Here is a 56,374-nt window from a genome sequence, read left to right on the forward strand (position 1 = left end):
TGCCTTACCGAAGGCGCGATAGACGCCGATCGATTTGGGCGCGGTCGCGAGATAGACGACGGCCTGAGCGATCGCGAGTTCGCCCTCGGGAGAACCCAAGCGTTCGTACACGTCCCACGCGGCGAGTGCTTGATGCACGGCGTTCGGATCCGCCAGACCGATGTCCTCCACCGCGAAGCGAGTGATCCGGCGGGCGACGAACAGCGGATCCTCACCCCCGTCGAGCATCCGCGCCAACCAGTACAGCGATGCGTCCGGATCGGACCCCCGCATCGATTTGTGCAGCGCGGAAATCAGGTTGTAATGGCCCTCCTGCGACTTGTCGTACAGCGGTGCACGCTTCTGGACCGCCCGTGCGAGTCCGGCCTGATCCAGCGGCCCGGACAGGGCGTGCACCTGCTCGATCATGTTGAGCAGATACCGGCCGTCGCCGTCCGCCATCGCGATCAGTGCACCGCGGGCCTCGTCGGTCAGCGGCAGCGGATGGCCCAGAAGACCCTCGGCGCGGGTGACGAGCGTGCTCAGAGCGGCATCGTCGAGCCGCCTCAGCACGAAGACCTGACTGCGCGAGAGCAGAGCCCCGTTCAGCTCGAAACTGGGATTCTCCGTCGTGGCACCGACGAGGACGATCGTTCCGTCCTCGACGTACGGCAGAAAGGAATCCTGCTGAGCGCGATTGAAGCGGTGGATCTCGTCGACGAACAGCATCGTGCCGTGACCGGTCTCCCGCCGGATCTGGGCCGACTTGAACACCTTTCGAAGATCTGCGACGCCCGAGAAGGTGGCGGACAGAGGTTCGAAGGCCAGATCGGTCTGCTCCGCGAGAAGCCGCGCGATCGTGGTCTTTCCGCACCCTGGCGGCCCCCACAACACCATCGACACGAGTCGCTTCGTCTCGACCATCCGCCCGATCGGTGCATCCGGGGCCAGCAGATGATCCTGCCCGATCACGTCCTGCAACGTCCTAGGCCGGAGCCGGTCCGCCAGCGGGCGCGACGCGTCGTCCACCTCGAACAAGGACGGCTCCGACGTCACGATCGAATCCCGACGGAACTGCAGTGGTCGTCGATGTACACGCTGCCCTCCAGACGTCGTCGGCGGTCTCGAGACTACGCCGATGACAGAAGCGACCGGTGGACCCGGCGCGGCGTCGTGTGCACACGCACAGCAGCGCCGCGACAACGGTGGACCGCGGTACCTACTTGCCGCGGCCACCACCGGAGATGATCGACGACATCATCACTCGCGGAAGAAGGGCAGTCGACGCATGAAGTCGGTATCCGGCAAGGTCGTACTCATCACGGGAGGCGCATCGGGCATCGGGCTCGAGACGGGACGTCGGCTGGCATCGATGGGCGCCCATGTCGTCCTGGTGGATCGGAGTGACATTCCCGCCGATGTCCTGGCGAGCCTCCCGACGTCACACCACGGTCGGCACCGTGCATTCAGCGCCGATGTCACCGACAGCGCATCCCTCGAAGCTGTTGTGGCCGAGGTACTGTCGGAGTACGGATGCCTCGATATCGTGCTGGCCAACGCCGGCATCGCGGAGGCCGGCACCGTCGCCATCAGCGACGTCGAGAACTTGGCACGTATCGTCGAGATCAACCTGATCGGTGTCATCCGGACCGTGCACGCGACGCTGCCGGCGATCACGGCACAGCGAGGTTTCTATCTCTTGGTCTCGTCGGCCGCGGCACTCAAAACCGTTCCCGGACAGGCTGCCTACGCCGCGGCGAAGACCGGAGTCGAAGCTTTCGGCGGAGGGTTGCGCCTCGAAGTAGCGCACAAAGGCGTCGGAGTCGGAGTCGCCCACCCTGCGTTCGTCCGGACACCGATGTTCGACTCCCAGCACAGGATCGCCGCCGTGCGCGACGGTATCGAGGAACTGCCGTGGCCTTTCGGCGTGGTGACCGAGCTGAGCGACTGCGTCGACGCGTTCGTCGATGCCATCGTCCGCCGTCGCCGAAAGGTGTACGTACCCGGCGCGCTCCGCGGAGTCGACACTGTTCGCGGCGTGTTCACCGGCCGGCTCTGGGATGCGATCCTGCGCCCGCGGATGCGGAAGACGGTCCCCGCTCTAGAACGCGGGATCCTCGACAGTCGAGCCGGCGGTGCGCTCCCTCGTCAGTAGCCACCAGGCCAGGACCAGGTCTGCCGTCCTGTCGATGTCCAGACCGGTGAGATCTCCGAACCGTGCGACGCGATTGCGGACGGTGTTGCGGTGGACGAACAGCGCGGCCGCGGTGTCGTCGACACGTCGATCGTGCTCGAGGTACGCCGCCACGGTGTCGATGATGTCGCGTCCGGACGGGCCGCGTTCCAGCAGCGGGGTGAGATGCGCGGAGGCGAGCCTGTCGGCCGACTCCTCCCCCAGCGCGAGCAACGGGAGGGGTCCGAGCGCCGCGAGATCGAGAACTCCCGCCCGGCCGAACCTGGTGGCGAGATCCAGGGCGAGGTGCGCTTGCCGGAACGACGCCCGAGCGCCCGATACCGGAAGCGCGTCGCCGACACCGACCGACACTGCCGCGTCCATCCCGTCGGGAACCCGGGGAAGCAGTGCCACCAGGAAACCGTCGATGACCGCGTCGACGACCACGAGACCGCCACCGCCGCAGCGGATACGAAGCATGGCTCGGACGTCCGACACTGTCGACGAGTCGTTCCACGCCAGGCATGCGACGCGGTAATGGTGCCCGATGTCGATACCGTGCTCCGAGGCGTGGGCCTGCAGTACCGCCGGCACGTACGAACCCTCGATCAGCTGCCGGAGAAGATCTGCGCGCCGCGTCGCACCCGCGACCGCACGCTCCTGAACCACCGTGTTCACCGCCGCCGAGTAGGACGTGGCCCATTCCCACATCATGTCCTGGATGTCGTCCACGGCGTCCGTCGACAGACCCTGCTCGGCCGCGTTCCGGCGAACCATCTTGAACAGCTCGCGCGCCCCGAGCTGGATGCTGTGGGCCACGAGTTCGAGCGGAATCGTCTGACCGGCCCACAACCGGACCAGATCGGTGACGTCGTGGGAGTCCACCTCGGGGGCATCGCTGCGCAGACGTCGGAGCACGATGTCGAGGATCGCGCGAGTGTTGCGCTGCACCTCGGCGTGCGTGACAGAGTCGTACACGGGAATGTCCCTGCGATACAACGTGGTCAGCTCGGATGCCACGGCATCGAGTTGGTCGTCGGCATCGGCGACCAGGGAGGTGATGCGCGCGGCGATCTCGCGCTGCCGTGTCATCGCCCTGTCGTCACCCATCGTGGTCGCCTCTCGTCGTCACGAGCGTGTCATATCCTCCGTCGCGAGGCGCCGGATCTCGGGTGCGGCAGCTCGACTACGCGCCGTGAACACGCGGGTGGGCAGCGCGGCGCGCAGGACCAGCAGTACCCGACCAACTCGCGGGTACACCATGCGCGCCGAGCGCCGTTCGAGAGACCGAACGATGTGCGGCACGATGTCGTCCAGCGGTGTGACCGCACCGAAGGGCCCCGGTAACGCAGCGAGTAACGCAGCGAAGGCGGGCCGCTCCATCTTTCCGGTGACCATGGCGGTGTCGATCCACCCGGGGTGGAGTGACCCCACCCGCACCCCGGTTCCGCTCAGTTCCAGCCGAAGTGAATCGGCGAATGCTTCCAATCCTGCTTTGGCCGCTGCGTACGCCGTATGTCCGGGCTGATGCGCGAACGACGCCCACGAGCAGGTGAACGCCACATACCCACGTGACGCCATGACCGCGGGCAGTGCAGCCCTCACGACGTTGTGCGCGCCGATCAGGTTGATGTCGACGACGCGTTTCCACGCACCCTCCGGGAGAAGGTCGACGGGCCCGTACTCGGACACCCCGGCGTTGGCCCAGACGATGTCGATGCGACCCCGGTCGGCGACGACCGTGTCGATGACCCGCCGGCAAGCGTCGGCATCCCGAACATCGAGAACATGGGTGTCGCAGTCGCCCGCCAGTGACTGCGCGGTGCGAGACAGTCCGTCCTCGTCCACATCGAGCAGTACGACGGTCGCGCCACGCTCCGAACATGCTCGGGCCGTGGCGGATCCGATCCCGCCCGCCGCTCCGGTGACGACCAGGACCATGCCGGTGAGATCGTGGCTCATGACTCGACCGCCGTCGGCGCGCCGACGACAGCGAGCGCCGACTCGGTGATGCTGCCGAGAACCAGATGCGGTCCACGACGGACGACGCCGGTCACCATCTTGTACCCGGGTTCCGACGACTGGAGGTCGTGGACGACGGTGCCGTGCTCGTCCACCGCGATCACCCAGGTCGTCGATTCGCCTTCGCGAACCGACTCGGGAAGTCGGTACGCGATCCGACGAAAGAGCCCCGGAAGCTGCGCGACCCGATCGTGGAGCGCACTGCGTGGGGTCGCCATCGCCACCCAGACGAGGTCGCCGTCGGCGGAGACGTTGTCCGGGAACGCCGGCAGGTTGTCCTCCAGGACGGTCGGCGCGCCCGCTCGACCGTCGACGACCGGGTAGCGCGTGATGCGGAAGTCACCGGACGACGCCACCGTCACCGCGTCCTCCGCGTCCGACACGGTCAGTCCGTTCGGGAACTGGAGTCCGTCCACCAGGGTGCGGGCCGGCCCGTCCGGTGGGAGCACGGCGACTCGTCCGGTACCCGAGTGCTCGAGGAGATCCGCGAGGAAGTCGTGGAACCCGAACCGTCGGGTGGACACGGTGAAGTAGAGGGTGCCCGATCGACCACGAACGATGTTGGAGGCGAACGTGATCGGCTCGCCGTCGAGCTGATCCACCAGCACCTCCACTCCCCCGCTCGCGAGATCGACGCGAAGCACACCCCGTTCCGCATCGCACACCAGGAGCGTGTCGTCGTCCAGCACCGTGATGCCGAGTGGACGACCTCCCGTGTCGGCAAGTGTCTCGACCGTGTGAGTGGTGCTGTCGAAGGTCACGCGCAGAATCCGCCCGTCTTCGAGTCCTGTCAGCACACGCCCCTGCGAGTCCAGCCGCACGTCTTCCGGTCCTCTGCCCGGGAGTTCGAGACGCCTGATCGGCGACATCGGCTGCGCGCTCGAGGCCTGCCGTGCTCGATCGGTCGCTCTCGGTGGGGTCCACCGAACGGGCCGAAGGCGGGGAGCCGGAGCCGACGTGGGCCGCTCGGCATCACGTGGCTGCGCAGAGTCCGTGATCACCGCCGCCACGGCGCCGGCCGAACTCCACGGAGCTCCGTGCCCCTCCCGCGGAAGAGGATAGGCGGACACCCCGGGGCCGGAGGCACTGTCGGCCATGGCGCTCGAATCCACGCGCCGATCGTCGAGTCCATAGACGACGGACACGGGACATCCGAGCGTCGCCAGCCGTGGACCCAGTGGCATCCCGTCCAGGTAGGTGTCGACCGCCGCGGACGATGCGCGAAAACGTTGCAGCCCGGTGTCACGGAGATCCTGCACAGCAAAGTCCGGAACGGCACCGCCCGGCAGGAATGCCGTAGCGAGGCCACGCTCCAACGCCGTGTCCGGCAGCGCACTCCACACGGCTGCGCCGAGCAACGGAATCCCCAACACCGTTTCGGAGAAGCCCCGTGCCGTGAGTCGGGACGCCACCGTGGGCGGAGTGGCCACCAGCACGAGGCGGCCCACGAGCGTCGGAAACTGTTCGGCGACCGACGTCGCCACCAGTCCCCCTCGCGAATGACCCACCAGTATCACGGGGCCGAGGTCGGCTGCTCGAATCCGGCGCGCGACGTCCAGCGCATCGACCTCGATCGACTCCGTGCCCGCAAGATCCGGCGCTGACACCGTGCCCGGGAGCAGAGGTCGCACGCGATCCCAGATCGCGTGCGACCCACCGAGACCGTGGAGAAGGACGATCGGGTCGGTCATCGCGACACTGCCGTCGGCCGAACATTGTGGCGGGCGGGGTCGAATCGCACTGCGCGGCTGCGATATCCGAGGATGCTGCCGGGCCACAGGTTGCTGTTGCGCCCGGCGGGATCGAGATACCAGCTCGAACATCCGCCGCTCGTCCAGACCGTCCCCTCGGTCAGTTCGTCGATCCGCTCGGAATACTCGGCCTGCGCCCGCTCCGTCGGCTCGATGGACCCGCGCGCCTCGATCGCGTGCCTCATAGCGCGTTCGATGTACTGCAGTTGCGACTCGAACATCATGATGACCGAGGTGTGTCCGAGAGCGATGTTGGGACCGTGCATCAGGTACAGATTCGGGAAGCCCGCGACGGTCGTACCCAGATAGGCACGGGGGCTCTCTCCCCAACTGTCCGCCATCGTGCGCCCGTTCTCGTCGACGATGCTGTCCGTCAACGGAAGTCGGCTGGTGTCGAAGCCCGTGCCGAAGATGATCGCGTCGACCTCGTGAGTGGTTCCGTTCGCGTCCACGACCCCGGTGCGCGTCACGGTCGAGACACCGACCGTCTCGACCGAGACGTTCGGCTGCGCCAGCGCCGGGTAGTACTCGTCGGACAGGAGAATCCGCTTGCAGCCCATCCGGTACGACGGTGTCAGCTTCTCGCGCAGGACAGGATCGCTCACCGCATGGCGCAGATGCGCGCGCCCTTCTTTCTCTCCGATACGCATCAAAGCCGGATTCCGGAACGCCAGCAACTTGATCTCACGCTCGGCATAGATCAGCGCGCGCGCAGCTCGCTGGAATCCCGGCACCGACTTCAGGAGCCGACGTTTCTTCGCCGAGATGGGCTGATCGTCCCGCGGCATCACCCAGGGAGCGGTCCGCTGGAAGACCGTGAGGGACTGCACCAACGGTTGGATCTTCGGAACGAATTGGATCGCGGACGCACCGGTACCCACCACCGCGACGCGCTTTCCCGTCAAGTCCACGTCGTGGTCCCACTGCGACGAGTGGAACACCGGACCGTCGAAGTCGTCGATACCCTCGATGGAGGGTAGCGACGGGTCGGCGAGCGACCCGGTCGCGATGACGACGTGGTCCACCGTCGACGTTCCCCGCGCCGTCTCGAGCGTCCACCGCCCCGTGGACGCATCCCGCGTCACGGACGTCACCGGGCAGTTCGTCCGCAATCGCGGCAGCAGCCCGTGCGTGCGGGCGACGTCGTCGAGATACGCCCTGATTTCCGACTGCCGGGCGTAGGTGTGACGCCAGCGATGGCTCGGCGCGAACGAGAAGGAGTACAGCAGACTCTGTACATCGCAGGCTGCGCCCGGATAGTCGTTGTCGCGCCACACACCGCCCAACGTCGCAGCGCGTTCGAACAACACGACGCTTCCCTTGTGCAGGGACTCGAGGCGTATGGCGGCCCCGATACCCGCGAAGCCGGAACCGATGACGGCCAGCACGTGATGGTCGGGGCTCGATCGAGGTGTCGTCATGACTGGTGCTCTTCCGCTGAGTAGGACGTTCTGGACAGTGTCGACCACTCGACGACCTCCGCCGGAAGGTGCTCCGGCAGAACGAAGACGCCGTCGAGCTCGCGGACCTGGTCGGGCGCCACGGACCTGCCTGCCTTGTCGATGATGCGGACGGACACCAGTGCGGTGGCGTAGTCGACGTCGCCGATGTGGAAGATCTGCTGGAAATACAGATTCTTCGCATCGGTGCCGAGCAACCGTGTCCGCACGCGAAAGGCCTTGGGGAAGGTCAACGACCGGCCGTACGTGATGGTCTGGGCGGTGACGACCGGAGACCACCCGCGGGCTCGGAACTGCCGCCACAGACCGGTCTTCGCGTAGTACGCGATGCGGGCGGCGTCGAGAATCGACAGGTACCGCCCGTTGGTCATGTGCATCAGGATGTCCAGATCGACGAGCTGGACGCGGAAGCGTGTCTCGAGAGGGTCTCCGATCCGAGCGGTCCGGCCGAAGCCCCGCATACGCAGAAGCCAGCGGATCGTCATGATCACGTCTCGACAGCCCTCCCGTGCGCCCCGTCCGACCCGGTCAGGTCGATCCCCCCATCCTGGGTGACGAGCGTCGACCGAACGATGGATGTCGGGACATCACGTCGCCGGGGCGGGTGTGCACGTGCACAAGGCCGGCGATGTAACGGACGGCCCCTCTACACCGACCAGGTGGTATGACTCTGTCCTTGATCGCCCGCTCGTGCCTCGTTGCCGCTGTCTGCACGGGAGGGCTTGTCCTGTCGTCCGGAGCGGCCTCTGCGGAGGTCGTCGACCTCGATATCCTTCCCGGGCTCAGCGTCGGGCAGAGGACGCCCTACGGCGTCGGCTGCACGTACATCGCCGTCGCTCGTACCGCAGATGCGTCCGGACCGCGTGTGGATATCGCACCGCTCGATTCCGATTCGATCATGCCCATCGAGGAATTCGCATGGCAGTTCGACCACTACTGGTCGTCACCGGTGATCGCCGGCTACAAGGTGTCACTGTGGACCCCGACGACGCCCGGCGAACATTCGCTCATGGCGTACGAGACCTCCGCAGGTGGACCCGTCGCCACCGTGACCGTGAACCCCGCCACTCCTGTCGGCCCGCTCTGCTTGGTTGCGCCCTGATCACCTGACAGGCGGGTGCTCGCCGTCGGCATCACTCGCGAGTACGGTCGACACGTCGATCGCAAAGACCGGGGGATCTCATGGTCGCTATTGCTGTTTTCCACTCCGTTCTCGGAGTGCGACGAGGTATTCGGGACGCCGCCGACCACCTACGGGATGCCGGTCACGACGTGACGGTCGTCGACCAATACGAAGGCCGGTCCTTCGACGACTATGACTCCGCCCGAGCATTCGCCTCGGACATCGGGTTTCCTGCATTGATGCAACGAGCACTGACCGGGGTGTCGCACCTGTCCGACGGCTTCGCCCTCCTGGGGTTTTCCAATGGAGGTGGAATGGCCACTTTCGTGGCTACGCGACGCAGAGTCAGCGGCGCTGTGCTCTGCTCCGGAGCTCTTCCGCTCGAGATGATCGACGTCCACCACTGGCCCGAACGTGTTCCGGTGCAACTCCACTACGCGGTCGACGACCCGTTCAAGGCTGCCGGATCGGTCGAATCGGTGATGGAATCGGTGAATGCCGCCGGTGCGCCGGCCGAGTACTTCCAGTACCCCGGTAGCGGTCACCTTTTCACGGATGTGGAGATGCCCGGCGAATTCGACCCTGAAGCAACTGCGCAGTTCTGGACTCACGTCGACCGGTTCGTGTCCTCTGCCGGGGCCCCGGTCCACTCGACCGACGGCGGAGAAGCTCGGGACTGATCACGCGCCTTTACTTGCGCGACTCCTGGCCCTTCTCCGGGTGGGACGGCAGGAAGACGAGCGTGAGAACCGCGGCCAAAGCCGTGACCGAACCCGCCACGATGCTGCCCGTGGAGAAGCCGTCGACGAACCCTGCGCGGGCGAGGGTGGACAGCTGATCACCCAGGGTGGCTCCCGTGTCCCCGAGCGTCACCGACACCTGCTGTGCCGCAGCGAGAGCGGCGCCTACAGATTCGCGGGCAGGCTCGAGAACCGCGGTCGGCAATTCGGAATCCAAGCCGTCTCGGTAGACCGACAGCGCGACCGACCCGATGACCGCGACGCCGAGGGTGCCGCCCAGTTCACGGGTCGCATCGTTGACAGCCGACCCCATGCCCGCCTTGTCGTTCGGCACGACGCCCATGATCGCTTCGGTCGCCGGGGCACTGATCAATCCGAGGCCGGCGCCGAGCAGGATCATCTGCCCGGCGATCTGGAGGTACCCGGTGTCCGTACCCACTGTCGATGTCCATGCGAAAGCAAGAGTGAGGGAACCGAGTCCGCTCGCCACAACGAGTTTCGTGCCGACAGCGACCGCGAGTCGAGGTCCGATCAGGGAGAAGAGGGCGATCGAACTCGCGACCGGAAGCATCCGGACGCCGGTCTCGAAGGCTCCGTAACCTCTCACGGATTGGAAGTACTGCGTCACCAGGAAGATGAAGCCGAACATCGCGAAGAAGGCACTGGTGACTGCGCCACTGGCCGCAGTGAAGCGCATATTGGTGAACAGCCGCACATCGAGCATCGGGTGCTCGGCCCGAGCTTCGCGGATGACGAAGGCCGTCAGAAGTAGTGCTGCCACAGCGAATCCGGCAAAGGTTGCTCCGGACGACCATCCGCGGTCGGGCGCCTCGATGATGGCGTGAACGAGTGAACCCAACGCCAGAATGGACAACGCCAACCCGGATTTATCCAGTGGTGGCGTGGACGGGTCACTCGAATTCGGCACCAGACGAATCGCGAGAAGTACGGTGAGCGCCGCCGCCGCCGCGTTGAACACGAGTGTGGATCCCCACCAGAAATGCTCGATGAGCGCGCCACCGATGACGGGACCGACAGCGACGGAGATTCCTGTCGCCGCGCCCCACAATGCGATCGCGGTGACGCGTTCCGACCGTTCGGTGAATACGTTCGTCAAGATCGACAGGGTCACCGGATAGACCACCGCCGCCGCGATACCGGCCAACGCCCGCCACAGGATGAGTTGATCGGCGTTCCCGCTCCACGCGCCGCCCAGCGATGCCACGAGAAACAGGAGCAGGCCGCCGAGCAGGAACGGCCGGCGCCCGAACCGGTCGCTCAGCGAACCTGCAGCGAGAACCAGTGCTGCGAACGCCAGGTTGAACGCGTCGACGATCCAGAGCAGATCTCTCGTGGACGCACCCAGCGCGCCGACCAGGGTGGGCAGCGTGATGTTGACGATCGTCGTCGAGACGTTGACGACGAACACGGCGAAGCACAGCGTGAGCAGAACCGCGGGCTTGGATCGGCGAGACGTCGACGACTGAAGAATCTGCATAACAGGTTTATACCAGTTCACAGCGGTCAGCGTTTGCGGAAGGTGGCAGCAGTCGAACTCGAGTGCATGGCCGAGGTGAGAGCATGGTGGGTATGTCCACGCCTCGACCGCCGGATGACGTTCCGGTTCGTGAACGACTGATCGCTGCAGCCGTTGCAGTGCTCGCAACGGACGGACCCGGCGAATTGAAGGTTCGGCGGGTCAGCGAGCAGGCCGGGTCGACGACGATTTCGGTCTACCACCACTTCGGCGACATGCGGGGGCTACTCGACGAGGTGGTCGCTCGGGGCTACGACACCCTGAAAGCTGCGATGCTCGAGGCGGAGAACGTCCATGCCGACCCCGGCGCACAACTGTTCGCCATGGCCCTGTCCGCGCGAGACATGGCACTGGCAAACCCTCATCTGTATGACTTGATGTTCGGGCTGTCGACCCGCGGAGGGATCCGTGCTGCACCACCGAAGGAAGGCGGTGCAGCACGACGTCACTTCACAGAGGCCTATGCAGTGTTGGTTCGCTCGTGCGGGCGCTTGGTCGACACCGGTCGCACCGAGGGGTACACCGGCACGCAGATCGCGGCGCAGTTGTGGAGCATGGTGCACGGTTTCATCTCACTCGAGGCCGCGGGACAGTACGACGACCTCACCGACACCGTCGCAGAGTTGCTCGCGCCCATGGCGATCACGCATTTCATCGGGATGGGAGATACCCGCGAGCGCGCGACGATCTCCGCATCGATCGCGCATCATGGCTGGACGGAGCGGGCCCGGATGTAGCGGTGCCCCCAGTCGGACTCGAACCGACAACACAAGGATTTTAAGTCCTCTGCCTCTGCCAATTGGGCTATGGGGGCCTGTCGCGGAATACCCTATCGGGCGATGCGATCAGCTGGTCTCCACGGGCCGATCGGGATCCGACGACCATGCCGACCACGATCCGGGATAGAGGGTCGCATCGACGCCGGCCACCGCGAGAGCTGCAATCTGGTGGGCAGCGGTCACTCCGGACCCGCAGTAGACCGCCACCTGGTCACCCGGTCGAATGCCTAACGCCTGGAATCGGTTTCGTAAGGCGGACGGATCTGCGAAAACACCGTCGGGAGTCAGGTTGTCCGACGTCGGCGCACTGATGGCGCCCGGAATGTGGCCGGCTCGCAGATCGATAGGTTCCACCTCACCGCGGTACCGCTCCCCCGCGCGCGCATCGAGAACCGTGCCTACGAACGACGCCACCTCGTCCGACGACACCGTCGGCAGGTGCCCAGGCGACAGCGTCACCGTTCCAGCGTGCGATGCCGTTTCCTCGCCGGAACGAGTCTCCCCACCCGCCGCGGTCCACGCGCCCAACCCACCGTCGAGCAGGCGCACGGTGGACAGGCCTGCCCACCGCAGCAGCCACCAGGCGCGCGCTGCCGCGAGGTTGCCGGTGGCGTCGTACACCACGACCGTCGACTCGTCGTCGATTCCCCACCGCCGTGCGTGGGCCTGCAGATCGGCGATGTCCGGAAGGGGATGCCGACCGTCCGTGGCTTCGCCGTGGCCGGCGAGTTCGGTGGGTAGGTCGACGTAGACGGCTCCAGGGATGTGCCCATCCACGTATTTCCTATGGCCCTCGGTATCCCCCAGCGCCCATCTGACGTCGAGAAGCACCGGTGGACGAGACAACTCCAGCGCAGCCGACAGCTCGGACGCGGTCCACAGAATCTCCGACATACGGGTGATGGTACGACGCACCGGGCGCGGCCGGGTCCGCCGTCGCACCGGGCCCGGCATCTAGGCCGGAATCACGGGCGCCTCGAAGGTGAACGTGGTCCCGAGCAACCAGACGAGCAGGAGCACCACCGGGAAGTGGAAGATGAACTGCAGGAACGTGAATCCGATCAAGTCACGCGCCCTCAGGCCGAGCACGGCGAGGAGCGGGAGCATGAAGAACGGGTTGATCAGATTGGGCAGCGCCTCGGCGACGTTGTAGATCTGCACGGTCCATCCGAGGTTCATCTGCACATCGGTCGCCGACTGCATCACGTACGGCGCTTCCACCAACCACTTGCCGCCGCCCGACGGGACGAACAATCCGAGGATGACGGTGTAGACGGCGATGACGACTGCGAAAGCGCCGCCTCCACCCACCTCGGTGAAGAACGTCGCGAGGTGCTCCGAGACGGTGAACCCGCCGCGCCCTTCGGATTTCGTCAGGATCGCGGCCATGGCGGCGTACAGCGGGAACTGCACCAGAATGCCCGCTGTCGCCGGCACGGCCTTTGCCACCGAGTCGAGGAAACGTCGGGGAGTGCCGTGCAGCACGAGCCCCAACATCAGGAACACCAGCAGATAACCGTTCAAGCTGCTGACGACCGACAACACGGGCTTGGACAGCAGCTGCGACACCAGCCAGCCCAGCGTCATCGCCCCCGCGAGGATCGGGAGGACACGGCTGTACTCCAACCATTCTCCCGGCCGCGTGCGAGTGGGCGGTTCGGCGATCGTGTCGTCGAGGTCGACCGACATGGCGTCGGCCGTCTTGATCGCGGGTCCGGTCGGCGCCGACAGGTGAGCGATGATCACCGTCAGCACGATGATGATCACGCACATCAGCAGCGACTGCCAGGTGAAGATCGTGGTCCCGAAGTCGAGCACGCCGGTGATCTGCAGCAGCGCCGGTGGAAGCGAGCTCGCGGTGGCCTGCAGCTGGGCGGCTGACGACGACATGCCCAGTGCCCAGACGGCTCCGAGTCCCATGAAGGCCGCGGCACCGAGAGCTCGGTAGTCGACGCGGAGGTCGGTGCGGCGTGCGATGGCTCGCGCCAGCAGTCCGCCGAACACCAAGGACAGTCCCCAGTTGAGGAACGACACCGAGCACGACATCAGAGCGACGAAGCTGACTGCTGTTCGCGGACTGTTCGGCAGCGCTGCCAACCGGGTGATCAATCGGGCCACCGGCGGCGACGTGGCCACCACGTATCCGGTGAGGACCACCATCGCCATCTGCAGTGTGAAGGCCGTCAGATCCCAGAACCCGTTGCCGAACGCGTCGACGACGTTCTGCGGCGACGACCCGTTGGCGAACGCTGCCACTGCCACCACCAGCACGCCGACCAGAGCGAAGATGTAGGCGTCGGGGAACCATTTCTCGGTCGCACGGGCCAGGGCCTGCGCGGTGCGCGCCAGACCCTTCTCGGTAGGAGCCTTCTCGCTCGAGGATTCGGTGTCACGAACGGTCATCGATGGGTCTCCTGCTCGTCGACGAACACTGTGTCGGGGGGCACATGTCCGATACGACCCAACACCGTCGACCCGACGGAACACAAGGGACATCGCCGCAGGCGCGTTCTGCGGTAATGCAGGCCGCGCAGTGACAGAATTGCGTCATGTCGACCGAGGACGACGTCAGAGAGATAGCGCTGTCGCTGCGCGGGACCGCCGAAAAGCCGTCCTACGGCACACCGGGGTTCCGCGTGAAGGACGTCCTGTTCGCACGGTTGCACGAGATGCCGGACGTTCTTCTCGCCTGGCGGCCGAGCATCGACGATCGCGAGGACCTGATCCGGTCCGACCCCGACAAGTACTTCACCACCGACCACTATGCCGAGCACTCCTCGGTGCTCGTTCGTCTACCGGCCGTCGACAAGGACGAACTGCGGGAACTCCTCGAGGAAGCGTGGGAGGCCCGCGCACCGGCCACCCTCCGGAAGCTGGGTCCCCGCCCCGACTGATCGCCGCTCACAGCGAACACCCGGGTACGTCCCAGCCCCACTGCAGTCGTGGCGCCGAGACTCGGGCCCATGAACACCTCCCTGTCGCCCGAACGGACCACCGTGCGCCCCGGGCCACGCGGTCCGGTCGTCCATCGATGGTGGCGCGACGTGTCCGCGCTCGCCGGATGGTCCGTACTCCTCGTCGTCGTCTCGCTGTGGGTGTCGGACGGAGGCGTGCACGACCTGGCAGGGTCGTGGGAGACCGCGCTGACATCCTCCGGCCGCCTCCTGGGACTGATCGCGTCCGCACTGATGCTCCTGCAGATATTCCTCATGGCGAGGGTGCCCTGGGTGGAGAAGGCCTGGGGCCAACAGAATCTGACTCGACTGCACGGTGTGGTCGGCTTCACCTCGTTCGCCGCCATGATGGGGCACATCGTCCTCGTCACCGCCGGGTACGCCGCCGCCGATCCCAGCCGGTTCGTCTCCACAGCGGTGGATCTCGTCCTGAACTATCCCGGCATGGTGCTCGCCGTACTCGGCACCGCCGCGCTGATCATGGTCGTGGTCACCTCCGTGCGCGTGGCACGCCGACGACTGCGTTACGAGTCGTGGCACCTTCTCCATCTGTACGCCTATCTGGGTACCGGCCTCGCCCTGCCGCACCAGCTCTGGTCCGGCCAGTCCTTCCAGCAGTCGACGACTGCGACCGTGTTCTGGTGGGGTCTCTACATTCTCTGTGCCGGAACGGTTCTGGTGTACCGCATCGGCCTGCCGGCGTGGACGTCGCTCCGATCACCGATACGGGTGATCGGCGTCCACCGTGAGAGCGAGTCGGTGGTCTCGGTGACAGTGGGTGGCCCCGGGGTGGCCAGGCTCGACGCACACGGAGGCCAGTACTTCCAGTGGCGTTTCCTGGACGGCCCGGGATGCTCGCGCGCGCATCCATATTCGTTGTCCGAGACACCGGACGGCACGACTCTCCGGTTCACCGCCGCGATCGTCGGAGACGGCTCGTCCCGACTCACGCAGCTGCGCCCCGGAACGAGGGTTCTCGTGGAGGGACCGTACGGGCACATCCACGCCGGCGCTCGCACGCAACCGAAGGCTCTGCTGATCGGCGCCGGCATCGGCATCACTCCGATGCGCGCGCTGATCGAGGACCTCTCGACGTCGCCGGGTGACGTCATGGTGATCAACCGCGCCCGCACGCGTGCCGACGCCGTCCTGCACGACGAACTCGTCAACATCACGCATCGCCTCGGGGCCGGATACGCGGTGGTGGACGGGCACCGCATTCCGGGACGCGACAGCTGGCTCCCGGTTTATGCCGCTCGCTGGTCCGACACTCACGTCCTCGCCCGGCTGTGCCCCGACGTCGCGGACCGTGACGTCTTCGTCTGCGGCCCTCCCGAGTGGGCCGCAGCAGTACGTCGGGCCGCGTCGGCCCTCGGCACACCGCCGCGACAGATCCACACCGAAAACTTCTGACACTACGACTCTCGAGGGACATCATGCGCCGCATATCCTGGTGGTTCGCTAGCACGGTCACCGCCGTCGTTCTGGCATTCAGCTATCACACTTCGACCGGAACGACGCCGATGACGGCTGTCGTCGCCACCGCCGCACCCACGGGCACCGCCGCGACCGAGACTGCGGTTCCCACGGCGATCGAGTCGAACACCACTGCCGCGCAGACCTTCACCGGCGAATCGGTCGACACTCGATGGGGTCCTGTCCAGGTTCGGATCACCGTCACGGACGGCTCCCTGAGTGACGCGACAGCCATCGTCTACCCCACCGCGAACGGTAAGGATCAGCAGATCAATGCCCGCGCACTTCCCGTCCTGGGGAGTGAGGCGGTCGCGGCACAGAGCGCATCCATCGACATGGTCTCCGGCGCCACGGTCACCTCCGAGGGATACATCCAGAGTCTGCAGTCCGCACTCGATCAAGCCCACCTCGCATGACCACCCGGGCATGGGTCGAGCAGATCATGGGCCTGCCGATCTCTCTGCACGTCCGGGCGGCCGACACCGATCGCGACGACATCGCCGACGCGGTTGCCGACGCGTTCACCGACCTACGCCGAGCCGATGCCGTGTTCTCGACGTGGCGCGCCGACAGTGACGTGATGCGCTGCCGTGCAGGGACTCTGACCCTTGCCGCTGCCGATCCGACCGTCCTCGAGGTCGAATCGCTGTGCCGCCGCGCCGTTCAGGAGACCGGCGGCATCTTCACGACCGATCTGGTCGGGCCCGACGGATCGCGAGGTTTCGACCCGACGGGCGTCGTCAAGGCATGGGCCGTGTCGCGAGCGGTGCGTTCGCTCGCCGGTCTCGACGGCCTCGCCTACGCGCTCAACGCCGGCGGAGACATCGTGTTCGGCACCGGACGGGACGGTCAGGACTTCGGACCCTGGCGTATCGGTATCCAGGATCCGACGGACCGCGGACGGATTGCCGACACCGTGTCGCTGACCGTGGGTGCCGTGGCGACATCGAGTTCGGCCGAACGCGGCGGGCACATCGTCGATCCGATCACCGACCAGCCTGTGAAGCAGGACTTCTCGACGACGGTGGTCGGACCGGACCTCGTCTGGGCCGACATCTGGGCAACCGCGACGTTCGTCGATCCGACCGCGCTGAACGGCCGCGATGCGTGGACCGACTACGGCCTACTGATCACCGACGGGCGACGCTGAGCGCGATTCCGTCGAGGATGTCATGTTCGCTGACCACCAGAGTGTCGATTCCGGCTTCGGCTCCGATGCGCTCGGCCAAGGTCGCCGCGATGATCGATCCGCCGCCGATGACGTCCACTCTGCCGGGGTGCATGGGCCCCAGCGCGGACCGGTCCGCTCGGGTCATCCCGACCAGGCGGTCGCAGACGTCACGAAGATCGGTGAACGGTATGCGTGAGAGGTGGATCCGGTCCGGATCGTATGCCGGCAGATTCTGTGCCACGGCGGACAGCGTCGTCATCGTGCCGGCCACACCGACCCAGGTCCGAGCGTCCCGGACCGACACGGCGTCGAACGCGGGCTCGAGGCGTTCCTCCACGAAGGCCTGACCTGCACGGCGCTCCGCTTCGGTGGGCGGATCGGACTCGAGGCAACGCTCGGTGAGACGGACGCAGCCGATGTCGGCCGAGTAGGCAGCGCGAACACCGTCGGCGTCACCGAGGACCAGTTCGGTGGACCCACCCCCGAGATCGACGACGAGGAACGGGCCGTCGGCCGGATCGAGGTCGCCGACCGCACCCGCGAACGACAGTCGCGCTTCTTCGTCACCCGAGATGACCTCGGCGACAGCATCCTTCGCGACCGGAGCGAGAACTCGGCGCGTCATGTCGAAGAAGACCTGCCTGTTGTCGGCGTCGCGTGTTGCCGACGTCGCGACCATGCGAACCGCGTCGACACCGCCGAGCCTGTCGATGACGCCCACGTACTCGGCCAATGCCTTCTCGGTCCGTTCGATCGCTTCCGGTGCGAAGGACCCGGTGGCGTCGACACCCTGTCCGAGGCGGACCACCGTCATTTCCCGAGCGAGATCGTGAAGTCCGGAGTCGTCGATCTCGGCGACCAACAACCTGATGGAGTTGGTTCCACAGTCGATGGCGGCGACTCTCATGCCCGTAGCTCCTCGATGGTGGGCCAGTCGGACGGGAGCGCGGTTCCACGCAGTTTGCCCTCTGCGGCCAGCGCCACGGACTCGTCGCCAAGCGGGTTGGCTCCCGGGCCCTTGGCCAGGGAATGAGCCATCAGCACGTGCAGGCACTTCACACGGTCGGGCATGCCGCCACCGGTGAAATCGGTTCCGAGGGGCTCGATCTCGTCGCGCTCGGCGAGATACGCCACGTGCGCGCGCCGGTACGCGGCGGCCAGATCCTCGTCGACCCCGAGACGCTCGGTCATCTCCCGCATCACGCCCGCCGACTCCTGCCGGCTGGCCTCGGCGGTGAGGCGAGGATCCGTCAAGTAGAAGAGCGTGGGGAACGGGGTGCCGTCGGGAAGTTTCGGCGCGGTCTTGACCACGGCCGGACGGCCGTCGGGTGTGCGATAGGCGATCTCCAGCACGCCGCGGGGCTCGCGGCCGAGTTGGGCGGAGACGGCGTCCAGATCAGCGGGCGACACGTCGCTCATGGGTGACAGCCTTTTCGTCTTCGGAAGTGGGGGTTCAGCGTGGAGTGGTCGCCGTGGACCACAGATCGCTGTACCACGGGCCCGGAGGCGCCGGCGGCGGATCGTTCTCGATGTCCGAACGTGCACGCGCACCGGGCAATTGGACCTGGTAGGGGGTTTCGCCGGGCATGACGTAGCCGAGGCGCTCGCGCGCCTGGGCCGTGATGTAGGCGGGATCGTCCGTCTGAGCCTTGCGGATCTGCAGGTCGCGCACCCGCTCCTCGAGCACCTGCCGCTCGTCGGCGACGGCAACCGCGTCGCCACGCTGCGAGATGTACGTGCGCAACGGAACTGCCAGGGTGAGAGCGAGAGCACAGATCACCACGGCCAACGCGACGGCTTTGCCCGTCGACAGGCCCAGGAACGTGCGGTCCTTCTTCTCACCACGACCACGGCGGGGCCGGCGCCCGACAAGCGCTGCGCCCTCGGTGACGACGTCGTTGACCACGCCCGAGACGGTCCGGGGCGTCGATGCCCCGGACCCGTCCCGGCGAGTGGATCGACCGGGACGCGCATCTCGACGCGGCGAACGGCCACCCGGCCGCGCCGCGCTGCGGCGACTGTCCCGATCACTCATGGTTCTGCTCAGCTGTCCTTCGACGTGAAGTCGAGACGCGGGAACGCCAGTTCGCCCGAGTACCGAGCGGCATCGCCGAGCGCTTCCTCGATGCGGAGCAACTGGTTGTACTTGGCGACGCGCTCGCTACGGGCAGGGGCACCCGTCTTGATCTGTCCGCTGCCCACGGCGACGGCCAGGTCGGCGATGGTGGTGTCCTCGGTCTCGCCGCTGCGGTGGCTCATCATGGTGCGGTAGCCACTGCGGTGCGCGAGGTCGACGGCGTCGAGAGTCTCGGTGAGCGTGCCGATCTGGTTCACCTTCACCAGCAGAGCGTTGGCCGCACCCTTGACGATGCCTTCTTCCAGACGCTCGGGGTTGGTGACGAAGAGGTCGTCGCCGACGATCTGGACGCGGTCACCGATGCTGTCGGTGAGGGCGACCCAGCCGTCCCAGTCGTTCTCGTCCAGCGGGTCCTCGATGGAGACCAGCGGGTACTGGTCCAGGAGTTCCGCGTAGAAGGCCGACATCTCCTCGGACGAGCGGTTGCTGCCCTCGAACGCGTATCCCGTTCCGGCGGTGTAGAACTCGGTGGCGGCGACGTCGAGCGCCAGCGCGATGTCGGAGCCGAGCGTCAGACCGGTCTTGCCGACGGCCTCGGAGATGAGGTCCAGGGCGGCCTTGGTGCCGGCGAGGTCCGGCGCGAAACCGCCCTCGTCGCCCAGGCCGGTGGACAGGCCCTTCTCCTTGAGAACCGACTTCAGCGAGTGGTACACCTCGGCGCCCCAGCGGAGCGCTTCCTTGAAGGTCGGTGCACCGATGGGGGCGATCATGAATTCCTGCACGTCGACGCCACTGTCGGCGTGCGCGCCGCCGTTGATGATGTTCATCATCGGCACGGGGAGGATGTGCGCGTTCGGCCCACCGAGGTAGCGGAACAGCTCGAGGCCGGCGGACTCCGCAGCAGCCTTGGCGACGGCGAGCGAGACGCCGAGGAGCGCATTCGCGCCGAGGCGCGACTTGTCGGCCGTGCCGTCGAGGTCCAGCAGAGCCTGGTCGACGGTGCGCTGCTCGATGGCGTCGAGGCCGATGACGGCCGGCGCGATCTCGTCGAGCACGGCGTTGACGGCCTTCTCGACGCCCTTGCCCTGGTACCGGTCTCCGCCGTCGCGAAGCTCGACGGCCTCGTGCTCACCGGTCGAGGCACCGGACGGAACGGCTGCGCGCGTGAGCGTGCCGTCGTCGAGTGCGACCTCGACCTCGACCGTGGGGTTGCCACGTGAGTCGAGGATCTCGCGAGCTCCGACCTGTTCGATGATGGCCACGAATGAACTCCTAATCAGGCATGTGGATGGTGCAGGCACTGCTCGCCCCACAGACTAGCCGGAGGGACGTGTACCGACGGAGTAGGCGGCGGCCGCGTCGCGCACATCCCTGGAGTAGACGCCCGACTGGTTGTACGCGAGGAGCGCCCGATGCCACCCCTCGGGAGTGGTGAGGTCGCCGCCCCGCGCGCAGAGGTAGCGGCCCGCGGTGAGGGCTGCATCGTCGAGGTTGTCCGGGTCGGCCCGGCCGTCACCGTTGGCGTCGACGCCCCACTTGCGCCACGTCTCGGGAATGAACTGCATGGGCCCCATCGCCCGGTCGAACGTCGTGTCGCCGTCGAGTTCACCGCCGTCCGTGTCGGCGATCTCGGCGTTGCCGGCAGTGCCGTTCAACGGCACGCCGCGGATGGGAGGCGCCGACGTCCCGTCCACGCCGATGGACGATCCGGCGAAGGTTCCGTGCCGACTCTCGATGTAGCCGATCCCCGCCAGGGTCGTCCAGGCCAGCCCGCACCCGGGCGCCGACCGTGCCATCACCGCGGCCGCGTGTCCGTAGGACTCGAGTGCGGTCGATCCGATGCCGAGCGGATCGGCGAGTGGGGCGGCCCAGTCCACCAACAGATCGGCCGATCTGCCGGGGGCGTCGACGTCGATGGGAGGTAGCGGGGCACCGACACCGGGTGGCACTCCCTCGGGGATCTCGATCCGAGGCCGATCGATCTCGCTGCATCCGGTCAGGACCACGGCGGCGATAAGGGCGACCGCCGCGCCGCGTCGACGCCCGAGGCGTGGTGGATGCATGACTCCATCATCCCGACAGAAAGTAATAAACAGTTAAAGAGGACCTAAAGTCCTGATCGAGCGCTGTTTTCCGGCCTTCCGCCCGTGTATGTTCAGCATCGAGTGAGGGTCGCCTTGCCTAAGACCCGTCGCTACTACGTCCTTCTCCAGGAGAACCTGCCGTGTCCACACTCCTCGTCGCAGCGTCCGCGCCCTCCGTGGCCACGCAGATGGTCGGCAGCGGTCTGATCGGACTCCGCGAGGGACTGGAAACAGGCATCGTCGTCATGATCCTGGTCGCTTTCCTGGTCAAATCCGATCGTCGGGACGCGCTCCGATGGGTGTGGGTCGGTGTCGGATCGGCAGTCGCGATGGTCGCTGCGGTGTTCGCCGTCATCCACCTGGGCACGTCCACCGTCACCGGCCTGACCGCAGAGATCATCGCCGGAGCGGCATCGCTCGTGGCCGTCGCCATCGTCACCGGCATGGTGCTGTGGATGCGGACCGCCGCGGCGTCGATCTCGGGCAACCTCAAGGCCGGCATGGCCCGCGCGCTCGATGTCGGACCCGTCGCCGTGACGTCCCTGGCATTCCTGGCCGTCGGCCGAGAGGGAATCGAAACTGCCCTCCTCATGGTCGGATATGCCGAGAACACCAACGGAAGTTCATGGCCGCTGCTGGGGTTGCTGGCCGGAATCGCGACCGCTGCGGTCCTCACGGTGATGCTCTACCTCGGCACGATCCGCATCGACTTCGCCAAGTTCTTCCGCTACACCGGCATCTTCCTGGTGTTCGTCGCGGCAGGGATCCTCGCCTACGGCGTGCGGGCACTGCAGATCGGCGGCGTACTCCCCGGTGGCAGCGCCACCGCCTTCGACATCAGCGCCACCTGGGATGCCGGCAGTTGGTACGGCACCGTCGTCGCGGGAATCTTCAACTTCCGCCCCGAGCCGACCGTTCTCCAGGTCGTTGCCTGGGTGGTCTACCTCGCGGTCGTCCTTCCGGTGTTCCTCCGGCCTGCCGTCCGGCCGGCAGCTGCCGTTCCCCAGCCGCAACCCGCGGCCTCCTGACCGACTCTGCATCCCGACCCCATTCTCGAAAGGGCCCTTTCTCCATGCGCACCACGACACGACTTCTGTTCAGCGCGGCCGCGCTGCCCCTGGCACTGACGGCCTGCACCGAGAAGGAAACGCCGGTGGCAGCCGACGGCGGCGACATCATCGTCGACGCGAACGACAGCTCGTGCGACGTGGGTGCAACCAGTGCGCAGACCGGCAGCTCCACCTTCCAGGTGACCAACAACGGCTCCAAGGTCACCGAGTTCTACGTCTACGGTGACGGTGATCGCGTCATGGGCGAGATCGAGAACATCGGCCCCGGTGTCTCCCGCCAGTTGATCGTCGCCCTCCCCGAACCCGCCACCTACCAGACAGCGTGCAAGCCGGGAATGGTCGGCGACGGCATCCGCGGCGACTTCGTCGTCACCGGAGAGGCTGTCAGCACCGACGCGGACGGCACGCTCGCCGAGGCGGCGGACGGGTACAAGCGTTACGTCGTCAGCCAGGTCACGGCACTGCAGGAGACCACCGCGACCTTCGTCGACGCCGTGAAGTCGGGAGACATCGAGAGCGCCAAGGCGCAGTTCCCGATCGTGCGGACCTACTACGAGCGCATCGAGCCGGTCGCCGAAAGCTTCCCCGACGACCTCGACCCCCGCATCGACCTGCGTGAGCCCGATGTCGAGCCGGGTACGGAGTGGACCGGCTTCCACCGCCTGGAGAAGGACCTGTGGGCGCAGGGTGTGCAGCCCGACACCGGTGCCGTCGCGGACCAGCTGAAGGCCGATGTCGACGAACTCGTCGCCGGTGTCCAGTCCCCCGACTTCGTCGTCGACCCGATCACCGTCGCCGGCGGGGCACAGGGCCTGCTCGACGAGGTCGCGCAGACCAAGATCACCGGCGAGGAAGACTTCTTCTCCCACACCGATCTCTACGACTTCCAGGCCAACGTCGACGGATCGCAGGCTGCCGTCGCAGCGCTGGCGCCGGTGTTGTCCGAGCGCGACCCCGAACTCGCCGCCACCATCGACCAGCGCTTCGCCGATCTCGACACCGAGCTGGCGAAGTTCCGTCAGGGCGACGGCTTCGTCTCCTACGACACGGTCACCGAACCGCAGCGCCAGGAATTGTCGAAGAAGATCGACGCGCTCTCCGCGTCGGTGAGTCAGGTGCAGGGTGTCGTCGCAGGCGCCTGAGCGCGAGTCCGACACGGACGCCGTCGCCACACCACCTCGGAAACTCTCCCGCCGAGCCCTCTTCGGCGGCGTAGGAGCGGGCGCACTCGCCGTCGGCGCAGGTGCGGTGATCGGCCGGACGACGGCTCCCGAGCAGCCCGTCGCGGCTCCGGCGGACGCCGTCGTACCGTTCCGGGGCGCGCACCAGGCAGGCGTCGTCACGCCCGCGCAGGACCGCATGCACTTCGTGACCTTCGACGTCACCACCACCTCTCGCGAGGACGTCGTCGCGATGCTCACCGCCTGGACGGCGATGGCGGAGCGGCTCACCGTCGGCGCCGAGTCGGTCCCCGGCGGCGTGGTCGGCGGCGGACAGTACGAGCCACCCGGCGACACCGGCGAGGCATACGGCCTGTTGCCGTCGAACCTCACGCTGACCGTCGGCTTCGGTCCCTCGTTCTTCGACAAGTTCGGCCTCGCCGACCGCAAGCCTGATGCGCTGCAGGAACTTCCGCGTTTCCCCGGCGACGACCTCGATCCCGCACGCAGCGGCGGCGACATCGCCGTCCAGGCCTGCGCCGACGACCCCCAGGTCGCCGTCCACGCCATCCGCAATCTGGCGCGCATCGCGTTCGGCACTGCGTCCGTACGCTGGTCGCAACTGGGATTCGGCCGCACGGCATCGACGTCGACGACACAGGCGACTCCTCGCAATCTGTTCGGTTTCAAGGACGGAACGAACAACCTCAAGGCCGAGGAGACCGCGGCCGTCGACGAGCACGTCTGGGTGGGCGAGGACGCCGGCACCGACTGGATGGTCGGTGGCACCTACCTGGTAGCGCGTCGTATCCGCATGAAGATCGAGCCGTGGGACCGCGCCGTACTGGGTGAGCAGGAACGCGTCATCGGCCGATCCAAGGCCACCGGCGCTCCCCTCAGCGGTGGCACCGAGTTCGACACCGTCGACCTCGGCTCGTCGACGATCGCCAAGGATGCACACGTGCGTCTCGCGTCGTCGGAATCGCTGGGCGGAATCAAGATCCTGCGCCGCGGCTACAACTTCACCGACGGGTCCGACGGCTTCGGCCATCTCGACGCGGGTTTGTTCTTCATCGCCTTCTGCAGCGATCCGCAGACGCAGTTCGTTCCGATGCAGGCTGCACTGGCACGTCGGGATGCGTTGAACGAGTACATCTCCCACGTCGGATCGGCCGTGTTCGCCTGCCCTCCCGGCGTGCCCGACGGTAGCGACGGGTACTGGGGCTCGACGCTCTTCGCGTGAGCGAACAGCGCTACCGCGTGGCGGCACTCCCCTGCGCCGGCGGGCGATGGTGCGACGCCGCGATCCGAGCGTCGTCCGTTCCGGTGGCGGCGAGCGGACGGCCGAACATGTCCGTGCCCGGCCAGTACTTCGACCACGCTCTCGCATCCATCTCGGCGGACCGGACGCCGTCCATCGCCGCGCCACGTTCGGCGGCACGGACGTCGGCGACGAACTCGTTGACGGTGCGCCGCAGGGTGTCCTCGGCGCTGGCACCACCGTGCTCGTCCGTGATGTCGATGCGCACCTCGAGCATGTGGTCCGGAACGAAATCTTTGGGCAGTCCGGCCCGGACAGCACGCGTGACCACCTGCTGAGCCAACGCCAACGACGGTTGAGCCATGGCGATGCCGTCGAGGCACGACGCCCGGGCCTTCTCGGCGGCCTTGCGCTCTTCCCACGCCTTCTCCTGCGCCACGATGTCCACGGGCGCTCCGGACGTGTCGTCGAGGTGCGGACTGCGATGGGTCAGTTTGGTCACCAGCGTCGATGCGACGTCGTCGATGTCGAACGCGTCGTCCCCGCCGTCACGAGCGATGCGTGAGTGGAACAGCACCTGCAGCAGCAGGTCGCCCAGCTCCTCCCGGATGGCGTCGGAATCACCGGACTCGATGGCGTCGAGAAGTTCGTAGGTCTCCTCGAGGAGGTAGGTCCGGAGAGTCTCGTGAGTCTGCTGCGCCTCCCACCCGCCGAGGGACCGCAACTTGTCGATGATGAAGACGGCCTCGGCGAGATTGCCGCCCTTGGGAACGGGGACCTCGATGACGTCCTCACCGCGGGTGATGCGTTCCTGCACGTCCGGGTTGTCCCGGCTGGTGCTGATGAGCACCTCGGGCTGGTCCTGGTCTCCGGCGGACGTGAAGCCCGTCAGACGCCAGCGGATGGACACCGGAACTTCCTCGGTGAACCCCACGGGCTTGTCCAGCAGCGATACCGCTGCGACCGGCACCATGGTCGGACGGAGGGGATCCAGAAGCAGCACTGTCATCTGCGTTCACACCCCGATCGGTTGCTCGACTCGTACGGAGCCCGCGGGCTGCCCGTCCATCGCGAGCAGCACGTCGGCGACGAACTGGAGCAGTTCCTCGTCGCGAACGCGGGCCGAACCGACTCCACCACCGGCAACGCGCGGAATCGGGATCTGCACCGTGCCGGTGGTCGCCCGATATTGCGCGCTGGGATAGAGCCGCTTCAACCGTATCTGCTTGGAGTCGGGTAGGTCCATCGGCGCCAACTTCACCATCGTCCCGGCCATCTGCACGTCGACGATGCCGTAGGAGCGGCACAGGATCCGCAGCACTGCGACCGCGACCAGTCGGACCACCTCGGCCGGCACCGGTCCGTAGCGGTCCGTGAGCTCGTCGATGACGGCGCCGATCTCGGCGTCGTTCTGGGCGGCCGCCAGCTTGCGGTACGCCTCGAGTCGCAGACGGTCGCTGGTGACGTAGTCGGGCGGGATGTGCGCGTCAACCGGAAGATCGATGCGCACCTCCTTCGGCGCCTCGTCGGTCGTGACCGGTCGGCCGTCGGCCACGGCGCGATACGCCTCGACAGCCTCGCCGACCAGCCGCACGTACAGGTCGAAGCCGACTCCCGCGACGTGACCCGACTGTTCGGCGCCCAGCACGTTGCCGGCACCGCGGATCTCGAGGTCCTTCATCGCCACGGCCATACCGGCGCCGAGGTCCGAGTTCTGCGAGATGGTCGCGAGCCTGTCGTACGCGGTCTCGGTCAGCGGCTTCTCGGGCGGATACAGGAAGTAGGCGTACCCGCGGTCGCGACTACGTCCCACTCGGCCGCGCAACTGGTGCAGCTGCGAGAGCCCCAACGAGTCGGCGCGCTCGACGATCAGCGTGTTCGCGTTGGAGATGTCCAGGCCGGTCTCGATGATCGTGGTGCAGACCAGGATGTCGAACTCGCGCTCCCAGAATCCCTGCACCGTCTTCTCGAGTGCGTCCTCGTTCATCTGTCCGTGTGCGACGACGACCCTGGCCTCGGGAACGAGCCGCCGGATGTTCGCGGCCGCCTTGTCGATGCTGCTGACCCGGTTGTGGACGTAGAACACCTGACCGTCGCGCAGGAGTTCACGACGGATCGCGGCGGCCACCTGCTTCTCCTGGTAACCACCGACGTAGGTGAGCACCGGATGGCGTTCCTCCGGAGGAGTGAGGATGGTCGACATCTCGCGGATGCCCGCCATGCTCATCTCGAGTGTGCGGGGGATGGGGGTGGCCGACATGGTCAACACGTCGACGTGCGTCCGCAGCGCCTTGATGTGTTCCTTGTGCTCGACGCCGAACCGCTGCTCCTCGTCGACGATGACCAGCCCGAGGTCCTTCCACTGCACTCCGGTCTGCAACAACCGGTGCGTGCCGACGACGATGTCCACGGTGCCGTCGGCGAGGCCGGCCAGCGTCTCCTTGGACTCGGCGGCATCGGAGAAGCGGGAGAGGCCTTTCACGGTGACCGGGAAGTTGGCCATGCGCTCGTGGAACGTCTGCAGGTGTTGCTGCGCCAACAACGTGGTGGGCACCAGGACGGCGACCTGCTTGCCGTCCTGCACTGCCTTGAACGCGGCGCGCACACCGATCTCCGTCTTGCCGTAGCCGACGTCGCCGATGACGACGCGGTCCATCGGGACGGCCTTCTCCATGTCGGCCTTCACCTCGGCGATGACCGTCATCTGATCGACCGTCTCGGTGAACGCGAACGCGTCCTCCATCTCCTTCTGCCACGGAGTGTCCGGACCGTACGCGTGACCCGGCGCGGCCTGACGGGCAGCGTAGAGCTGCACCAGCTCACCCGCGATCTCGCGAACTGCCTTGCGCGCCTTGCGCTTGGTATTGGTCCAGTCCGAGCCGCCCAGCTTGCTCAGACTCGGCATCTCCCCGCCGACGTAGCGGGACAACTGGTCGAGCGACTCCATCGGCACGAACAGCCGGTCACCCGGATGACCCCGCTTGCTGGGTGCGTATTCGACGACCAGGTACTCGCGGCGTGCACCCCCGATGACGCGCTCGACCATCTCGACGAACCTGCCGATGCCGTGCTGGTCGTGCACCACCATGTCCCCCGACGTCAACGCCAGCGGGTCGACCTGGTTACGACGCTTGGCCGGGAGTCGTTTGCCGTCACCGGCGGCGGCGACCCGGTTGCCGGTGAGATCCGCCTCGGTGACCACGACCAGAGCGGCGTCGCGAAGAACGAGGCCGGAGTGCAGAGACCCGCAGAGAACGCCGACGACGTCGGGTCCCGGCTGCGCTCCTGCGTCGAGGTGCACCGCGGGAACGCCGGCTTCCTTCAGACGCTCGACGGTGCGCTGCGCGGTTCCTGCCCCGGCGACGACGACGGCGACGCGTCCACCCGCGGCCATGTGCGCGGTGAACATCTGGAAGAGAGTCGCAAGCGCTTCCTCCGACCCTCGGACGTCCGGTGCGGCGTCCACGTCGAGGACGATCTCCTCGTCGCTGCCCGACGCCATCGGGCCGACGGTCCACCACGGACGACCGGCGGCGTCGGCGGTCTCGCGGACCTGGCGGAGCGAGCGGTACGCCGACGCGCTGAGGTCGAGCAGGTCGGACGTCGCCTCGGTGCCGTCGGCATCGAGGTTGCTGGTGTCGAGGGTGCTGGTGTCGAGGGGTGCGTGGGCGCCGATGCTGGCGGCCGTCCACGACGCCTCGAGGAACTCCTTGCCGGTGCGCACCAGGTCGGTGGCGCGAGTGCGGACCTTTTCCGGATCGCACACCAGGACGTGGGCGCCCGGGGGCAGGGCGTCGGTGAGAAGTTCGAGTCCACCGGCTTTCAGGACCGGAAGCAGTGCTTCCATGCCCTCGACGGGGACGCCGGCAGAAATCTTCTCGAGCATCTCCACCAGCGCGGCGTCGCTCGTGTTGTCGGCGGCCAGACGAGCGGCGCGCTCACGGACGGCCTCGTCCAGGATCATCTCCCGACACGGCGGGGCGATGACCGAATCGACCTCGACGTCGGGAATGGACCGCTGGTCGGCGACCGCGAAGGCGCGGACGTCCGTGACCTCGTCGCCCCAGAATTCGATGCGGACCGGGTAGTCCGCCGTTGGGGAGAACAGGTCGAGGATGCCGCCGCGCACCGCGAACTCACCGCGCTTGCCCACCATGTCGACGCGCGTGTACGCCAGTTCGACCAGGCGCTTCTGCAGATCCTCGAAGTCGATCTCGACGCCCACACGCAGCCCGATGGGCTCGATCTCCCCCAGTCCCTTCGCCATGGGCTGCAGGACCGAGCGAACCGTGGTGACGATGATCTTCAGAGGGACGCCGTAGTCGGCGTCGTCGGGACGGGCGAGCCTGCGCAGCACCTCGATGCGACGTCCGACGGTGTCGGCGCCCGGCGACAGCCTCTCGTGCGGCAGCGTCTCCCACGACGGGAACTGCGCGACCGCACCGCCCACCATCTCGGTGAGCTCTGCAGTCAGGTCGTCCGCTTCGCGACCGGTGGCGGTGACGAGCAGGACGGGCGTCGTCTGCGCCATCGCCGCCGCGATGAAGGCTCGGGCGGGTGTGGGTGCGACGAGGGTGGCCGTCGGCCTCCCCGACATCTCGACGATCCGGGTCAGAGACGAGTCACGCAGCGCGCACTCGAGGAGGCCCGACATACTGCCACCGGCCAACGTAGCGGCGGAATCATGAACGGACGGCGAGGACACCAGCAGAACTCCTGACGAGAAGACGACGTGATCGAGCCGAGGTGCGGACACCCCTCGAGGGCGGCAACCCGACGGCGACGATTCACTCCCGATTCTAGGAGGTGCGGCCGACAACTCCGACCGGCGAGGTGTCAGGCGCCGTAGCGGAGGACGCGGCGCGCGGCGAACTCGCGGAAGTAATCGAGCTTGCGTGCGGGAACCAGCGACGGGAGCAGGTAGTGCCAGAGCCGCTCCATACGGGACGACAGCTCCTTGGTGCTGTCGGTGGCCACGGCAACCATGTGCGCGCCGACGATGACCTCGAGGAACAGCATTCCCGTGGTCACGGGGTCGAGGTCGGGTTCGAGGTCACCTTCGTCGATCGCGCGGCGAGCCAGACCGGTGTGGTACTCCGACCACCCCTCCATGACGTTCTCACCGGTGCCGCGGTAGTCGCCGATCTGGTGCTTGAGCCGGAACATGGCCGACACCATCGGATCGGTGACCGCGAGGTCGACCGTGATGTACGAGACGCCGATCTCCGCTTCGAGAGCGGGAATGCGGCCGTCGTCGAGAGCACGGCACGCGACGGTGAGGCGCTTGACACCCTCGTCGATGACGGCGCGAGCCAGCTCTTCCTTCGACCCGAAGTGGAAGTAGAGCGCGCCCTTGGTGACCTGCGACTGCGAAATGATCTCGCTGAGGCTGGCATTGGCGTAACCGAGACGCAGAAAGACATGGGCTGCCCCCGCGAGCACCGTGTCGCGTGTGATCTCGGCGCGTGCCTGTCTAACCATGCGTTCCGCCTCGAAAGTTTGGGGCAATGAATCCGTGAACAACGCGAGAACGGTACCACTGGACCACTACGGCCCACGGGCACTCGTCCAGGAGTCCGAGTGTCGTGTCGTCACGACCACGACGTCGGTCCATCGTCGCTACCACCGATGATACCCGCGCTTTCAGCTCCCCAAGCGGGGATCGGGCTCCAGATTCGTCAGCCCGTTCCAGCACAGGTTCACGATATGAGCGGCCACGACCTCCTTCGACGGCGACCGTTCGTCCAGCCACCATTGAGCCGTCATGGAGACCATTCCGACCAATGCCTGCGCATACAGCTGGGCATTGGCGGGATCGATGTCGCGTCGGGAGAAATCGCCGGCGAGGATGTGACCTACCTGCCCGACCGCATCGTTGAGGAGGCTCGAGTACGTCCCCTCCGCCGCCGCCACCGGGGAGTCGCGGACCAGGATCCGGAATCCGTCGCTGCGTTCCTCGACGTACGTGAGCAGAGCCAACGCCACCCTCTCGACACGGATGCGGGACCTGTTCTCGGTGAGCGAGGAGGTGATCATCGACAACAGAGTCGACATCTCTCGATCCACCACGACCGCGTACAGGCCTTCCTTACCGCCGAAGTGCTCGTAGACGACGGGCTTGGACACCTGCGCGCGCTGGGCGATCTCCTCGATGGACGTCGCCTCGTAGCCGCGCTCGGCGAACAGGGCCCGACCGATCTCGATCAGCTGTGCTCTGCGCTGAGTACCGGTCATGCGAACCCTCGGTGCGCGTTCCGGTGGGACCGCGCTGTCCCGTGGCTCGCTGCGCTCGGTATCGCGGGGCGCATCAGGCGTCGACGTCATGTCTGCAAGAGTTTCACGACCGCCCCGGATTCGTTTTACGCAGTGGGGGCTCTCGTGCGAGGATCGACGCGCTCGGCGCACGATCGGCCGGGGCAACCATCCGCCGTGGTGTAATGGCAGCACCTCTGATTTTGGTTCAGATAGTTCAGGTTCGAATCCTGGCGGCGGAGCCGAAGCTCGCTGGTCACGGGTGGTGCCGAACGAAACGTTCGGTCCGTCCACCGAAGTCGCTCGAGGAGATTCATGACGTCGAAGGTCGCTGTTGTCGTGCTCGCCGCGGGGGCGGGTAGTCGAATGCGATCGGCGACACCCAAGGTGCTCCACGAGCTGGGTGGGCGGTCCATGCTGGCGCACGCCCTGCACGCGGCGGACGGTCTGGACCCCGATCATCTGGTGACGGTGGTCGGCCACGATCGCGAGAAGGTGGCGGCAGCGGTCGGAGACCTCGCGGAGACTCTGGGCCGCACCATCGACATCGCAGTCCAGGACGAGCAGCACGGCACCGGACACGCAGTCCAGTGCGGTCTCGCGTCCCTGCCGGACGACTTCGACGGCACCGTCGTCGTCACCGCCGGCGACGTTCCTCTGCTGGACGCCCACACCCTGCAGGCCCTGCTGCACGATCACCTGTCCTCCCCCGACACCGTCGCCGTGTCGGTGCTGACGTCGGTCCCCGAGGACTCCACCGGGTACGGACGCATCGTCCGCGACTCCTCGGGCCGGGTCCAGGAAATCGTCGAGCACGCCGACGCCACCCCCGAGCAACTGACCATCACCGAGGTGAACTCGGGTGTCTACGCCTTCGACGCGGCGTCGTTGCGCGTGGCGCTCGACTCGCTGGGCACGAACAACGCCCAGCACGAGCTGTATCTGACCGACGTCCTGAAGATCTCCCGCAGCCGCGGACTTCCCGTCTTCAGCACCCAGCTCACCGACGCGGCCCTGGTCCGCGGGGTCAACGACCGGGTGCAGCTGTCCGAGGTCACGCGCATCCTCAACGACCACGTGCTCGCCCGTCACATGCGGGCCGGTGTCACCGTCGTCGATCCGGCGACGACGTGGGTCGACGTCGAGGTCACCATCGGACGCGACGCCGTCCTGAAGCCGGGAACCCAGCTGCACGGCCGCACCGCCATCGGAGAACACGCCGTCATCGGACCCGACACCACGCTCACCGACGTCTCCGTGGGGTCCGGCGCCTCGGTGGTGCGCACCCACGGTTCCGAGTCGATCATCGGCGCGGACGCGACCGTCGGCCCGTTCACCTACCTGCGTCCCGGTACCGAACTGGGAGTCGAGGGCAAGCTCGGCGCGTTCGTCGAGACCAAGAACGCCACGATCGGCGCCCACTCCAAGGTGCCCCATCTGACCTACGTCGGCGATGCCACCATCGGCGAGCACTCCAACATCGGGGCGTCGAGCGTCTTCGTCAACTACGACGGCGTCGGTAAGAGCCGCACCGAGATCGGTTCGCACGTGCGCACCGGCTCGGACACCATGTTCATCGCGCCGGTCCGCGTGGGCGACGGGGCCTACACGGGTGCCGGAACCGTCCTACGTCATGATGTACCGGCGGGCGCGCTGGCCGTATCCGGTGGTCCACAACGGATCATCGAGGGCTGGGTGCAGAAGAAACGTCCGGGAACGCCGGCGGCCGATGCCGCCGAACGTGCCCGCTCGACCGAGCACGACACGAGTACCAACATTGAGGACGGCGAGTAGAGCAGTGACCACAGCCAACTGGATCGACAACCAGAAGAACTTGATGCTCTTCTCCGGTCGCGCTCATCCCGAGCTGGCCGCGCAGGTAGCCGAGGAACTGGGAATCGAGGTCACCCCTCAGACGGCCCGCGACTTCGCGAACGGCGAGATCTTCGTCCGCTTCGAGGAGTCCGTCCGCGGTTCCGACGCGTTCGTGCTCCAGAGCCATCCGTTCCCGCTGAACACATGGCTCATGGAACAGCTCATCATGATCGACGCGCTCAAGCGCGGATCGGCCAAGCGCATCACCGCGATTCTGCCGTTCTACCCCTACGCCCGCCAGGACAAGAAGCACCGCGGCCGCGAGCCCATCTCCGCACGCCTGGTCGCCGATCTGCTCAAGACGGCCGGCGCCGACCGCATCATCACGGTCGATCTGCACACCGATCAGATCCAGGGCTTCTTCGACGGCCCGGTCGACCACATGCATGCGCACAGTCAGCTCGCCGACCACATCCGCGAGGGCTACAACCTCGAGCACATCACCGTGGTCTCCCCCGACTCCGGCCGTGTGCGCGTCGCGGAGAAGTGGGCCGACTCGCTCGGCGGGGCACCGCTGGCGTTCATCCACAAGACGCGAGACCCGTTGGTGCCCAACCAGGTCAAGTCGAACCGCGTGGTCGGTGACGTCGAGGGACGCACCTGCATCCTGATCGACGACATGATCGACACCGGCGGCACCATCGCCGGCGCGGTGAAGGTGCTCAAGGAAGCCGGCGCGGGCGATGTCGTCATCGCCGCCACGCACGGCGTGCTGAGCCACCCGGCCGCGGAGCGCCTCGCCTCGTGCGGCGCCAAGGAGGTTGTCGTGACCAACACGCTGCCCATCAGCGACGACAAGCTGTTCCCGTCGCTGACAGTGCTCTCCATCGCACCTCTGCTCGGCAAGACGATCCGCGAGGTCTTCGAGAACGGTTCCGTGACTTCCCTGTTCAACGGCAACGCATAGGACGGCTCGGGCCGAGACGGAAACTCCGTCTCSGAGCGAGAACCACTGCGAAGCGCTCGTCCGCATCCGTCCAGAACTGATCGACGGCGAATCCCGCCGCGGCGAGTTCGCCCGTGATGGATTCCCGTCGGAACTTCGCCGAGATCTCGGTACGCATCTCTTCGCCTGCGGCGAAGTCCACGTCGAGGTCGAGTTCCTCGACCCGCACCGTGTGGGCGCGCCGTGAGCGCAGCCGCATCTCGATCCACTCGTTCCGCTCGTCCCAGACCGCGACATGCTCGAAGTCGTCGGTGTCGAACGTGGCATTCAGCGTCCCGTTGAGCACCGACAACACGTTGAGGTCGAACTGCGCGGTGACTCCCTCCGCGTCGTCGTACGCCGGAACGAGAACTGCCGGGTCGATCACCAATCCGACTCCCAGGAGCAGGAACTCGCCCGTGTTCAGGGTGCGTGCGAGGTCGGCGAGGAAGTCCGAGCGTTCCTGCGGCACCAGGTTCCCCAGCGTCCCACCGAGGAACGCGATGGTGCGCCGACCACCGGACGGCAACGCGCCCAGGGCACTTCGACCGAGCTCCGATGTGCCCGCGATGTCCGTGAAATCACTGACCACACCGTGCACGTCGAGGGTCGGGTACTCGCGGCCCAGATCCTCCATCGCCCCGGTGAGCGCCGACGGTGACACGTCCTGCGGAACGTAGCGACGCAGAGTGCCGTGCTCGAGCCCGGCGGACAGCAGCAGCCGAGTCTTGTCCGACGATCCGGACCCCAACTCGATCAACACCTCGCTGTCGGTGATGCGCGCGATGTCGGCCGCGCGTTCGGCCAGGATGCCGCGCTCGGTCCTCGTGGGGTAGTACTCCTCGAGTTCGGTGATCCGCTCGAACAGCTCGCTTCCCGTGGCGTCGTAGAAGTACTTCGGCGGCAACCACTTGGGTGTGGCGGTGAGCCCGCGGAGGGCATCCTCGCGCAGGGACTTCTGCAGGTCCTCTGCGGTGATGTGGATGTCCAGTGACGGCGCTGTCATGGCGAACTCCTGTGTCGGTGCGGATGAAGCAGTGCGGATGAGAGCGTCAGAACGTGTCGACGTGGAGAGAACCGACAGCGGCGGTGACGACGCTACGATCGGGTATTCGGTGCCACCCCGGGCGATCGTCGAGCGGTTCCGACGCGAGCAGAACACTGTCGTCGGTCGAGAGCGCGAACAGCGAGTGATATTTCGTCGTCGCCCACAGGGTGTCACCGTCGGACAGCAGGAAGTTCAGACGCGAGTCGGGCGCTGCGGCGTCTACATCGACGACGAGTCCGGTGAGCGCGTCGAGCGGGGCGCTCTCGACGAGACGATCGCGGAGTATCGCCCACAGCACAGCCGAATCCGTGGGCGCTGCAAGCGTCATCAACGACTCCACCGGGATCTTCGCCGCCAGCGATCCGACGGAGTGCGGCCATCCCGCGACGACACCGTTGTGACTGAACGCCCACCGCCCGTCCACGAACGGGGCGCAGGCGGACCGCTCGACGGGCATTCCGACGGTCGCGGACCTGACCGCGGCGAGCACGGCCGTCGATTCGATATGGGTCAAGGTGTCGGTGACGGCCGGGTCCGACCACATCGGGAGAGCATTCCGATATGCCGACGCGGTGCGCCCGCCGGAGGCCGACCACCAGGCAGCGCCGAATCCGTCGGCATTGATCGTGCCCCCGCCGCGCATCTCCCGCGGGGCCCAACTCTGCGTCAGCAGAGATGTCGGCCCCGCGGTGACGACGTCCCCGACGGAACGGCGTGGACCGAGGTAGCCCAGGTGTCGACACATCGGCTACTGGGCCCCCACGTCGCGGGCACACCGGAAGCCCGCGAAGATCTGACGTCGGATCGGGTGATCCCAGTTGCGGAACGTCGCGCGGACGGCCGTCTGATCGGTGCCGAAGGACCCGCCGCGCAACACCTTGTAGTCACCGCCGAAGAAGACCTCCGAATACTCGGGGTACGGAAACATCTCGAAACCCGGATACGGCTCGAAATCGGAGGACGTCCACTCCCACACGTCGCCCATCAACTGTTCGATACCGAGGGCCGACGCTCCCTGGGGGTACGCGCCGACATCGGCAGGCTCGAGGTGGCGTTGCCCGAGGTTCGCGTGCGACTCGTCGCCGTCCGCCTCACCCCAGGGATTCCGGCGCGACGTCCCGGTGGTCGGGTCGAACCGTGCAGCCTTCTCCCACTCGGCTTCGGTGGGCAGTCGCTTCCCCGCCCACCGCGCGTATGCGTCGGCCTCGAACCAGCACACGTGCACGACGGGCTGAGCGGGCCGGATCTGCTTGTTCTCCCCGAACACTCGCCGCCACCACAACCCGTCGTCGCCGCGAGTCCAGAACTGAGGCGCCGAGAGCTCCGCCTCGAGCCGGTGCGCCCAGCCGCGCTCGGACCACAGTTCGGGGCGTTCGTACCCGCCGTCGGTGATGAAGCGGATGTAGTCACCGTTGGTGACGGGGACTGCGTCGATCGCGAACGTCGGGACGTCCACCTGATGCGCGGGACGCTCGTTGTCCAACGCCCACGGGTCGTCGCTGGTGCCCATCTCGAACGGCCCGCCGGGAACGATGATCTCGGCGTCCTCGGACACCGGAACGAGCGCTGCCGGCGACTCCGGGGCGTGGAGAACCGGCGCGCCCGTGCGCAGTTGGTGCGTCGCGAGCATCGTTTCGTCGTGCTGCTGCTCGTGTTGCGCGACCATGGCGAACACGAACCCGTGTTCGACCAGCCTGCTCTCCTCGAAGGTGCAGCGCTGCAGCGCCTTCCGAGACAGTGCTCGCACCGTGTCCACGTAGTCCCGCGCCTGCGCCGGAGTCAGCAGGTCGAGTCCGGGCCTGGAGGACCGCGAATGGCGGAACGCGTCGTAGAGATCGTCGATCTCCGCGCGGACGGCGTCGAACCCGCCGACGTCCCGCGCCAACCACAGTTCCTCCTGGTTGCCGATGTGCGCAAGATCCCAGACCAGGGGGCTCATCAGCGGCGAGACCTGCTCGCGCAGGCCGTCGCCGTCCAAGCAGTCCGTGAGGGACAGCGTCCGTGCACGGCTGCGGTCGAGCATCGCGGCCAACCGATCGCGCAGGGCGACCCGATCGGTCGTCACGTCGGTGGTCAGGTCGGTGGTCATCGAGAGAACTCCTGTCGGCTGTCGTCGAGCATCGCTGTGGGTGCGCGGCCGGCCGCACACCGGTGTGCCGCGTCCGCCAACCGCTCGGCTGCCGCGCCGTGCGCCGTGTCGGCGGCAAGTGTGAGCAGGCCGTGCGCGGCGACCCGGATGTCGGTGTCCGCGAGACCGTCTCGTGCCGCGTCCTCCCACCGATCCATCGTGTGGCGGGCCAGATCTCGTGCCTCGGCAGCAACCGCCTCCGTGGAGAGCAGCGCGTCGACCGCGTACATCGGCACGTCCCACAACCCGTCCGGCTGACCGTCGAGGTACCGGATCTCCAGATGCCCGCTGGCACGGACGAGGGGGAAGACCGTGGTGAGGTGGTAGTCCAGATCGGCCGTGGTCGGACGGCGGCCCAGCTCCTCGTCGAGGTCGCCGGCGATCCACTGGGCGAACGTCGAATCCTCGGGTGGCTCGACCAACGTGTCACCGCGGCGGACGCAGAGCAGCGGGACGTCCATCACCCACCGCGCATAGTCCGACGCAGGGTCCACGCCGAGCGGAACACGAGTGCGGGTGCGGTCGAGTTCGAACCACGTCCGCATACGCTGCGACGCCCACTTGCCCTCCGGCACACCGTAGAGCACCGGCGTAGTGGCGAACGCGGCGAGCAGCGCCGGCCCGATGGCATGCACGGTGTCCCACCTGTCCCGGATACGGCGACTGTCCTCCCCCGCATCGATGCTGACCTGCACTGCGGCGGTGTTGCACATCATCAGCTTCCCGTACGGGCCGTGACGTTCGAATCGTCGTTCCATCGCGCAGTAGCGAGGAAGTGTCAGGAGCCGTTCCGGGTCGCGGACCGCATCCGCGCCGCCTCCGTCGAGCGTGATGCCCTGCGTGGCAAGAAGATCGACCAAGAGACGGTGATCGCCGGCAAGGGAGTCCACGACGTGATCGATGGTCGCAGCGGGTGCGGAGGACAACTCGATCTGCCCTCCCGGCTCGACGGAGACGATGCTTCCGGAGCGGAGGGCAAGAGCGGGCGAATCGGACCGAAGAGACTGTGGGGTATGGACTCCCAGTGCCTCGGCGACCCTATCGAGAGACGGTCGCGTTCCGGTCGCCGTACGGGTGAACCATTCGAGCTCGGCGCCGATGAGCCTCGGCGGGCCCACCTTGAAGCACACCCTGGCTATGTAGGTCTCCGCAGCCGGACGCGAACTGACATCGGGAGAAGTGGACGTCATGCATGCCTCCGCTCGCTACGGAACTCGTCATCCGAGCCCCCGGTCTTCTCTACCCCGCCCCGTTCGAGACTAATCGCTCCCGCGACCGGGCGCCGGTACTGTCCGTACCGATGAGCGTGAGTGAAGCACCCCCCACCGACACCGTCGACATCGATGCCGTCCGGGCCGATACCCCGGCGGCCGCGCACGGCGTCTTCCTCGACAGTGCCGGTTCGTCGCTTCCGCCCCGCCCGGTCGTGGAGACCGTCATCGGCCATCTCCGACGAGAGGAAGAGGTCGGCGGCTACCGCGCGGCGCGGGAACGCGCGGACGACGTGGCCGCGGTGCGCACGTCCGTCGGACGGCTCGTCGGTGCTCCACCGTCGAGCATCGCGCTCTCGGACAGTGCGACGCGAGCCTGGTGCGACTTCTTCTACGCGGTCCCGCTCTCACCCGGCGATCGCATCCTGATCTCGTCGGTCGAGTACGCCACCAACGCCATCGCAGCACTACAGCGGGCACGACAGACCGGCGCCGTCGTCGAGGTCGTCCCGAGCGACGGGTCCGGTTCGATCGACCTCGCCGCGTTCGAGGCGATGATGGACGACCGGGTGGCCCTGGTGTCCCTCGTGCACGCACCGACCAACAGCGGACTTCTCAACCCCGTCCGCGAGGTCGCGGACATCGCGCATCGATTCGGCGCTCTCGTCGTTCTGGATGCGTGCCAGTCGGTCGGGCAGAGTTCGCTCGACCTGTCCCGACTGGGTGTCGACGCCTTGTCGGCGACCGGGCGCAAATGGCTCCGAGGGCCGCGCGGTACCGGATTCCTCGCTGTCGCGGAGTCGGTGCTCGACACTCTCGAGCCGCGCTCACTGGATCTCCACAGCGCTTCCTGGACGGGCCCGGACACCTACACCGTCGCCTCGGACGCGACCCGATTCGAGACGTGGGAGCACGACGTCGCCGCGCGCCTGGGTCTCGGTGCCGCCGTCGATTACCTGCTCGACCTGGGTGTCGACGCGGTGGAGGCGGCGGTGCGACTGCGAGCCGACCGACTGCGGGGCGCCCTGGCCGACACCGCGGGCATCTCCGTCCGCGATCCGGGTGAGCGCCGCACCGGCATCGTCACGTTCACCGTCGACGGAGTGGACACCACCGCGGTCAAGGACGCACTCGCAGCGCGGGACATCACCGTGACCGTCAGCCCGGCGTCGTCGACACTGCTGGACATGACGGCGCGCGGACTGGACTCCGTGGTGCGAGCATCCCCCCACTACTTCCTGACTCCCGACCAGATCGACGAGGCGGCCGACGCCTGCCGCGCCCTGGTCCGGTAGCACTGTCCGGACATCCGATTAACCTCCGGCATCCATGGTCCGGTAATGTCGACCGAGTTGTCTCGGCGAGGGTGACGTCCACGTGTATGGGTGTCACCGTGATCGACGCAGGCACGGTCGTCAGCGGCCGTCCTCGTTCGTGTCCACGCCGGGCGAGTAGTACCCCGCCGCACACGTCTTTCGAGGAGTTCTCTCACACATGTCCGACACCAATGCCATCAAGGCCACCACTCGCACCGAGTTCGGCAAGGGCGCAGCTCGCCGCACCCGCCGCGACGGCCTCGTGCCGGCCGTCCTCTACGGTCACGCCACCGAGCCCAAGCACCTCGCGCTCAACGCCCGCGACTTCGCCGCGATCCTGCGTGCCGACGGCACCAACGCGGTCGTCGAGCTCGACGTCGACGGCGAGAAGCACCTCGCGCTGACCAAGTCGGTCGTCGTCCACCCGATCCGTAACTACATCGAGCACGCCGACCTGCTGGTCATCCGTCGCGGCGAGAAGGTCACGGTCGAGATCAACGTCGTCGTCACCGGCGACGCAGCCCCCGGCGCACTGGTCACCACCGATGCGAACGCCATCGAGATCGAGGTCGACGCCACGCAGATCCCCGAGCAGTTCGAGGTCTCCGTCGAGGGCGCCGAGATCGGCACCCAGATCCTGGCCAGCTCCGTCGAGCTCCCCAAGGGCGCGACGCTGATCTCCGATCCCGAGCTCCTCCTCGTCAACGTCGTCGAGGCGCCCAGCGAGGCAGCCCTCGAGGCCGAGGGTGCAGGCGACCTGGCCAGCAACGTCGCCGCCGAGGAAGAAGAAGCAGTCGAGGACAGCTCCGCAGCCGACGAGGCCGCAGCAGCCGACGAGAACTGACCTACTTCGTACGACTCACGGCGCGCCTTCCTCGGAAGGCGCGCCGTTGTCGTCGATTACTGCGAAAGTGACTGGTGGACATGACCGATCGGCCCGCTCTGGTGATCGGACTCGGCAATCCCGGGCCCCAGTACGACCGCACCCGGCACAACATCGGCACCGTGGTGGTCGATGCACTGGCCGCGCGCATGCGAGGTTCGTTCTCCTCCCACAAGCGCAGCAATTCCGATGTGCTGCAGGCACGTCTGGGTGATCGGCCGGTCATCCTCGGCAAACCCCGTTCGTACATGAACGAGTCCGGCGGGCCCGTCGCGAATCTGGCCCGGTTCTTCTCGGTCGCGCCGGCGGACATCATCGTCGTCCACGACGAGTTGGACGTCGATCTGGGTCTCGTCCGCCTCAAGTTCGGTGGCGGCGAGGGCGGCCACAACGGACTCCGCTCGATCTCGAAGTCGTTGTCCACGAAGGATTATCTTCGTGTGCGCGTCGGTGTGGGCCGTCCGCCGGGACGGATGGATCCCGCGGCGTACGTGCTCAAGCCCTTCGCCGCGGCCGAGCGGGACGAGGTCTCGGTCGTCGTCGAAGAGGCTGCCGACGCCGTGGAACTGCTCCTGAAGACGACCCTCGAGGACGCGCAGAACCGCGTGCACCGCCCCTGATCGATCAGCCCAGAAGTGACGCCGAGTTCGCGCGTCGCAACTTGCCCGAGGACGTCTTCGGGATGGTGCCGGGGCCGAGTACCGCGACGGTTCGCGGTCGCACCCCCACCTCCGACACGACTGCGTGCACGATGTCGCGCTCGATGCGCTTGACCGCCTCAGGATCGCCGATCTCGTTGGTTTCCGCTGCGACGGCGAAACTTTCGCGCTTCTGACCCGCGTCGAGCCGGATGGCCACCGCATTGCCGGGGCGGACACCCGCCACCGTGCCCACCGCGCGTTCGATATCGGTCGGGTAGATGTTGCGGCCACCCATGATGATGACGTCCTTGATGCGCCCGCACACCACCACCAGGTCGTCCTCGGTGAAGTAGCCGATGTCGCCGGTGTCGAGCCAGCCGTCCGCGTCCTGCGCCGAGACGGGTCCGTCGACGGTGACGTAGCCGGGCGTCACGGCCTTTCCTCTCACCTGGATGACACCGACGCCGCGGCGGGGAAGTACCTGCCCCTCGGTGTCGACGACGCGTCCCTCGAGGTTGGGCACCATCTGCCCGAGCGTCGCGAGTCGGCGCACGTTGCCCTTGGTCGACGGGACGGCGCGGCCCATCACCTCGAGAAGATCGGCATCGACCTCGTCGAGCACCTGACCTCGATCGCGCACGGGAATCGAGACCGCCAGCGTCGTCTCCGCCATCCCGTAGACGGGCGCGAGCGCGGTGGGCGCCAGTCCGAACCGGGCGCCGGCGTCGGCGAGGGCGAGCATCGTGTCGGGATCGACCGGCTCGGCGCCGTTCCACGCGTAGCGCAGCGACGACAGGTCCAGCGTCGTGTCGTCCGGCGCCTGCTTGAGTCTGCGTGCGAGCAACGAGTACGCGAAGTTGGGCGCGGCGGTGACGGTGCCGCGGTATTTGTCGATCAGCTGGGCCCACAGCAGCGGCGAGCGGAGGAAGTCGATGGGCGTGATGCTGACGACTTCGGCGCCGACCTGCATCGGCACGGACAGGAACCCCACCATGCCCATGTCGTGGAACAGCGGCAGCCAGCTGACCATCACATCGGTGTCCAGCGAGTACTCGATGCGGTCGATCATGGCGTAGGCGTTGACGTAGAAGTTCTCGTGCGTGATGCGGACGGCCTTCGGCGACCCCGTCGACCCGGACGTGAGCTGCTGCAGCGCGATGTCGGACTCGTCGGTGTGCACCGGGTCCGTGTCCTCACCGCCGCGCAGATCGTCGATGGTCAGCACGGTGATCCCGCGCTCCTCGAGGATGGGCGCCGCAGCGTCGAACGGGGCTCCGAGGACGACGGCACGGCAGTCGATCATCCGGATCACGGTTTCCGTGTCCTCCCCCCACAGCGCGAGATCGGTGCGGGGAGTGGGCTGATGGAGCATCGTCACCGATGCGCCCCGCATCCAGGCCGCTTGGCACGACGGCGCGATGTCGACGGGCTGACCGGCCAGGATGCCGATGGCGTCACCCCGTGAGACACCGGCTGCGGCGAGCCCACCGGCCATCCGACGGGCGACCGTGTGAATTTCTCCCCATGTCTGCCGCAGGGGCGCATCCGGCTCACCGGTTACGAGGCCTCGGTCCGTCGTGGCCGCGGTCGCGTACATCTCCTCGGTGAACTTGCTCAACGTCGCTCCTTCATCGGTGGTGTGTGCCGGGTCCGCGCACCACTGTTACATCCGGCCTACGGTGACCGCTGTTACGGACGGACGGGCTCGGCGTGTCGGCCGAGTACCCTGGATACGTTCCGACCAGTGACCCGGCATCTGCGGTCACCGAAGAAAGGCCTTCGTGAGCACCCCGTCCGTCGACACCGACACCACCACCGCGGTCCCCGCGACCGGCACCACCCCGCCGAAGAATCTTCGGCGCGAGGTGGACCGACGTCGGACCTTCGCCGTGATCTCGCACCCGGACGCGGGAAAGTCGACGCTCACCGAAGCTCTCGCCCTGCACGCCCGCAAGATCTCCGAGGCCGGAGCGATCCACGGCAAGGCGGGGCGTCGTTCGACCGTCTCCGACTGGATGGAGATGGAGAAGGCCCGCGGCATCTCCGTCAGTTCGACGGCGCTGCAGTTCGAGTACGCGGATCACACCATCAACCTGGTGGACACTCCCGGGCACGCCGACTTCTCCGAGGACACGTATCGCGTCCTGACAGCGGTGGACGCCGCCGTCATGTTGATCGACGCCGCGAAAGGGCTCGAGCCGCAGACGCTCAAGCTGTTCCAGGTGTGTCGACACCGCGGCATTCCCGTGATCACCGTGATCAACAAGTGGGACAGGCCCGGCCGCTCTCCCCTGGAACTGCTGGACGAGATCGACGAGCGCATCGGTCTGACGCCCACTCCCCTGTTCTGGCCGGTCGGGATCGCCGGCGACTTCCGCGGCCTGCTCGATGTCTCGGAGCAGCAGTACATCCACTTCACCCGCACCGCCGGCGGCGCCACCATCGCTCCCGAGGAATTCATGGGTGCCGACGCCGCGGCCTCGCGTGAGGGCGAGGAGTGGACCACCGCTGTCGAGGAGAGCGAACTGTTGGTCGAGAGCGGCCAGCACCACGACGAGGACGCGTTCCTCGCCGGCCGGACGTCGCCGGTGATCTTCGCGTCGGCGATGTTGAACTTCGGCGTCCACCAGATCCTCGACACCCTGGTCTCGTTCGCTCCGGCGCCCGGCCCCCGGCCGGACATCGCCGGCGGAGAGCGTGAGGTCACCGACCCGTTCAGCGCCGTGGTGTTCAAGGTGCAGGCCGGTATGGACACCGCCCACCGTGACCGGTTGGCATTCATGCGCGTCGTGTCCGGTGTATTCGAACGCGGCATGGTGGTCACGCATGCCCAGACCGGCAAGCCGTTCACCACCAAGTACGCGCTGACGGTGTTCGGCCGTGAGCGCACCACGGTGGAGAACGCGTATCCCGGCGACGTCGTCGGACTGGTCAACGCGACAGCGCTGGCGCCCGGTCACACCTTGTACGCGGACCGGAAGGTCGAGTTCCCTCCGATTCCGTCGTTCGCGCCGGAACATTTCTCGGTGCTGCGCGCCGAGAGCGCAAGCAAGTACAAGCAGTTCCGTCGCGCGGTCGACCAGATGGACCAGGAAGGTGTCGTGCAGATCTTGCGTAACGACATCCGCGGAGATGCCTCTCCCGTCCTGGCTGCCGTCGGACCGATGCAGTTCGAAGTGGTCGCAGCGCGTATGAAGTCGGAATTCGGTGTCGAAGCGCGGATGGAACCGCTGGGGTACTCGATCGCTCGACGTACCGACGCGGAGTCGGCAGGCGAGCTGGGGCGGCAACGAGGCATCGAGGTCTTCACCCGTAGCGACGGCGTGCTGTTGGCACTGGTCAGCGACAAGTGGCGCCTGCAATACATCCAGAAGGAGATGCCGGAGCTCACTCTGGAGCCTCTGGTTGCCGCCGCCGACTGACGGCTTGGGATATCTCCGTAACTCGCCTCACCATTGTTGGGGCAATATCTAGTCCTTTGGGCGATATATAGGCGTTACTTCGATCTCGTGGTACTTTTTTTCTGTTCGAACGTACTTCTGGTTTGTTCTTGGAAGTTGTTCGAGACACGTACCGAGACGATCGAGGAGTAGTCCGAACAATGAGCGACGGATCAAGCGGGCCTTTGACGGGCATCAAGATCGGCAAAGCACCTGCCCATCGGTCTACCCGGACACCCACGAACGCCACCCCGAAACCGAGTGAGGTCGACATGACAACCAGTGATCAGATTTCCGAACACGCGTTGCCTGGCGGCAGCTCGTCCACCAACGGCTCGTCGAACGGCAGCAGCTTCGCCGCCGGTCGTCACCCCAGCCCCGACCGCCGCACCGCGATGGGCATCGCGTCCATCCGCATCGCCGGTCGCCTGACGCAGAACGAGATCACCAGCCGGGACACGCGTCCGATGGATTCCTCCACCGGCCCCGACGAGCTTCTCCAGCTTCTCGGCGAGTACCTCACCTCCGGTGGGCTCGCGAGCCCCGAGCTGCACGTCCGTTCCAACGGCACCACGGTCGTCCTCGACCTGCAGAACCCCGCCAAGGGCTTCCGCTGATCTACAGCCACACCTGATACGACCGAAGCCCCCGGCATCGACACGCCGGGGGCTTCGTCGTGTGCACATGCGGTCCGACCCAGCACGCACAAAGGCGACCCGAGAAGAATCTCGGGTCGCCTTGTGCTACTTCACGACGGACACAGTCGGGGGACGACCGTCGAGAAGAGAGTTGTTCGTACTACCGGTCACGCAGATTCACTCGGAAGGAGTGGATCATGCGGGGGGCATCATGACCGAGTCGACGAGGTAGACGGTCGCGTTGGCGGTCTTGACGCCACCGCACACCAGGTTGGAGTCGTTGAACTTGAGCGACTCGCCCTCACCGGTGACGTTGACTGCCTGGCCCTCGACGGAGGTCTGCTCGCCGGCGATGGCGTCGGGAGCGATCTGGCCGGGGATCACGTGGTACGTGAGGATCTTGGTCAGCAGCGCCGAGTCGGTCTTCAGCGTCTCGATGGTGGCGGGGTCGATCTTGGCGAACGCGTCGTCGGTCGGGGCGATGACGGTGAACTCGGAGCCGTTCAGCGTGTCGACCAGGTTGACGCCCGGGTTCAGTCCACCGGAAACCGCTGCGGTGAGCGTCTTCAGGATCGGGTTGTTCGAGGCAGCGACGGCGACCGGATCGGCAGCCATTCCGCTCACGGAGCCGGCGCCGTCCGGGACCTGCTCGGCGTAGCCGGCGCAGCCGGAGCCGACGAGGTTGGAGGCCGGATCGGCACTGGAGTTCATGGCGGTGCTGGACGACATGGCGGACGACGACGAGGTCATCGACTCCATGCTGCTCGTGGCGGTGTCGGTAGCAGTGCTGCTGTCATCGGACGAACATGCGGACAGTCCGAGGAGTGCGACTGCTGCGAAGCCGACTGCAACTGCACTCTTGCTCTTGGTGACGCTCATGGCGAGAAACCCTTCGTTTACGGAACTTGTAGCCGCTCACCGCCGGTGATGATCACCGGCCGCTGTCGGTTGTGTCATCCACCATTCGGATCCGGGTCCCATGGGGGATTGGTGACGGTTGTGAGAAAAATTCCCACCTGCTCGAACGGCAGTCTCCGCGCTCCTACTCGCGCGGATCAGTGCGCGTCGGACCCAGTTCCGGCGGAAGATCGGTCGGAAGGCAGGTTTCCTGCGTCGCGGTGAACCATCCCGTGTACCGAAACAGTTGTCCCAGAGTGCGTCCGCGCACTTGGATGTCGATGCGGTGACGTTGCTGCTCCTCGTCCCACCACTCGCGGCCGGTCGTCTCCGCGGACAGGATGCCCGGCGGCTTGATCGATCCACGAGGTGCCAGGAACCGGGGAAGGCCGCTGTCGAGCTGCAACCCGCCGTCCGCATCCGCGGAACACTGTGTGTGAACGACCATGTCGGGGCCGGACCCGATGTAGTCCAGCGCGCCGCGCGAGCCGACGACCATCACCGAGTCCAGCGCGACCTCGTGGCCGGGGAACTGGAAGCGCCGGACGAACGCGAGTGTCGGCCGACCCAGGTCGTCGGTGTACGCGTAATTTGCGATGGTGAACGGGATGTCCGTGCCGGACCCGGAGGGCACCATCTTGCGCTTACCGCCGAGCCACAGCGCCGGTGGCGGAAGCAACGCCGAGTGCGAAATGGATTCCATGACACCGGTTCCGAACTGTGCGACATGATCGTCCGCACCGAAACCGAAGCGCCACTGCACTTTCGGATGAAGCTTCTCGAACTCCGAGCCCATGACTTCGGACACGACGGATGCCATCGTCACTCCTGCCGCACATCGCGGTCGCCGATCGACCGCCTGAACGCGAGAGTAGCCCGACCCGGCCGAGCCGGGTCGGGCGCGAGCGGTCAGCCGAGTTCTTCGGCCAGCTCCATCCACCGCTCCTCGACGGAGTCCTTCTCCGCGACGACGGTGAGCAATTCTGCGTTGAGCGACTGCAGGGTGGACGGATCCGTCGCGGACTCGGCCAGCGAGGCGTGCAGCGCGCGGACCTTGTCGTCCAGCTTGACCAGCGAGCGCTCGAGCTTGGAGAGCTCCTTGCGGGCGGCGCGCTCGTCGGCGCCACCCTTGGCTGCCGCCGACTTCGCTCCCCCGCCGGACGACATGCCGGGAGCTGCGTCGTCGGCCGCGGCGATCTTCGCCCGTCGACGCAGATACTCCTCGATGCCGCCCGGAAGGTTGGTCAGCTTGCCGTCACCGAACAACGCCCAGGTGGAGTCGCAGACACGCTCGATGAGGTACCTGTCGTGGCTGATCACGATCATCGTGCCGGCCCAGCCGTCGAGCAGATCCTCGAGCTGCTGAAGCGTGTCGATGTCGAGGTCGTTGGTCGGCTCGTCGAGAAGCAGAACGTTCGGTTCGGACATCAGGACGCGCGTCAGTTGCAGTCGACGGCGCTCGCCGCCCGACAGATCGCCGACCGGTGTGCGTTGACGCGCCGGAGTGAACCCGAGACGCTCGGCGAGCTGTCCTGCCGAGATCTCTCTGTCGCCCAACTGGATTCGCTCCGCGACATCCTGGACCGCCTCGAGCACCCGCATGCCCACCGGGAGGTCGTCGAGTTCCTGGCGGAGCCACCCGATGCGCACCGTCGTGCCCTGGATACGTTTGCCCGTCGCCGGTTCCAGCTCGCCCGCGATGGTGCGCAGCAAGGTGGTCTTGCCGGATCCGTTCACCCCGACCAGACCGATGCGCTCGCCCGGCGCGAGGCGCCATGTGAAGTCCTCGACCAGAATTCGACCGTCGGGCGTCGCCAACGTGGCGTCCTCGAGTTCGATGACGATGCGTCCGAGCCGCGTCTGCGCGAACTTCGACAGCGCCACGGAATCGCGGGGCGGAGGCACGTCGGAGATCAGTGCCTCGGCGGCCTCGATGCGGTAGCGGGGCTTCGAGGTACGTGCGGGCGGGCCACGCCGCAGCCACGCCAGTTCCTTGCGGGCGAGGTTGCGTCGACGGTCCTCTGCGGCGTCGGCCTGGCGAGAGCGCTCCGCGCGGGCGAAGATCCAGTCCGCGTAGCCGCCCTCGTACGTCTCGACCTGTCCGTTGACCACTTCCCAGGTGCGGGTAGCGACGGTGTCGAGGAACCAGCGATCGTGGGTGACGACGACCAGCGACGAGCGCCGGTTCACCAGATGCTCGGCCAACCACTGCACGCCCTCGACGTCGAGGTGGTTGGTGGGCTCGTCGAGGACGAGCAGATCGAGGTCCTGGACCAGGGCCGCCGCCAGTGCGGTGCGCCGACGCTCGCCACCGGAGAGCTGTTCGACCGGTGCGTCGAGCCCGAGCCCGGTGATGCCGATGCCGTCGAGGACGCTGCGGATACGCGAATCCCCGGCCCACTCGTGCTCGGCGACTCCGAGGGGCGCCAGCACGATGTCGCCGATCGTGGATCCCGGCGGGAGGACGCCGCGCTGCGTCACGACGGCCATACGCAGGCCACCGACGCGGCTGACGCGACCGGAGTCCGGCTGCTCCACCCCGGCGAGGACTTCGAGCATCGTCGTCTTGCCGTTGCCGTTGAGACCGACGACTCCGATGCGTTCGTTCTCCTGCACGCCCAGTGAGACGTTCTCGAGCAACGGCTTGACGCCGAAGGATTTGGAGACCTGCTCCAGGTTGATCAGGTTGGCCATCAGTGTTGTCCCCGGTTCGTGTCGTTCTGGTCGCGTTCGGTGCGCACTCGCGCTCCGCTTACCGGTCCACGTGCCACGCGTACCGTGCGGCAGACGCCGGCGCCGGACAGTTCCGCGCCCACCTCCACCGCGTGATCCTCCGATGCACAGAGGAAGGCGCAGGTAGGACCCGAGCCGGAGACGATGCCCGCGATCGCGCCCGCCTCGATCCCCGCGCGCAGGGTCCGTCTCAAGCCCGGCTCCAGCGACAGCGCCGCGGCCTGCAGGTCGTTGCCCAGCAGTGGGCCCACACGCGCGGGATCCCCGGATGCGAGAGCTTGCATCAGCTCGTCCGGCGATCCGAGCCGCGGAGGTTCACCCCGCTCACGCAGGCGGTCGAGTTCGGCGTACACGGCGGGGGTGGACAGGCCACCCTTTGCCAGCGCCAACACCCAGTGGAACGAGTTACGCGACAGGACGGGCAGCAGCTTCTCCCCGCGCCCGGTGCCGACGGCCGTGCCGCCCGAGACCGAGAACGGCACGTCGCTCCCCAACTGGGCGGCGAAGTCCATCACGGTGGAGCGTGACAGGCCGAGGTTCCACAACGCGTCGAGCGCGACGATCGTGGCAGCCGCGTCGGCACTGCCGCCGGCCATGCCGCCGGCGACGGGAATTCCCTTGTCGATGGTGATCGCGACCGAGGGCGCGCGGCCGGCGTGAGCGGCCACCAACTCGGCCGCCTTCCACGCCAGGTTGCTGCTGTCGGTGGGCACGGACGCCGCGTCGTCACCGAGAACGGTGACCGACAACGACTCGGCGGCGACGACGGAGACGTCGTCGACGAGCGAGAGGGCGTGGAAGACGGTGGTGAGTTCGTGATAGCCGTCGGGGCGCAGGTCACCGACTGCGAGATGCAGATTGACCTTGGCGGGGGCGCGGACCGAGACCGGCCGCGGAACGACTGTGAGCACGACATATCACTCTAGTCGGCCGACGGACAAGGTCCGAACCGGATAGAGGACACTTCTCGTCCGCTATCGGGAGCATCATGGGCGCATGCGTGAGACCTCGGCCCGACTGCTCGCCCTGCTGTCCCTCCTGCAGACGCGTCGCGACTGGTCCGGTCAGGATCTCGCCGAGCGCCTGCAGATCACTCCGCGAACCGTGCGCCGTGACGTGGACCGACTGCGATCGCTCGGCTATCCGGTGGACGGCACCGTGGGGGTCGGCGGCGGATACCGCCTCGGTGCGGGCGCCGAGATGCCGCCGCTGCTGCTCAGCGACGACGAGGTCATCGCCGTGGCCGTCGGATTGCAGAGCGGCGCTTCCGCGTCGGTGATCGGGACGGCCGAATCGGCGGTCGGCGCGCTCGCGAAGTTGCGGCAGGTGATGCCGTCGCGGCTCCAGCACCGACTCGACGCTCTGACGATCGACGTGCTTCCGTCCGCGCGACCCGTGCCCTCCCGCGTCGACGTGGTGGTGCTGACCGGCATTGCGACGGTATGTCAGAACCACGAACGCCTGCGCTTCGACTACCGCACACACACCGGTGACGTCATGCGGCGCGAGGTCGAGCCCTACCGCCTGGTCAGGTCGGGGATGCGGTGGTACCTGGTGGGGTGGGATCTGGCGCGAGAGGACTGGCGCTCGTTCCGGGTGGACCGCATGGAGACCAAGATTCCGACCGGCCCCCGGTTCACGCCGCGTGACCTGCCCGAGGGCGGGGCGGCCGAGTTCGTCGCCCGCGGCATCGATCGCGCCTTCTCCGCCGCTCGTGGCCGGGTGATCCTGCACGTCCCGGCCGGCGACGTCGAGCACCTCGTCGACCCCGAGTGGGGAACTCTGGAGACGATCGACGACGCGCGATGCGCGGTGGCCGTGACCTCGGACAGTTACACCTCGATGGCGCGCTGGCTGTCGGCGTTCGACGTCGACTTCACGGTCGTCGGCCCGGACGATCTGGTGCAGGCCTGCCGGATCGAGGCGGACCGGCACAGTCGGCTGGCGCGTCGCTACGCCGGCGCCCTGGACGACTGAGCGAGGCGGACGAATGCCGCGGCGTCCAACGTCTCACCGCGCGCCGACGGGTCGACCCCGGCCTCGACGAGTCGGCGCTCCGCGTCCGCCGCGGACCCGGCCCAGCCGGCGAGTGCTGCACGAAGAGTTTTGCGGCGTTGCGCGAAGGCCGCATCGACGACGGCGAACAGCGTCTTCCGGAATGCCTCGTCCATGGGCCACTGCGGATCGGCATGACGATCGATCCGCACCAGACCCGATTCGACCTGCGGCACCGGCCAGAACACCGTGCGCCCCACCGCGCCCGCTCGGCGGACGTCACCGAAGTACGCCGCCTTGACGCTGGGAACTCCGTACGTCTTGCTGCCGGGAGGTGCGGCGAGTCGGTCGGCGACCTCCGACTGGACCATCACCAACGCCGTGCGCAGCGTCGGAACCAGGGCCAGGAGATGCAGAAGCACCGGGACGGCGACGTTGTACGGGAGATTGGCGACGAGGGCGGTCGGTGCGCCGGGAATCTGATCCCTGGTGACGCGCAACGCGTCGGCGCCGACGACGGCCAGTCGATCGGCGCGCTCCCCCGCACGCTCCGACACGGTACGGGGAAGTCGTTCTGCCAGAACGGGATCGATCTCGACGGCGACGACGTCGTGCACGACGTCGAGCAACGCCAACGTCAGCGATCCCAGACCGGGTCCGACCTCGAGCACCGTGTCGTCCGCGCCGACGCCGGCGGCCGAGACGATGCGGCGCACGGTGTTGGCGTCGTGCACGAAGTTCTGCCCCAACGTCTTGGTCGGACGTAGGCCCAGCTCGGCCGCCAGTGTGCGAACTTCGGCGGGTCCCAGCAGCTGCACTCGGTTGTCTGACACAGGGGAAGAGTAGTCGGGCGCGGGACTAGCGCAGGCCCAGCTTGCTGGTGCAGGACGGCCAGGCGCCCCATCCCTGCGTCTCCTGGGTCTGCGTGGCGATGGCGATCTGCTCTTCTCTACTCGCGAGGTCGGCGCGGGGGGCGTACTTGAGACCGCCCTGACGCTCCCAGGTGTTCTGGTCGAACTGCACTCCGCCGAAGAAGCCGTTACCGGTGTTGATGGCCCAGTTGCCGGTCGCCTCGCACTGCGCGAGAGCGTCCCAGATGGACCCGTTCTGCACCGGCGGCACCTCGGTACCGGGCTTGGTGCCCACCCGGACGGTCTTGGCCACCGGCGGTGTGGTGACGTCCGCGGTGACGAGGGTGCGGGACACCTCGACACCGTTGACCTTGTTCACCGAGTACGTCGCGTTCTGCACGCCGGGGGTGGCCGCGGATTCCTCGACGGTCTTGCTCTGGTTCATCGTCGGATCCTCGATGCGCACGTCGGGCGCATTCACCGGCTCGGTGACGGTGAGGGACTCGGTGCGATCGCGGGTGACGGTGATGGTCGCGCCGTCTACGAGGGGTTCGTCGGCCGCCGGCTCGACGGTGTCCTTCTGTACCAGCGGAGCACCGGCGGCCTCGAGGAAGTCACCGACGGTGGGTGCTGCCTTGCGCATCGGGGTGGGCGGGGCGCCGCCGTCCGCCAGGACGACGGACTTGGGAAGGACGACGTTCACGGTGGCGCCGGCAAGGGGCAGTTGCGTGGTCTCGGGCTCGTCGATGTGGACGTCGGGAGCGATCCCGAGCTGGTCCTTGGCCTCGGCGACGGTGGTCGCGGTGGTCCAGACGGTGCTCGGTGCGCCGTCGACGGTGAGCGTGACCTCGCGAGCGCGACGCAGGGTCACCGTCTCCCCGTCCGCGAGGGGCGCGTCCGCGGACGGAGCGACCTCGTCCCGCGGCGTCGGCTCGTAGCCGGCGGCAGCGAGTGCGCTGCCGACATCGGTGGTCATGGTGGACAGCTGCACCTGCTGGCCGTCGACGTCGATGGTCACGGTCTTGTGGCGCGCGACGGCGACTCCGCCGCCCACGACGAGAGTGGCGAGCAACGCGGCGACCACGATGTAGAGGAGGCGCGAGCGGGCGGAGTTGAGACGAGCGACATGCGACATCAGACGGCCTGCTCGGACATCGGGAGCACGTGCGGCATCACGGACGAATAACGCAACTTCGAATTCCTTGCTTGTTCGGGACACAACTCGTGTGCAGCACGGTCGATATCGGCCACAACGATCACGATACGGTAACGAGCGAGTGTGGGTTCGGCAACTTCGCGCCCCCGACGCCGGGGCCGGGACGGAAACCCGTGCCGTACCGGCCAGTAAGGGGTGTCGCGTCCCCCTCGGCCGATAGGGTCCGATCCGACCGACATCGCCGCACTCGGCGTCATCACCACTTGTGGAAGGCCCTCCGTGAACCCGACTCCCCCACCGCGTCTGCGACGACTCCGTCGCGTGCCGGTGATCACCGCCGTCGTGGCGCTCGTCGCGCTGATGCTCGCTCCCGCGGCGGGAGCCCAGCCGGCACCGCCGAGCTCGGTCGAGGGACGCACGTTCGCCGTTGCGACGGATGTCACGTTCGCGCCGTTCGAATTCCAGAACTCCGACGGCCAGTTCGTCGGCATCGACATGGACCTCATCCGCGCCATCGCCGACGACCAGGGATTCTCCGTCGACATCCGGCCGCTCGGATTCGACGCGGCACTGCAGGCCGTGCAGGCCAATCAGGCCGACGCCGTCATCGCCGGTATGACGATCACGCCGGCGCGCGAAGCGGTGTTCGACTTCTCCGATCCGTACTTCGAATCCGGCGTACAGATGGCGGTGCTCGAGAACTCCTCCATCGCGTCGTACGACGACCTCGCGGGCAAGCAGGTCGCGGTCAAGAACGGCACCGAGGGCGCCGACTTCGCCGAATCCATCAAGGACCAGTACGGCTTCACCACGCGCTACTTCGCGGACTCGGCCAGTATGTACGACGAGGTGCGCACCGGTAACTCGGTGGCCGTGTTCGACGACTACCCCGTGCTGCAGTACGGCATTACCCAGGGGAACGGGCTCAAGACGGTCACGGAGAAGGAATCTCCGAGCAACTACGGCTTCGCGGTGAACAAGGGCGCCAACGCCGAGCTTCTCGCCGCCTTCGACACCGGACTGAACAATCTGCGCTCGTCCGGCAAGTACGACGAGATCCTGAACACCTACATCGGCGCCGCGGCGGACGAGACCGACAACTCGATCCCCGGACTGATCAAGAGCGAGTACAAGGAACTGCTGAAGGGCCTCTGGCTGACCATCGTCCTGACGGTCATCTCGATCGTCCTGGCCTTGATCCTCGGCGCCGTGTTCGGACTCTTCCGGGTGTCGACCAAGGCGTGGTTGCGCGGCATCGGGGCCACCTACGTCGCGATCTTCCGTGGCACTCCGCTGCTGGTACAGGCGTTCTTCATCTACTTCGGCATCCCCGCGGCCCTGAGTTTCCAGATGTCCGCCTTCACCGCCGGCATCATCACGCTCTCGCTCAACGCCGGTGCCTACATGGCGGAGATCGTCCGCGGCGGCATCCTGTCCGTGGACAAGGGCCAGATGGAGGCCTCGCGCAGCCTGGGCATCAGCTACCTGACGTCGATGCGCAAGGTCGTGATGCCGCAGGCGATCCGGACCATGATCCCGTCCTACATCAACCAGTTCGTCATCACGCTGAAGGACACCTCGATCCTGTCGGTGATCGGCCTGGCCGAGCTCACCCAGTCGGGGCGCATCATCATCGCCCGCAACTTCCAGTCGTTCAACATGTGGCTGATCATCGGTGTCATGTACTTCGTCATCATCATGGCGTTGACGATGCTGTCGAACCGTCTCGAGAAGAGGATCAACAAGTGAGCACCGAAAGCATCGCGCCCGACGCCTCCGCGGGCGAGGTCAAGATCCGCGCCATCGGTCTGAAGAAGTCGTTCGGCGACCTCGAGGTGCTCAAGGGCCTCGACGTCGACGTCCACTCGGGTGAAGTGGTGTGCGTCATCGGCCCGTCCGGCTCGGGCAAGAGCACGTTCCTGCGCTGCCTGAACAAGTTGGAGGACATCACCGGCGGGACGGTCGTCGTCGACGGCTTCGATCTGACCGATCCCAAGGTGAACCTCGACTCCGTGCGCCAACACATCGGCATGGTGTTCCAGCACTTCAATCTCTTCCCGCACATGAGCGTCGTCGAGAACGTGATGCTCGCCCCCGTCGAGACGAAGAAGGCCGACAAGGCGAAGGCGCGCGAGAACGCCGTGCGTCTGCTGGCCCAGGTCGGCCTCGCCGACAAGGAGAACGCCAAGCCCGCGCAGCTCTCCGGTGGGCAGAAGCAGCGCGTCGCGATCGCGCGGGCGCTCGCGATGGATCCGGACATCATGCTGTTCGACGAGGCCACGAGTGCGCTCGACCCCGAGATGGTCGGCGAGGTGCTGCAGGTTCTCCGCGATCTGGCGAAGGGCGGCATGACCATGGTCGTCGTCACGCACGAGATGGGTTTCGCCCGTGAGGTCTCCGACCGTGTGATCTTCATGGCCGAGGGGTACATCGTCGAGGAGGGTTCTCCGGACGAGCTGTTCGGCAATCCGAAGAACGACCGGACGAGGGACTTCCTCGACAAGGTCCTGTAGTCACGAGAGAGGCGCGTACGTGAGCGACGAGCAAGAGTTGATGCAGAAGATCACCGCGAAGATCGACGCTCGATTGGGTGCACAGACCAACGGCCTGCAGAACGAGGTGCCGCCCGGCGCCAGTGCGCAGGACGACGACGAGGACGGCGAACGCGGACCCCTGGGCCGTGACTACCACCTGGCCGGTAAGTACGCGCAGGCCCTGGCCATCAACGAGCCGAGCGTGATCGACCGCGCCGAGTTCGATCGACTGGTGGAGACCTACGGCGACGACGACTGACGCGTCGCCGCGACCCGATCGTGACCTGAGCATCGGTAACGATCGGGTGGTGGTCGCCGACACACCCTTCGACCGCCGAGCAGAACGCTCGGTACGGACACCCTGGAGGCCCGGTGACCACTCTCTCGCGTTCGATGGCCGTTCTCGCCGTGGCGGCATGTGCCGCCGCGGCCGTGTCGTGCGGTTCCGGCGGCACAACCGGGACGGCGCTCCCCGTCGACGACACAGCACCCTCGTCCTCCGCTCCGGCGCCTGCGTCTCCACCCGCGCCGGCTCCGGCACCGCAGGTGGAGACGCAGACCGAGACGGTCACCGTTCCGGCACCCGCACCGGTGCAGCCCGCGCAGGTGGTGCCCTGTGTCGATCCGAACTCGCTGAACGTGCGCACTGCGGTGGCGAATCTGGGTACCGACTCCCAGGGCGGGGTGTTCGTCATCGACGACCACACTCCCGGCACCAGCGCCGACGGGTGCCCGACGCTGGAGTGGGCGCGGGCGACGGGCACCGGCATCCGGAACGGGACGGTGCAGTCGCACGTCCTGTTCTTCACCAACTCGGGTGACTACCTCGGGACCGCCACGTCGGATGCGTACAGCTACACCTCGGTGGTCGGTGCGACCGACAGCACGGTCACGGTGCGCTACCGCTGGCTGAACCCCGACGACGCGTTGTGCTGCCCGTCGAACACCTCGTTCGTCGAGTTCGACCTCACCGGGAACACCATCACCCCGTACGGCGAGTTCCCGCCCCCGAACTAGACCATCCGGTAGACCCG

The 56,374-nt window shown here is 67.1% G+C and carries 53 protein-coding genes and 2 tRNA genes (2 of these 55 only partly in view); 24 read left to right on the plus strand and 31 right to left on the minus strand.

The genetic code is table 11. From position 1 onward, the window contains the following. A protein-coding gene (locus tag ASG64_RS03185) for a replication-associated recombination protein A (protein WP_056069978.1) crosses the window boundary here: on the minus strand, positions 1–1,035 show its 5' portion. Its footprint begins 267 nt before the window's first position; 1,035 of the gene's 1,302 nt are visible here — the first part of the coding sequence; its start codon is at positions 1,033–1,035; its stop codon lies beyond the left edge, outside the window. A gap of 82 nt (positions 1,036–1,117) precedes the next feature. Here ASG64_RS03185 and ASG64_RS03190 point away from each other — a divergent pair, with 82 nt between their 5' ends. Further along, positions 1,118–2,134, plus strand: a complete 1,017-nt coding sequence (locus ASG64_RS03190; protein WP_082518020.1) for an SDR family NAD(P)-dependent oxidoreductase — start codon at positions 1,118–1,120, stop codon at positions 2,132–2,134. Here the strand turns inward: ASG64_RS03190 and ASG64_RS03195 are convergent. Genes ASG64_RS03195 through ASG64_RS03215 form a run of 5 tightly spaced genes read right to left on the minus strand, consistent with a single transcriptional unit; the run spans position 2,081 to position 7,870 of the window. Further along, positions 2,081–3,244, minus strand: coding sequence for a PucR family transcriptional regulator (locus ASG64_RS03195; RefSeq protein WP_162245356.1), 1,164 nt, complete (start codon positions 3,242–3,244; stop codon positions 2,081–2,083). The genes ASG64_RS03190 and ASG64_RS03195 overlap by 54 nt on opposite strands. Positions 3,245–3,280: 36 nt before the next feature. Further along, positions 3,281–4,114, minus strand: coding sequence for an SDR family NAD(P)-dependent oxidoreductase (locus ASG64_RS03200; protein WP_056069987.1), 834 nt, complete (start codon positions 4,112–4,114; stop codon positions 3,281–3,283). Further along, on the minus strand, positions 4,111–5,865 hold the full coding sequence (locus ASG64_RS03205; RefSeq protein WP_056069991.1) for an alpha/beta fold hydrolase: 1,755 nt from the start codon (positions 5,863–5,865) through the stop codon (positions 4,111–4,113). Before ASG64_RS03205 ends, ASG64_RS03200 begins: the two co-directional genes overlap by 4 nt. After that, complete coding sequence (locus ASG64_RS03210; protein ID WP_056069995.1) at positions 5,862–7,346, minus strand: flavin-containing monooxygenase; 1,485 nt, start codon at positions 7,344–7,346, stop codon at positions 5,862–5,864. The genes ASG64_RS03205 and ASG64_RS03210 overlap by 4 nt, the downstream gene beginning before the upstream one ends. Beyond that, positions 7,343–7,870 carry a thioesterase family protein gene (locus ASG64_RS03215; protein WP_156388243.1) on the minus strand — a complete coding sequence of 176 codons (528 nt, stop codon included), beginning with the start codon at positions 7,868–7,870 and terminating at the stop codon, positions 7,343–7,345. The genes ASG64_RS03210 and ASG64_RS03215 overlap by 4 nt, the downstream gene beginning before the upstream one ends. 179 nt (positions 7,871–8,049) lie before the next feature. Between ASG64_RS03215 and ASG64_RS03220 the strand changes: the two genes are divergently transcribed. Then, positions 8,050–8,487, plus strand: coding sequence for a hypothetical protein (locus ASG64_RS03220; RefSeq protein WP_200933414.1), 438 nt, complete (start codon positions 8,050–8,052; stop codon positions 8,485–8,487). An 80-nt stretch (positions 8,488–8,567) separates the two neighbouring features. Beyond that, positions 8,568–9,188 carry a dienelactone hydrolase family protein gene (locus tag ASG64_RS03225; protein ID WP_056070003.1) on the plus strand — a complete coding sequence of 207 codons (621 nt, stop codon included), beginning with the start codon at positions 8,568–8,570 and terminating at the stop codon, positions 9,186–9,188. Positions 9,189–9,198: 10 nt separating this feature from the next. On the opposite strand, the gene ASG64_RS03230 is transcribed toward ASG64_RS03225, so the two are convergent. Beyond that, positions 9,199–10,746 (minus strand): MFS transporter, encoded by a 1,548-nt coding sequence (locus ASG64_RS03230; RefSeq protein WP_056070006.1) that lies wholly within the window; start codon positions 10,744–10,746, stop codon positions 9,199–9,201. 92 nt (positions 10,747–10,838) lie between these two features. Here ASG64_RS03230 and ASG64_RS03235 point away from each other — a divergent pair, with 92 nt between their 5' ends. Further along, a complete protein-coding gene (locus ASG64_RS03235) occupies positions 10,839–11,522 on the plus strand; it encodes a TetR-like C-terminal domain-containing protein (protein WP_162245357.1) in 684 nt (227 codons plus the stop codon). A 3-nt stretch (positions 11,523–11,525) separates the two neighbouring features. Here the strand turns inward: ASG64_RS03235 and ASG64_RS03240 are convergent. The 3 genes from ASG64_RS03240 to ASG64_RS03250 form a co-directional block, all read right to left on the minus strand. Further along, positions 11,526–11,599, minus strand: a tRNA-Leu gene (locus ASG64_RS03240). A gap of 31 nt (positions 11,600–11,630) precedes the next feature. Then, a complete protein-coding gene (locus ASG64_RS03245) occupies positions 11,631–12,458 on the minus strand; it encodes a sulfurtransferase (RefSeq protein WP_082518022.1) in 828 nt (275 codons plus the stop codon). Between the two features lie 60 nt (positions 12,459–12,518). After that, the gene (locus tag ASG64_RS03250) at positions 12,519–13,967 is read right to left on the minus strand and encodes a short-chain fatty acid transporter (RefSeq protein WP_042572994.1); all 1,449 of its coding nucleotides are present in this window, start codon (positions 13,965–13,967) and stop codon (positions 12,519–12,521) included. A 146-nt stretch (positions 13,968–14,113) separates the two neighbouring features. On the opposite strand from ASG64_RS03250, the gene ASG64_RS03255 reads away from it, so the two are divergent. The 4 genes from ASG64_RS03255 to ASG64_RS03270 all read left to right on the plus strand — a co-directional run bounded on the left by ASG64_RS03255 (position 14,114) and on the right by ASG64_RS03270 (position 17,144). Continuing rightward, positions 14,114–14,458 (plus strand): MmcQ/YjbR family DNA-binding protein, encoded by a 345-nt coding sequence (locus ASG64_RS03255; RefSeq protein WP_056070012.1) that lies wholly within the window; start codon positions 14,114–14,116, stop codon positions 14,456–14,458. Between the two features lie 69 nt (positions 14,459–14,527). Further along, positions 14,528–15,931: a ferredoxin reductase family protein gene (locus tag ASG64_RS03260; RefSeq protein WP_056070014.1), complete on the plus strand. Its 1,404-nt coding sequence runs from the start codon at positions 14,528–14,530 to the stop codon at positions 15,929–15,931. Between the two features lie 23 nt (positions 15,932–15,954). Beyond that, positions 15,955–16,410, plus strand: a complete 456-nt coding sequence (locus ASG64_RS03265) for an FMN-binding protein (RefSeq protein ID WP_056070018.1) — start codon at positions 15,955–15,957, stop codon at positions 16,408–16,410. Then, positions 16,407–17,144, plus strand: coding sequence for an FAD:protein FMN transferase (locus ASG64_RS03270; protein ID WP_056070020.1), 738 nt, complete (start codon positions 16,407–16,409; stop codon positions 17,142–17,144). The genes ASG64_RS03265 and ASG64_RS03270 overlap by 4 nt, the downstream gene beginning before the upstream one ends. Here the strand turns inward: ASG64_RS03270 and ASG64_RS03275 are convergent. Genes ASG64_RS03275 through ASG64_RS03295 form a run of 5 tightly spaced genes read right to left on the minus strand, consistent with a single transcriptional unit; the run spans position 17,125 to position 21,305 of the window. Further along, the gene (locus ASG64_RS03275) at positions 17,125–18,072 is read right to left on the minus strand and encodes a Ppx/GppA phosphatase family protein (RefSeq protein WP_056070023.1); all 948 of its coding nucleotides are present in this window, start codon (positions 18,070–18,072) and stop codon (positions 17,125–17,127) included. The two genes, ASG64_RS03270 and ASG64_RS03275, sit on opposite strands and share 20 nt — an antisense overlap. Then, positions 18,069–18,584, minus strand: coding sequence for a DUF501 domain-containing protein (locus tag ASG64_RS03280; protein ID WP_042572989.1), 516 nt, complete (start codon positions 18,582–18,584; stop codon positions 18,069–18,071). Before ASG64_RS03280 ends, ASG64_RS03275 begins: the two co-directional genes overlap by 4 nt. A gap of 34 nt (positions 18,585–18,618) precedes the next feature. Beyond that, positions 18,619–19,200, minus strand: coding sequence for an FtsB family cell division protein (locus ASG64_RS03285; RefSeq protein WP_042572988.1), 582 nt, complete (start codon positions 19,198–19,200; stop codon positions 18,619–18,621). A gap of 8 nt (positions 19,201–19,208) precedes the next feature. Beyond that, positions 19,209–20,504 carry a phosphopyruvate hydratase gene (gene eno, locus ASG64_RS03290; protein WP_042572987.1) on the minus strand — a complete coding sequence of 432 codons (1,296 nt, stop codon included), beginning with the start codon at positions 20,502–20,504 and terminating at the stop codon, positions 19,209–19,211. A gap of 54 nt (positions 20,505–20,558) precedes the next feature. Then, the gene (locus tag ASG64_RS03295) at positions 20,559–21,305 is read right to left on the minus strand and encodes a lytic transglycosylase domain-containing protein (protein WP_056070028.1); all 747 of its coding nucleotides are present in this window, start codon (positions 21,303–21,305) and stop codon (positions 20,559–20,561) included. A 209-nt stretch (positions 21,306–21,514) separates the two neighbouring features. Here ASG64_RS03295 and efeU point away from each other — a divergent pair, with 209 nt between their 5' ends. The 3 genes from efeU to efeB are packed head-to-tail and all read left to right on the plus strand — an operon-like array spanning position 21,515 to position 24,799. Next, a complete protein-coding gene (gene efeU, locus ASG64_RS03300) occupies positions 21,515–22,354 on the plus strand; it encodes an iron uptake transporter permease EfeU (RefSeq protein WP_082518310.1) in 840 nt (279 codons plus the stop codon). A gap of 44 nt (positions 22,355–22,398) precedes the next feature. Then, positions 22,399–23,538 carry an iron uptake system protein EfeO gene (gene efeO, locus ASG64_RS03305; protein ID WP_056070034.1) on the plus strand — a complete coding sequence of 380 codons (1,140 nt, stop codon included), beginning with the start codon at positions 22,399–22,401 and terminating at the stop codon, positions 23,536–23,538. After that, entirely contained in the window at positions 23,519–24,799 is a 1,281-nt protein-coding gene (gene efeB / locus ASG64_RS03310; protein ID WP_042572983.1) for an iron uptake transporter deferrochelatase/peroxidase subunit, read from the plus strand. Before efeO ends, efeB begins: the two co-directional genes overlap by 20 nt. 10 nt (positions 24,800–24,809) lie before the next feature. Here efeB and ASG64_RS03315 read toward each other — a convergent pair whose 3' ends face one another. From ASG64_RS03315 to ASG64_RS03330, 4 genes are all read right to left on the minus strand, one after another. Next, positions 24,810–25,826, minus strand: a complete 1,017-nt coding sequence (locus ASG64_RS03315) for a MazG family protein (protein WP_082042842.1) — start codon at positions 25,824–25,826, stop codon at positions 24,810–24,812. Positions 25,827–25,832: 6 nt separating this feature from the next. Continuing rightward, positions 25,833–29,471, minus strand: a complete 3,639-nt coding sequence (gene mfd, locus ASG64_RS03320) for a transcription-repair coupling factor (RefSeq protein WP_056072576.1) — start codon at positions 29,469–29,471, stop codon at positions 25,833–25,835. Positions 29,472–29,653: 182 nt separating this feature from the next. Further along, positions 29,654–30,298, minus strand: coding sequence for a ScbR family autoregulator-binding transcription factor (locus tag ASG64_RS03325; RefSeq protein WP_042572982.1), 645 nt, complete (start codon positions 30,296–30,298; stop codon positions 29,654–29,656). Positions 30,299–30,460: 162 nt separating this feature from the next. Then, positions 30,461–31,051 (minus strand): TetR/AcrR family transcriptional regulator, encoded by a 591-nt coding sequence (locus ASG64_RS03330; protein WP_042572981.1) that lies wholly within the window; start codon positions 31,049–31,051, stop codon positions 30,461–30,463. Positions 31,052–31,240: 189 nt separating this feature from the next. On the opposite strand from ASG64_RS03330, the gene ASG64_RS03335 reads away from it, so the two are divergent. The 3 genes from ASG64_RS03335 (at position 31,241) to ASG64_RS03345 (ending at position 33,851) form a co-directional block, all read left to right on the plus strand. Continuing rightward, positions 31,241–31,311, plus strand: a tRNA-Gln gene (locus ASG64_RS03335). A 73-nt stretch (positions 31,312–31,384) separates the two neighbouring features. Then, the gene (glmU, locus tag ASG64_RS03340; protein WP_056070038.1) at positions 31,385–32,863 is read left to right on the plus strand and encodes a bifunctional UDP-N-acetylglucosamine diphosphorylase/glucosamine-1-phosphate N-acetyltransferase GlmU; all 1,479 of its coding nucleotides are present in this window, start codon (positions 31,385–31,387) and stop codon (positions 32,861–32,863) included. Positions 32,864–32,906: 43 nt separating this feature from the next. Beyond that, positions 32,907–33,851 (plus strand): ribose-phosphate diphosphokinase, encoded by a 945-nt coding sequence (locus tag ASG64_RS03345; protein ID WP_042573052.1) that lies wholly within the window; start codon positions 32,907–32,909, stop codon positions 33,849–33,851. Here ASG64_RS03345 and egtD read toward each other — a convergent pair. From egtD to egtA, 4 genes are read right to left on the minus strand one after another with little or no spacing between them, the layout of a single operon-like run. Further along, on the minus strand, positions 33,835–34,875 hold the full coding sequence (gene egtD / locus ASG64_RS03350) for an L-histidine N(alpha)-methyltransferase (RefSeq protein ID WP_056070041.1): 1,041 nt from the start codon (positions 34,873–34,875) through the stop codon (positions 33,835–33,837). The genes ASG64_RS03345 and egtD overlap by 17 nt on opposite strands. Before the next feature lie 46 nt (positions 34,876–34,921). Continuing rightward, a complete protein-coding gene (gene egtC, locus ASG64_RS03355; RefSeq protein ID WP_056070044.1) occupies positions 34,922–35,662 on the minus strand; it encodes an ergothioneine biosynthesis protein EgtC in 741 nt (246 codons plus the stop codon). A gap of 3 nt (positions 35,663–35,665) precedes the next feature. Beyond that, a complete protein-coding gene (gene egtB / locus ASG64_RS03360; protein ID WP_056070045.1) occupies positions 35,666–37,006 on the minus strand; it encodes an ergothioneine biosynthesis protein EgtB in 1,341 nt (446 codons plus the stop codon). After that, positions 37,003–38,235, minus strand: coding sequence for an ergothioneine biosynthesis glutamate--cysteine ligase EgtA (gene egtA / locus ASG64_RS03365; RefSeq protein ID WP_056070048.1), 1,233 nt, complete (start codon positions 38,233–38,235; stop codon positions 37,003–37,005). The genes egtB and egtA overlap by 4 nt, the downstream gene beginning before the upstream one ends. Positions 38,236–38,351: 116 nt before the next feature. On the opposite strand from egtA, the gene ASG64_RS03370 reads away from it, so the two are divergent. From ASG64_RS03370 to pth, 3 genes are all read left to right on the plus strand, one after another. Next, on the plus strand, positions 38,352–39,551 hold the full coding sequence (locus ASG64_RS03370; RefSeq protein ID WP_235579679.1) for an aminotransferase class V-fold PLP-dependent enzyme: 1,200 nt from the start codon (positions 38,352–38,354) through the stop codon (positions 39,549–39,551). Between the two features lie 199 nt (positions 39,552–39,750). Beyond that, entirely contained in the window at positions 39,751–40,416 is a 666-nt protein-coding gene (locus ASG64_RS03375; protein ID WP_042574790.1) for a 50S ribosomal protein L25/general stress protein Ctc, read from the plus strand. Positions 40,417–40,496: 80 nt separating this feature from the next. Beyond that, positions 40,497–41,075, plus strand: coding sequence for an aminoacyl-tRNA hydrolase (gene pth / locus ASG64_RS03380; RefSeq protein WP_042574820.1), 579 nt, complete (start codon positions 40,497–40,499; stop codon positions 41,073–41,075). A gap of 4 nt (positions 41,076–41,079) precedes the next feature. Here the strand turns inward: pth and ASG64_RS03385 are convergent, their stop codons facing one another. Further along, the gene (locus ASG64_RS03385) at positions 41,080–42,714 is read right to left on the minus strand and encodes a fatty acyl-AMP ligase (RefSeq protein WP_056070052.1); all 1,635 of its coding nucleotides are present in this window, start codon (positions 42,712–42,714) and stop codon (positions 41,080–41,082) included. Positions 42,715–42,877: 163 nt separating this feature from the next. On the opposite strand from ASG64_RS03385, the gene ASG64_RS03390 reads away from it, so the two are divergent. Then, positions 42,878–44,518 carry a peptide chain release factor 3 gene (locus ASG64_RS03390; protein WP_042574788.1) on the plus strand — a complete coding sequence of 547 codons (1,641 nt, stop codon included), beginning with the start codon at positions 42,878–42,880 and terminating at the stop codon, positions 44,516–44,518. Positions 44,519–44,808: 290 nt separating this feature from the next. Continuing rightward, entirely contained in the window at positions 44,809–45,153 is a 345-nt protein-coding gene (locus ASG64_RS03395; RefSeq protein ID WP_231568686.1) for a hypothetical protein, read from the plus strand. Positions 45,154–45,369: 216 nt separating this feature from the next. On the opposite strand, the gene ASG64_RS03400 is transcribed toward ASG64_RS03395, so the two are convergent. From ASG64_RS03400 to ASG64_RS03415, 4 genes are all read right to left on the minus strand, one after another. After that, positions 45,370–46,053, minus strand: a complete 684-nt coding sequence (locus ASG64_RS03400; protein WP_042574786.1) for a fasciclin domain-containing protein — start codon at positions 46,051–46,053, stop codon at positions 45,370–45,372. Positions 46,054–46,216: 163 nt separating this feature from the next. Beyond that, entirely contained in the window at positions 46,217–46,891 is a 675-nt protein-coding gene (locus tag ASG64_RS03405; protein ID WP_056072582.1) for a DUF4166 domain-containing protein, read from the minus strand. 89 nt (positions 46,892–46,980) lie between these two features. Further along, positions 46,981–48,765, minus strand: coding sequence for an ABC-F family ATP-binding cassette domain-containing protein (locus ASG64_RS03410; protein WP_042574785.1), 1,785 nt, complete (start codon positions 48,763–48,765; stop codon positions 46,981–46,983). Next, positions 48,765–49,715, minus strand: coding sequence for a 4-(cytidine 5'-diphospho)-2-C-methyl-D-erythritol kinase (locus ASG64_RS03415; RefSeq protein ID WP_056070054.1), 951 nt, complete (start codon positions 49,713–49,715; stop codon positions 48,765–48,767). The genes ASG64_RS03410 and ASG64_RS03415 overlap by 1 nt, the downstream gene beginning before the upstream one ends. Positions 49,716–49,800: 85 nt before the next feature. On the opposite strand from ASG64_RS03415, the gene ASG64_RS03420 reads away from it, so the two are divergent. Continuing rightward, positions 49,801–50,781 carry a helix-turn-helix transcriptional regulator gene (locus tag ASG64_RS03420; protein ID WP_056070057.1) on the plus strand — a complete coding sequence of 327 codons (981 nt, stop codon included), beginning with the start codon at positions 49,801–49,803 and terminating at the stop codon, positions 50,779–50,781. Here the strand turns inward: ASG64_RS03420 and rsmA are convergent. Together rsmA and ASG64_RS03430 are read right to left on the minus strand one after the other, a co-directional pair. After that, on the minus strand, positions 50,757–51,632 hold the full coding sequence (gene rsmA / locus ASG64_RS03425) for a 16S rRNA (adenine(1518)-N(6)/adenine(1519)-N(6))-dimethyltransferase RsmA (protein WP_042574782.1): 876 nt from the start codon (positions 51,630–51,632) through the stop codon (positions 50,757–50,759). The genes ASG64_RS03420 and rsmA overlap by 25 nt on opposite strands. 25 nt (positions 51,633–51,657) lie before the next feature. Further along, positions 51,658–52,785, minus strand: coding sequence for a resuscitation-promoting factor (locus ASG64_RS03430; RefSeq protein WP_056072585.1), 1,128 nt, complete (start codon positions 52,783–52,785; stop codon positions 51,658–51,660). A 381-nt stretch (positions 52,786–53,166) separates the two neighbouring features. Here ASG64_RS03430 and ASG64_RS03435 point away from each other — a divergent pair, with 381 nt between their 5' ends. The 4 genes from ASG64_RS03435 to ASG64_RS22195 all read left to right on the plus strand — a co-directional run bounded on the left by ASG64_RS03435 (position 53,167) and on the right by ASG64_RS22195 (position 56,357). Then, entirely contained in the window at positions 53,167–54,555 is a 1,389-nt protein-coding gene (locus ASG64_RS03435) for an amino acid ABC transporter substrate-binding protein/permease (RefSeq protein ID WP_082043072.1), read from the plus strand. Further along, on the plus strand, positions 54,552–55,319 hold the full coding sequence (locus ASG64_RS03440; protein WP_327212880.1) for an amino acid ABC transporter ATP-binding protein: 768 nt from the start codon (positions 54,552–54,554) through the stop codon (positions 55,317–55,319). The genes ASG64_RS03435 and ASG64_RS03440 overlap by 4 nt, the downstream gene beginning before the upstream one ends. 19 nt (positions 55,320–55,338) lie before the next feature. Beyond that, the gene (locus tag ASG64_RS03445) at positions 55,339–55,599 is read left to right on the plus strand and encodes a hypothetical protein (RefSeq protein ID WP_056070060.1); all 261 of its coding nucleotides are present in this window, start codon (positions 55,339–55,341) and stop codon (positions 55,597–55,599) included. A gap of 113 nt (positions 55,600–55,712) precedes the next feature. After that, positions 55,713–56,357: an LppP/LprE family lipoprotein gene (locus ASG64_RS22195; protein ID WP_056070063.1), complete on the plus strand. Its 645-nt coding sequence runs from the start codon at positions 55,713–55,715 to the stop codon at positions 56,355–56,357. Here the strand turns inward: ASG64_RS22195 and ASG64_RS03455 are convergent. Beyond that, positions 56,354–56,374, minus strand: the 3' end of a protein-coding gene (locus ASG64_RS03455) for a TatD family hydrolase (RefSeq protein WP_082518026.1). The gene runs 810 nt beyond the window's last position; only the last 21 of its 831 coding nucleotides appear in the window; the start codon falls outside the window, past its right edge — the gene reads right to left on this strand; it ends in the stop codon at positions 56,354–56,356. The two genes, ASG64_RS22195 and ASG64_RS03455, sit on opposite strands and share 4 nt — an antisense overlap.

It is taken from the genome of Rhodococcus sp. Leaf247 (genome assembly GCF_001426185.1).
Lineage (GTDB): Bacteria > Actinomycetota > Actinomycetes > Mycobacteriales > Mycobacteriaceae > Rhodococcoides.

What these genes read in the sequence shown, in the direction of transcription:
- pth (WP_042574820.1), top strand. Translation starts at nt 40,497, where the DNA reads ATGACCGATCGGCCCGCTCTGGTGATCGGACTCGGCAATCCCGGGCCC.
- ASG64_RS03215 (WP_156388243.1), bottom strand. Translation starts at nt 7,870, where the DNA reads ATGACGATCCGCTGGCTTCTGCGTATGCGGGGCTTCGGCCGGACCGCT.
- ASG64_RS03205 (WP_056069991.1), bottom strand. Translation starts at nt 5,865, where the DNA reads ATGACCGACCCGATCGTCCTTCTCCACGGTCTCGGTGGGTCGCACGCG.
- ASG64_RS03260 (WP_056070014.1), top strand. Translation starts at nt 14,528, where the DNA reads ATGAACACCTCCCTGTCGCCCGAACGGACCACCGTGCGCCCCGGGCCA.
- ASG64_RS03275 (WP_056070023.1), bottom strand. Translation starts at nt 18,072, where the DNA reads ATGAGAGTCGCCGCCATCGACTGTGGAACCAACTCCATCAGGTTGTTG.
- ASG64_RS03230 (WP_056070006.1), bottom strand. Translation starts at nt 10,746, where the DNA reads ATGCAGATTCTTCAGTCGTCGACGTCTCGCCGATCCAAGCCCGCGGTT.
- ASG64_RS03190 (WP_082518020.1), top strand. Translation starts at nt 1,118, where the DNA reads ATGACAGAAGCGACCGGTGGACCCGGCGCGGCGTCGTGTGCACACGCA.
- ASG64_RS03200 (WP_056069987.1), bottom strand. Translation starts at nt 4,114, where the DNA reads ATGAGCCACGATCTCACCGGCATGGTCCTGGTCGTCACCGGAGCGGCG.
- ASG64_RS03225 (WP_056070003.1), top strand. Translation starts at nt 8,568, where the DNA reads ATGGTCGCTATTGCTGTTTTCCACTCCGTTCTCGGAGTGCGACGAGGT.
- ASG64_RS03330 (WP_042572981.1), bottom strand. Translation starts at nt 31,051, where the DNA reads ATGACCGGTACTCAGCGCAGAGCACAGCTGATCGAGATCGGTCGGGCC.
- ASG64_RS03400 (WP_042574786.1), bottom strand. Translation starts at nt 46,053, where the DNA reads ATGAGCGTCACCAAGAGCAAGAGTGCAGTTGCAGTCGGCTTCGCAGCA.
- ASG64_RS03435 (WP_082043072.1), top strand. Translation starts at nt 53,167, where the DNA reads ATGCTCGCTCCCGCGGCGGGAGCCCAGCCGGCACCGCCGAGCTCGGTC.
- mfd (WP_056072576.1), bottom strand. Translation starts at nt 29,471, where the DNA reads ATGTCGGGCCTCCTCGAGTGCGCGCTGCGTGACTCGTCTCTGACCCGG.
- ASG64_RS03220 (WP_200933414.1), top strand. Translation starts at nt 8,050, where the DNA reads ATGACTCTGTCCTTGATCGCCCGCTCGTGCCTCGTTGCCGCTGTCTGC.
- ASG64_RS03315 (WP_082042842.1), bottom strand. Translation starts at nt 25,826, where the DNA reads ATGACAGTGCTGCTTCTGGATCCCCTCCGTCCGACCATGGTGCCGGTC.
- glmU (WP_056070038.1), top strand. Translation starts at nt 31,385, where the DNA reads ATGACGTCGAAGGTCGCTGTTGTCGTGCTCGCCGCGGGGGCGGGTAGT.
- ASG64_RS03405 (WP_056072582.1), bottom strand. Translation starts at nt 46,891, where the DNA reads ATGGCATCCGTCGTGTCCGAAGTCATGGGCTCGGAGTTCGAGAAGCTT.
- egtA (WP_056070048.1), bottom strand. Translation starts at nt 38,235, where the DNA reads ATGACGTCCACTTCTCCCGATGTCAGTTCGCGTCCGGCTGCGGAGACC.
- ASG64_RS03345 (WP_042573052.1), top strand. Translation starts at nt 32,907, where the DNA reads ATGCTCTTCTCCGGTCGCGCTCATCCCGAGCTGGCCGCGCAGGTAGCC.
- egtB (WP_056070045.1), bottom strand. Translation starts at nt 37,006, where the DNA reads ATGACCACCGACCTGACCACCGACGTGACGACCGATCGGGTCGCCCTG.
- ASG64_RS03295 (WP_056070028.1), bottom strand. Translation starts at nt 21,305, where the DNA reads ATGCATCCACCACGCCTCGGGCGTCGACGCGGCGCGGCGGTCGCCCTT.
- ASG64_RS03410 (WP_042574785.1), bottom strand. Translation starts at nt 48,765, where the DNA reads ATGGCCAACCTGATCAACCTGGAGCAGGTCTCCAAATCCTTCGGCGTC.
- ASG64_RS03325 (WP_042572982.1), bottom strand. Translation starts at nt 30,298, where the DNA reads ATGGTTAGACAGGCACGCGCCGAGATCACACGCGACACGGTGCTCGCG.
- ASG64_RS03420 (WP_056070057.1), top strand. Translation starts at nt 49,801, where the DNA reads ATGCGTGAGACCTCGGCCCGACTGCTCGCCCTGCTGTCCCTCCTGCAG.
- ASG64_RS03210 (WP_056069995.1), bottom strand. Translation starts at nt 7,346, where the DNA reads ATGACGACACCTCGATCGAGCCCCGACCATCACGTGCTGGCCGTCATC.
- ASG64_RS03250 (WP_042572994.1), bottom strand. Translation starts at nt 13,967, where the DNA reads ATGACCGTTCGTGACACCGAATCCTCGAGCGAGAAGGCTCCTACCGAG.
- ASG64_RS03430 (WP_056072585.1), bottom strand. Translation starts at nt 52,785, where the DNA reads ATGTCGCATGTCGCTCGTCTCAACTCCGCCCGCTCGCGCCTCCTCTAC.
- ASG64_RS03195 (WP_162245356.1), bottom strand. Translation starts at nt 3,244, where the DNA reads ATGACACGGCAGCGCGAGATCGCCGCGCGCATCACCTCCCTGGTCGCC.
- egtC (WP_056070044.1), bottom strand. Translation starts at nt 35,662, where the DNA reads ATGTGTCGACACCTGGGCTACCTCGGTCCACGCCGTTCCGTCGGGGAC.
- efeU (WP_082518310.1), top strand. Translation starts at nt 21,515, where the DNA reads ATGGTCGGCAGCGGTCTGATCGGACTCCGCGAGGGACTGGAAACAGGC.
- ASG64_RS03375 (WP_042574790.1), top strand. Translation starts at nt 39,751, where the DNA reads ATGTCCGACACCAATGCCATCAAGGCCACCACTCGCACCGAGTTCGGC.
- ASG64_RS03395 (WP_231568686.1), top strand. Translation starts at nt 44,809, where the DNA reads ATGACAACCAGTGATCAGATTTCCGAACACGCGTTGCCTGGCGGCAGC.
- ASG64_RS03235 (WP_162245357.1), top strand. Translation starts at nt 10,839, where the DNA reads ATGTCCACGCCTCGACCGCCGGATGACGTTCCGGTTCGTGAACGACTG.
- ASG64_RS03270 (WP_056070020.1), top strand. Translation starts at nt 16,407, where the DNA reads ATGACCACCCGGGCATGGGTCGAGCAGATCATGGGCCTGCCGATCTCT.
- ASG64_RS03255 (WP_056070012.1), top strand. Translation starts at nt 14,114, where the DNA reads ATGTCGACCGAGGACGACGTCAGAGAGATAGCGCTGTCGCTGCGCGGG.
- ASG64_RS03245 (WP_082518022.1), bottom strand. Translation starts at nt 12,458, where the DNA reads ATGTCGGAGATTCTGTGGACCGCGTCCGAGCTGTCGGCTGCGCTGGAG.
- ASG64_RS03265 (WP_056070018.1), top strand. Translation starts at nt 15,955, where the DNA reads ATGCGCCGCATATCCTGGTGGTTCGCTAGCACGGTCACCGCCGTCGTT.
- ASG64_RS03280 (WP_042572989.1), bottom strand. Translation starts at nt 18,584, where the DNA reads ATGAGCGACGTGTCGCCCGCTGATCTGGACGCCGTCTCCGCCCAACTC.
- efeO (WP_056070034.1), top strand. Translation starts at nt 22,399, where the DNA reads ATGCGCACCACGACACGACTTCTGTTCAGCGCGGCCGCGCTGCCCCTG.
- ASG64_RS03285 (WP_042572988.1), bottom strand. Translation starts at nt 19,200, where the DNA reads ATGAGTGATCGGGACAGTCGCCGCAGCGCGGCGCGGCCGGGTGGCCGT.